The organism is Paracoccus stylophorae (assembly GCF_028553765.1).
Classification (GTDB): domain Bacteria; phylum Pseudomonadota; class Alphaproteobacteria; order Rhodobacterales; family Rhodobacteraceae; genus Paracoccus; species Paracoccus stylophorae.
The window spans coordinates 3,531,378-3,588,626 of sequence record NZ_CP067134.1; the positions used below are offsets into that span (position 1 = coordinate 3,531,378).

Genomic DNA, 57,249 nt, shown 5'->3' on the forward strand with positions numbered 1-57,249 from the left:
GTGCCCCCAAGCGCCTGCAATCCCGGCGGCCCGTTCAGCGTCAGATCCAGCCGCAGCGGCCCCTCGATGCTGCGCGTTCTGAGAAAGCCGTTGGCGATGGACGCATCCGAGGTGCCCGAGATCGACAGATCCGTGGTCGAGAAATCGCGCGCGGCGGTTCCGGTCACGCGCAGATCTGTGCCGGCAGGCGCGGTCGCCGCCAGATCCACGACGAAATTCGCGCCGCGTTCGCGCACCACCCCGTTGACGCGGACCGGACCGGGCAGGCGGGGCTGGACCACCGCCAGATCGTTCACCCGGGCATCGACGTCCAGCCCGCTGGCGGTGTCGCCGCTGGCGTCGATCCGCAGTTGCGGGTTGCTCAGATCGACGCGCTGGAACGACAGCCCCTGCGGCGATTGCGTCGCGGCCAGATCGAAGCTGGTCTGCCCGCGCAGCAGCGGATCGACCCGTGGCTGACCCACCGACAGGCCGCTGGCGGTGCCGGTGGCGGTGATCCGGCGCAGATCGCCCTGTTCCACCACCCGCGCATCCGCCGACAGCGCACCGCTGATGCCGTTGCCCAGAAACCGCAGATCGCCCGCGTTCAGGGTCGCGCTGACATCGGTCTGGCCGCCGCCGACAGTGCCGGCCGCGGACGCGTTCAGGCGCGGATTTTCGACCTGCGCCCGGTCGATGGTGAACACGCCGTCGCGTTCGGTGCCGGTCACCTGCAGCCGGGTTTCGCCGGCCAGCGCGCCGTCAAGCTGGGCCTGCCCGAAGGCCAGGTCGCGCCCGGTGCCGGCCAGCTCCAGCCGCCGCACGCCGTCGCCCGCCTCGCGAAAGCTGCCGTCCACGTCCAGCGCGCCGCGCCATCCCTGCCCCATGAAGGCCAGCGACCGCGCCTCGATGCTGGCGGCGATGTCGGTCACGCCCTCGCCATAGGTGCCCTGCGCGGTCGCGGTCAGCTGATCGTTGGTCAGATCGACATCGCGCAGCGTGATCACGCCGTCCTTTTCCTCGGCCTGCACCGTCAGGCGCGTGGTGCCGGTCAGCGCGCCATCGACATTCTGCTGCCCAAGGCTCAGATCCTGGCCGGTGCCGGTCAGGTCCACCCTGCGCGTGCCGTCCTGTTCGCTCAGCTGCGCCTGGGCCTGGAACGTCCCCGACCAGTCGGGCCGGATCGCGCCCAGATCGACGATGCGGAACTGCGCCGTCGCATCCAGTGCGCCGGGCGCGAAACTGCCCTGCCCCTCGGCGCTCAGCTGCGGGTTGGCCAGCTGGAACGTCTCGACCTGAAAGCCGTCATTTTCGGTCTCGCCGGCCACGATTGCCAGATTGGTGCGGCCCTGCAAGGCGTTGTCCAGCGCCTCGATGCCGATCTTCAGATCGTTCGCCTCTCCGCTGACGCTGAGCCTTCGTTGGCCCGCCGCACCGTTCAGCTTGGCCTCGGCCTCAAGCGAGCCGGCATAGTTCGGATCGGCGGCCTCCAGCGACGGCATGCTGATCTGCGCGGTCACGTCGCTTGACAGGCTGTTCAGATATCCCTGCGCCTCGGCGGTCAGCCCCTGCGCGTCGACCGACAGACTGTCCAGTTCGATCCCGGTCTCGTCGCGCCGCACCAGCAGGCCGATGGTCGAATCCCCGGCCAGCAGACGGTCAAGCTGCGGCTGATCCAGCGAGATGTCGGTGCCGGTGATCTGCGCGTCCAGATCGAAGCTGCGGTTCAGAACCCGGTAATAGCCGGTCACCGATGCATCCGCGCTGCCCGTCACGTCGCGCCCGGCCAGCATCGACAGCCGGGACAGATCGTCATAGCGGGCGTCGATATCGGTGGACAGAAGAAAGCCCCCCGACAGGCCCGACAGCAGGAAGAACCCCGACAACCCGTAATCCGAACCCGTGACGGTCAGCTGCGACACCTCGAACGCCTGTCCGGGGGTGAATTCGAACCGCGCCTGCCCGGTCACGTCCGTCCCGACCGCCTGCGCCACGCCCGCATCCTGAAATTCAAGCTGACGGGCGCCGAACTCGATGCCGCCGGTCACGGCCGACAGCGCGCTGCCGTCCAGCACCACCTGGCCCGACCCGTCCAGCGTCAGCGCGCCGATGGTGACCTGATCCTGCCGCAACTGCCCCACCCGGCCGGTCAGGGTCCAGCCCTCGCCCTGCGCGGCGTCGTAATGCAGGTCAAGCTTGCCCGATTCCACCGTGACCTGCCCATTGCCGCCGGGCAGGGCGACGGGGATCTGCGCGGCACCGGCATCGCGGCCCAGAAGAATGTCCAGATCGGCGCTTTGCGGCGCCGATTGCGCGTTCGTGGCCAGCGATCCCGACACCGTCAGCGCCTCGGTCTCGATCTTCAGTTCCGGGATGGTCAGCCGGCCATCCTCGCCGCGCCAGCCTTGCGCGACAAGCTGGGTGCTTTCGCCGAAAAAGGTGCGGTCGGCGGGCGGAACCAGCGACGCGACATCGCCGCCCAGGGTCAGCCGGAACGCGGTGCCGGGGGTGCCGTCCGGGCCCGGCGCGGCGTTCGCGCCGGCCTGACCCGTCACCCGCGGCTGGCCGTCGGTGGCAAGGCGGATATCGGCGGTAAAATCCTCCAGCGCGCCTTCGCCGGTGATCTGGGCCTCGATGGAGGGCTTGTCATACAGGTTCACCAGGTTGACCAGCAGACCGTCGGCATCCTCGTCCAGTTCCAGATTGACGCGCAGGATGCGGGTGTCGTTGGAATAGCCCGCATCCAGCACGAATTCGCCGCGCGGACCGTCAAGCCGGTCGATGGTCAGTTGCGCCTCGCCCTCTCCGCCCGCAAGGCTCATGCTGCCATTGACCGAGATGGCGGCCGCGACCCCGATCACCGGCTCGCCCAGTTCGACACGGCTGATGGCGATGTCCTGGATCTGCAACGAGACCGGCAGTTCGGGCAGCGCGAATTCGCGCGCCTCGGCCTGCGGGCGCTGATCGTCGCCCGCGGACGGCAGGCGCGGCATCTGGATTTCGGCCGCCGACATTTCCGCGATGTCCACCCGCCCGCGCAGCAGCGCGGCCCGGTTCCACTGGATCGCGCCATCGGTCAGGGTCAGCCAGACGCCCTCGGCATCCGCGATGGTGATCCGCTCGAACGTCGCGCGCGACGACAGCGCGCCCTCGAACCCGTCGATGACGACGCGCCGGCCGCTGCCCGACAGGTTCTTTTCCAGAAGCCGGGTCAGAAAACCGCGGTCGTCGCTTTCCTGTTCCGAGATTTCGCTGGCGCTTTGCGCGAACACCACCAGCGGCAGCATCAGCGCGAAAAAGATCGTGATGAATCTGCGCATCAGAATGCCTGCCCCAATCCCAGATACAGTTGAACCCCGTCATCGGTGTCGCCGTCGCCGACCGGCGCGCCGATATCGAACCGCAACGGGCCGATCGGGGTCGCATAGCGCACGCCCGCCCCCGCGCCGGCGTGCCAGCGGCTGCTGCCCGACCACGCATCCTCGGCCCAGACGCGGCCGTAATCTGCGAACACGACCAGCCCGATGCGTTCGCGCACCTGGAACCGGATCTCGGCGCTGGCATTCGCCACGCTCATGCCGCCGGTCTTGATCGGGCCGTCGTCTCCGGCGATCTCGTAGACGCCAAGCGATTGATAGGCCTGGCCGCGCACGGTGCCGCCGCCGCCCGAATAGAACAGGTATTCGCGCGGAGTCTCCTGGATCTCGCTGCCCAGAATGGTGCCGAAACGCGCCCTGCCGGCCAGCGTGAACCGGTCCTCCTCGCCGAAGGAATAATAGCTGCGCCCCTCGCCCAGAAGCCGCGCGCCGCTGCCGGTCTCGTCGAATCCCTTGAACGGCGTCGCCTCGCCGGACAGGTAAAAGCCGCGCTTGGCGTCGGTCGCCTCGTCGCGCCGGTCCCAGATCACGTCCATCGGAAAGGCCAGCGCCTTGAACCGGGTGGTGTCGCCGTTGTCGCGCACCCGCGCATAGAAATACTGGATCGCCAGATCGGCGGTCAGTTCGTCGCTGAAGATATGGTTGAACCCCAATGCGGCGCTGGCCGAATCGGAATCGTAATCCTCTTCACGCTCGCGCGCGATCCGGGTTTCGATATAGGCGGTGGTGTCGGGTGTGACCGTGGCCGGGCGGTCGATCCGCACGGTCAGCCTTTCGTCGCGCCCGCTGATGTCGGATTCGATATCGGACACGGTGCCGTCGATCCGCAGCCGTTCGGCGCCGCCCAGAAGGTTGCGATGCATCCAGTAGGCCGAGACCTGCGCCCCGTCGGTGCTGGAAATCTCGAACCCCGCGCCGATCCTGCGCGGCTTTTGTTCCACGACCGTCAGATCGACATCCATGGTGTTGCCCGGACCCAGATCGGCGGCCTCGTCCAGCGTCACCGCCGAAAACACGCCGGCGCGGCGCAGGCGCTTGCGGACGGTTTCCAGTTCCTCGGGGTCGAACCGCTCGCCTTCGGGGAAACCCGCGATCTTGCGCAGGCGGCGCGGGTCCATCCGCTCGTATCCCGAGATGTTCAGCCTGCCGAAGGTCACGGTCGGGCCGGGGGCCAGCGCGATCTGGCTGTCGACGGTTTCACTGGGGTGATCGGCGGTGATCTGCTGGCCGGCGACATCCGCCTTGGCGTGACCGTAATTGCGCCAGCCATCCACGCCTGCCAGCGCCGCGGCCTTGATCGTGCCGGTTCCGGCGGTTTCGCCCTGTGCGTATTCGTCGGGAATCTCGCTTGCGGGCGCCACCGGCGCGATCGCGGCGCGCGAGAACCTGAATGTCGGCCCCGGCTGGACCGTCACCACCACGGACCTGACGATCTCGGGCGCGTCCAGCGGCGCGATGCCCGCAGCCTCGACCCCGTCCAGCGTGATATAGATTTGCGCCGAATAATGGCCCTGATCGTAAAGCGCGCCCAGAATCCGGGCATAATCGGCGCGCGCGGCGGCCAGAACGTCCTGCCCGGTCGTCCGCCCTTCCTGAAGCGCGCCGGAAATCAGCGAGGTGTTACGGATCACCCGTTCAAGCGCGTCGTCGTCGCCGGCGATGCGGAAATCCAGATCGACCGGACCCTCGGTCTTGCTGCCGCCGCCGAACAGCCCCGAGAACGGCGACGAGGATTGCCCCACCGCCATGCCACCGAAGCCCAACGCGGTGGTCACGATCAACCCCACCCGCAGATATGCCCGCATCGTTCCTGCCCTGCCATTCGTGCTTTGCCGCATTATGAACAGGAAGAGGCCCGCGAATCCAGCACTTCATGGCGGAAACCCCGCCTGCCGCGCAAGGTTTTCGCGCCCGGTGTGGCGTTCAGGTCAGCGCCTTCAGGCACCCGTGCAGCGCGGCCATATCGTCGCGGATCAGAAAGATCGGCGTGTTTTCAGGAATGTGGCGCATGAACGGCTGGGCCAGAAAGCCGCGCTGAAAGTCCTGCATCCGGTCGGCGATGCTGCGCCCGACGCCGCCGGCAAGATACAGCCCCTCCAGCGGCATGAAATGCAGCGCCAGTTCGCGACACATCAGCCCGACCAGTTCCGCAAACAGGCCATAGGTCGCCACCGCCGCCGGATCGCCCGCCCTTGCGGCGCGCGCGATGTCCTCGGCGCGGATCGGATCGCTGGCGGTGCGCGCGGCATGCAGCCGCGACAGGCCGCGCCCGGCGAAGGTCTCTTCGGTCGAGGCGAACTGCCGCGCCGTCTGCGCGCCCAGAAGATCGGCCAGACGCAGATGGATATTGGCGGGCAGGTTCGTGTGGCCTTCCTCGGCCTCCATCGCCGTGACGCCACCGCCCGCCGACATGCGCACGGCGCAGACATTGAAGCCGGTGCCCAGACCCACGACCAATGCCTGATCGTTGCGCGCGCGGTCTGCGGGTGCCGTGCGCAGGACCGCCACCCCGTCTTCCCGCAACGACGGAATCGCATGGCCCAAGGCGGTCAGATCGTTGATCAGCAGGACCCGGTCCGCATCGGTCAGCCGCGCCAGCCGATCCTGATCGAAATCCCAGTCGCGATTGGTCAGCCGCGCCTTGCCGCCGCTGACCGGGCCGGCGACCGCGATGCAGACCGACTCGATATGCGGCTGGTCCTGTTCCTGCAGAAAGCGCCGCACGACATCGTCGAAGCCGGCGAAATCGTCGCCCCGGAAACGGGTGACGGACTGGCCGTCGATGACATGGTCGCGCGCAATCGCCAGCCGCGCATTGGTGCCGCCGACATCCCCCAGAAGCATCGCCATCCTGTATCCTCGCCGTCATCGCCTGCCGGTCTGCTTACGCCAGATCGGCGCGCGATTCGATAGGGCGCGGGCGGCACGGTTCGGGCACGCCCGGAACCCGCCGGGGCGGCTTGGCGTTGCCAGACCGACGAACGACACATCCGAAAGGCCGAAACCATGACCCGCACCGCACACCGCATCGCCCGCCTGAGTATGGCCGGCAGCGTCGCGCTGCTGACGGCCATGCCCGCACTGGCCGCCTCGCGCGCCGATCAGCCGGTTCAGGGCTGGTCGGCCATGTCCGGCATTGCCGTTCCCGATCTTCTGGACCGCGCGCAGGACATGCCCACATCGGACATGGCGGTCGGCGATCAGCCCTATTGCGCCGACGATCCCGAGATTCACCAGACGCTGCACCACGATTTCGCCGAAAAGCCGGTCGATGCCTCGCACGAGGGGACCCAGCTTTGGGGGTCGGATCGGTTGGGCACCTGGACGCTGGTGGCCCCGCGCGAGGATCGCACAAGCTGCATCATCGCCTCGGGCATCGGGTATGATCCGGAAAAGGACGTCGAGGTCTACTACCGGACGGCCGGGCTGAAGTGATCAGCCGACGCGGCGCAGGAAGCTGCGCGTCCGGTCGTCCTGCGGGTTGCCGAAGATCTGGTCGGGCGGCCCCTGTTCCACGATCCGCCCGCCTTCCATGAAGACGATGCGGTCCGCGATCTCGCGCGCGAACTGCATCTCGTGGGTGACGATCAGCATCGTCTGGCGCCCGTCCGCGATGGCCCGGATCAGGTCCAGAACCTCGCCCACCCATTCGGGGTCCAGCGCGCTGGTCGGCTCGTCGAACAGCATCAGATCGGCATCCAGCGCCATGGCGCGCCCGATGCCGACGCGCTGCTGCTGACCGCCCGACATGCCCGAAGGATAGCTGTCGCCGCGATCGCCCAGCCCGATCTGCGACAGGATCTTGTCCGCGCGCGCCAGCGCCTTGTCCTTCGGCCAGCCGCGAACCGTGGTCAGCCCCTCCATGATGTTCTCGCGCGCGGTCTTGTTGGCAAACAGCGCATAGTTCTGGAACACGAAGCCCGTGCGCCGGCGCAGCGCGAGGATCTGGGACTTGCCGGCCTTCGCGGCGTCCACCTGCAGATCGCCGATCACGATCCGCCCCTCATCGGGCCGGTCCAGCCAGTTCAGGCAGCGCAGCAACGTGGATTTGCCGGTGCCCGAGGGGCCGATGATGGCCACCCGCTCGCCCGGTTTCAGGCACAGGTCGATGCCGTTCAGGACGGTGTTGGTGCCGAAACGCTTGATCAGCCCGTCCACCTCGATCTCGCAACTCATCGCGCCACCGCCTTTCCCAGATGCGTCTCCATCCGGCGCTGGCCGACCGACAGCAATTCGACGATGCCCCAGTAGAACAGGGCGACGACCAGAAACGCCTCGAGGTACAGGAAACTGCCCGCGGCCTCTTTCTGCGCCGCGCCCATCATCTCGGTCACGCCCAGGGTGAAGGCCAGCGAGGTGCTTTTGATCATGTCGATGAAATAGTTCATCAGCGTGGGCGCGGCGACGCGGGCGGCCTGCGGCAGCACGATCCGCCGCAGAAGCTGACCCTGCGTCATGCCGATGGACTGCGCCGCCTCCCACTGGCTGCGATCCACGCCCAAGATCGCGCCGCGGATGCTTTCGGCCATATAGGCCGAGAAATGCAGCGTCAGCCCGAAGATCGCGGCGGTGACGCCGTTGATGCTGGTCATGAAGGTCAGCATCTGGGGCAGGCCGTAATAGAACAGGAACAGCTGCACCAGCAGCGGCGTGCCCCGAAAAAAGCTGATGAACACCGCCACGACCCGGTCCAGCACCGGCAGCCGCAGAACCCGCACGATGGCAAGGATTGCGGCCAGGGCCAGCGCGGCGATCATGGCGATGATCGCCATGAACAGGGTCAGCGGGACATAGCCGGCAATGACCGGCGCCAGATCCCACATATAGGCGATGTCCAGTGGCCGCATTACTCGGCGTCAGCCGGAACGGTCACGTCGGAATCCAGCCATTTCTGCGAAATCTCGGCCAGGGTTCCGTTTTCCTTCAGCGTCGTGATCGCCGCATCGACCCGGTCGCGCATCGCCCGACCCGCCTCGTCGTCGCGGAACGGCAGGGCGTTGCGGATCTCGTCGAAAGGCTGGCCGGCCAGGGCCAGCGGCAGCGGGCTTTCCTTGATCACCTGCGCCGATGACACCCGGTCCATCACGAAGGCATCGACGCGGCCCAACGCCGTGTCCTGTTCGATGTTGCTGTCATAGGTGCGGATGTCGATCTGGTCGGCATAGGGCAGATCGCGCAGCAACTCCTCGAAGTTGGAACCCAGATTGACCGCGACCGTGCGGCCCTTCAGGCTTTCGGGGCCGGTGATCTCATCCTCGTTGCCGGCCTTCACCACCACCTGCGCGCCGTCATAGACATAGGGCTGGGTGAAAACGAACTTTTCCTCGCGTTCGGGGGTGATGGTGATCTGGTTGGCGATGGTGTCGATGCGGTTCGATTCCAGCGCCCCGATCAGCCCGGAGAAGGACATCGTCACAAACTCGATGTCGTCGCCGGTTTCCTCGCCGATGGCGTTCATCAGATCGACCTCGAAACCCTGCAACTCGTCGGCGCGGGTGAAGGTGAACGGGAAATAGCTGCCCGACATGCCGACACGGATCGTCTCGGCGGCGGCGGGCAGGGCAGTCGTCACGGCAAGGATGGCCGTCAGGATCGTCTTGCGCATCGGAAAAACTCCTTGAATTCAACACGGCCTAGATGCGCATCCGGCCGCAGCGGGGCAACCGGCCCGCGTCCGGCGGCGCGAAATAAGGACAGCGTCGCGGGGCGCGCGGGGCGGTCAGGGACTGCTTCCTGCGGCCAACCCGCGACGCGGAACTTTGTTCCCCGGCCCGCGCCGCGGCCTGTCGCAGCCGGTCCGGCGCAGACGGGCGCGGCGGCGGGCGATTGCACATCCGCTGCGGGTCGCGCAAACTCTGCCCGGAAAAACGGGAGAGTTCGTGATGAAACAGTTCTACGCCGCCGCGCTGATCGGTGCGGCCGCCATCGCCCCGGCCGGGGCGCAGGAAATCAAGATCGGCTATGCGCTGGCCGAAGACAGCCATTACGGCGTCGCCGCCAAGGCGTTCGAGGAATCGCTGACCGAAAGCCTGGGCGACCAGTTCACGTTCCGCCATTTCCCCTCATCCGGGCTTGGCGGCGAACGCGAGGTGGTCGAGGGGGTGCAGCTTGGCACCGTGGAAATGACCATCGTCTCGACCGGCACGCTGTCCAATTTCGTGCCGGAATCGGGGGTCTTCGACGTGCCCTTCCTGTTTCGCGATCTGGACCACGCCCGCAAGGTGCTGGACGGCGAGATCGGACAGGACATGCTGGCGAAATTCGACGATGCGGGTCTGCACGCGCTGGCCTGGGGCGAGCAGGGGTTCCGCCACATCACCAATAATCGCGGCGCCATCCAGACGCCCGCCGACACCGAAGGGCTGAAGATCCGCACGATGGAAAATCCGGTCCACATCCAGGCGTTCAAGGCGCTTGGCGCGGCACCCACGCCGATGGCATGGCCCGAGGTGATCGGCGCGTTGCAGCAGGGCGCCATCGACGGGCAGGAAAACCCGCTGTCGGTGATCGTCTCGGCCAAGCTGAGCGAGGTGCAGGATTATCTGACGCTGGACGGCCATGTCTATTCGCCGGCGGTGATCCTGATCGCGCCCGCGCTGTGGGACGGTCTGGACGAAGACCAGAAGGCCGCGTTCGATCAGGCCGCCGCCGATGCCGTCGCCGCCATGCGCGGCTATGTGGACGAGGTCGAGGCATCGGGCGTCGCCGCGCTGAAGGAACAGGGGATGGAGGTCAACGAATTGTCGCCTGAACAGAAAGCCGCGTTCCGCGATGCGCTGTCCGAGCCTTACAAGGATTACGAGGCGCAGTTCGGCAAGGACCTGATGGACCGTATCCAGGCCGCCGAATAGGGGCAGGATGCGCCGGATCGAACGCGCCTTCGTCGTGCTGAACGGCGCCGCCGTCATCGCCGGGCTTGCCCTGATGGCGGTGGTGGTCGGCTGGAACGTCGCCGCCCGCTATCTGTGGGCGGGCTCGCTGCCCTGGGCCGACGAGGTCGCGCGCTATGCGATGATCTGGCTGACATTCCTGGGCAGCGGTCTTGCCCTGCGCGAGGGCGCCCATGTCGCCATCGCCAACGCGCAAGAGGCGCTGCCCGGCCCGGCGCAGCGCGCGCTGCGCTGGCTGATCCTGCTGACGCTGTTTGGGTTCTTCGCGTTCATGGTGTGGGTCGGCATCGACTACATGAACCGGATGGCGGTGCAGAAATCGGCGGCGCTGCGGCTGCCGATGCGGTGGGTCTATGCGGCCATGCCCGCCGGTTTCGCGCTGATGATCGCGCATCTGGCGCTGATCGCGCCGCGCTATCTGCGCGCCGGCTTCCAGCCCTCGGACGAGGCCGCGCGTGGTTGAAATCCTGATCGCGGCCTTCCTGATCCTGATGGCGGTGGGCGTGCCGGTCGCCTTCGCGCTGGCGCTGGCGGCGTTTGCGGCGGTGGGGATCACCGGCCGATACCCGCTGGTCGTGGTCGTCAAGGAGATGTTCACCGGGCTGGACAGTTTTCCGCTGCTGGCGGTGCCGTTCTTCATCCTCGCGGCCGAAATCATGTCCACCGGCGCGATTTCCGCCATGCTGCTGCGCTTTGCCTCGCAATTCGTGGGGCATCTGCGCGGCGGGCTGGGATATGCCAACGTGCTGACCTCGACCCTGTTCGCGGGGATTTCGGGGTCCGCGCTGGCCGATGCCGCAGGTCCCGGCGCGATGATGGTGCGGATGATGGACAAGGCGGGCTACGGGCGCGCCTATGCCGGGGCGCTGACCATCGCCACCTCGGTGGTGGGGCCGATCATCCCGCCCTCGATCACCATGATCATCTATGCCTTGCAGGATCGCAACGTGTCGGTGGGGTCGCTGTTCATGGCCGGCATCCTGCCGGGGCTGCTGATCTCGGCGGTGATGGCCGCCGTCAACTGGTGGATCAGCCGCAAACGCGGCTATCGCAGCGCCGAGCCGCGCCCGCCGCTGCGCCGGATGATCCGCAACACGGTCGCGGCGCTGCCCGCGCTGGCGCTGGTGGTGCTGATCGTGGGCGGCATCCGCGGCGGCGTGTTCACCCCGACCGAGGCATCGGTGATCGCGGTCGGCTACGCCATCGTCGTCAGCGCGGTGATCTATCGCGGCTTTACCCTGCGCGATCTGTGGGGGGCGTTCTGGCGCGCGGGCATCATGTCGGTGGCGGTGCTGATGATCCTGGCCGGGGCGCGGGCTTTCGCATGGGTCCTGATCATCGAGGGTGTGCCCCAGACCATGGCCGACGCGGTGATCGCCCTGAACCTGTCGCCCATCGCCTTCCTGCTGATGGTGAACCTGCTGCTGCTGGTGTTCGGGATGTTCATGGACCCGCTGCCCGGCGTGATGATCCTGGTGCCGATCCTGGCGCCCATCGCGCACGGGCTGGGGATCGCGCCGGATCATTTCGCCATCGTGGTGATCGTCAACCTGACCTTCGGGCTGATGACGCCGCCGGTGGGCGGGCTGATCTTTGTCGTGGCCTCGGCCACGGGGCAGCGCCCGTCCGCGCTGATCCGCGAATTGCCGCCGTTCTTTCTGGCCGCGCTGGCGGTCCTGCTGATCCTGACCCTGGTTCCCGCCCTGTCCACCTGGCTGCCCGCGATCAGCGGGTTCGGCGGATGAGCGCCCCGGCAAATCTGCGGACTTGATTCAGCCCCGCCGGGCCAGCATGGTTTCGGCAACGACGGCAATGCGGCAGGGGGACATGACGACATGGGCAAGCGCGACGAATTGATCGACCGATATGCCGAGGATATCCGCGACAAGCTGGGCCAGACGCCGGACATGGACCTGCTGACCAGGGTCACCATCGGCTGCGGGCCGTCGATCTACAGCGACGACGCCTCGACCGTCGCCGCAAGCGATCGGGCCGAGCTGGAACGGATCAAGACCAGCTATCTGATGAAGAAGCTGGGGCTGCCCGACGGGCCCGACCTGATGGCGGGGATCGACACGGTGATCGACGCCTATGGAAGGTCGAACCGCAACAAGTATCGCGCCGTCGTCTATTATCTTCTGTGCCGCCATTTCGGCAAAGAGGCGGTCTATCGCTGACCGACCATCGCCTTGATCGCCATCACGTGACCGGGATCGGCGGCGAGGCAATCGGCCGCCAGCGCCTCGGCCTGCGGGATCAGATCGGCGGCGGGCGCGATCCGGTCGATCAGGCCCCATGACAGCGCCTCGGCCGCGTCGATCCGGGCGCCGGCCATCAGGATCATCCGGGCACGCGACGGCCCGACCAGCCCGGTCAGCCGGCGCGGGTCGGAGGGTTGCGGCAGGAATCCCAGCTTCATCACCGGATAGAAAAACCTGGCCTCGGGCACCGCGATCCGCAGATCGCAGGCCAGCGCCACGCCGAACGCGCCGCCCGCCAGCGTCCCGTTCAGCGCCGCGATCGTCAGGCACGGCATCGTCGCCATCCGCCCCGACAGCCGTTCCCAGTCGGGCGAGGCGGTCAGCCCCGCCTTCGCCTCGGCCAGATCGGCGCCGGCGGAAAACACCTTGCCGGTGGCGGTCAGGATCAGCGCCCCGCAATCGTCGCGCGCGGCTGTCTCGTCCAGCGCCGCCGTCAGGTCGCGCAGCATCGCCCCGGTCAGCGAATTGGCCTTGTCTGGCCGGTCGATCGTCAGCAGGGCCAGCCCGCCGCGCCATTCGGTTCGGATCACGGAATGTTCCCTTTCCCTTGCCCCGCCGCTGTGTCAGATATTGAGCGATTTTCCCGGCATTGCGAAAGGTATCCGGCATGTTCCGCACAGTTGCAACCTCGGCCGCGGCCCTGATCGCCGCAGCATCGCCCGTCCTTGCCGACGTGACCCCGGCGCAGGTCTGGGACAATATCAGCAAATATTACACCGACATGGGCTATCAGGTGACGACCGGCAGCCGCGACGAGGCGGGCGATACGCTGACCCTGTCGGACGTGGAAATCTCGGCCGATACGGACAGCAGCGATGTCAGCATCACGGTCCCTTCCATGGTCCTGCAACAGACCGGCGACCAGAAGGTGCGGACCGTGATCGAGGGCGAGATTACCGCCGACATGACCTCGCAGATGCCCGAACAGGACGACGCGACCGCGCATATCGTGATCGCGATCCCGCAGAACGAGATGATCTCGGCCGGCAGCCCCGGCGACATCCTGCACCAGGTCGTCTATCCGGAACTTCTGCTGTCGGCGCGGTTCAACGGCGGGCAGACCGCCGACGGGACAGACGGCGCGACCGGCGACATGCCGGTGCAGGTGCGGATGACCGATGTCGCCGGCAGCTATCGCAGCGTGGACGGGGCCGGCGCGCGCTCGACCTACGACATGACGGCGGCCGATCTGGACCTGAAGCTGGACCTGAAGGATATCTCTCCCGATGAAGACAGCGGCGAGACCGGTTCCGTCACCGCCCACACGATCGTGGACGGGCTGACCATCACCGGCAGCATGGTCGCGCCCGATGGCCCGTTCGACATGACCGAAAACCTTCATGGCGCGCTGAACGCCGGGCTGGTCATCGACGGCAGCTTCGCGATGGGGCCGATGACCGGCAGCGCCGAGTTTTCCAGTACCGATGCCGATGGCGCGGAAACCTCGGGCAATGCCAGCTTCTCCAACGAAAGCAGCAAGCTGACGATGGCGCTGTCCCGCGATGCGCTGACCTATCGCGGCAGCGCCAAGGGCAGCATGGCCGAGATGAACCTGGCCGACCTGCCCTTTCCGATCAGCTATGCCGTCGACAGCGCGACCGGCGGGCTGAGCTTTCCGGTCTCGAAAGCCGACGGGCCGCAGCCCTTCACCCTCAGCTATGCGCTGGCCGGGCTGACGCTGGCCGATGGCATCTGGGACCTGTTCGACCCCGAAGGCCAGCTGCCGCGCGACCCCGCCAGCCTGACCGTCGATCTTGAGGGCACCGCCACCGTGGCCGAGGATCTGCTGGACCCGGCGATGGCCGAACGGATGGACCGCGCCGCGCAAGCCGATGGCGAGGCCGAGGATGCGGAGGGGGACGGCAGCGGACAGCAGGACGAGACGTCCGGCGACCCCGCAATGCCGCCGATGCCCTTCCGCCCCGAGACGATCACGATCAACCAGCTGACGTTGCAGGCGGTGGGCGCGACGGTCGATGTCACCGGCGATCTGACCCTGCCGCAGGACGCCGATCAGCCGGTCGGCACGGTGCAGGGCAGCTTTCAGGGCGTGAACACGCTGCTGGATACGCTGGTGGCGATGGGCGTGGTGCCGCAGGAACAGATGATGGGCGCGCGGATGATGCTGGCCATGTTCGCCCGTCCGTCCGAGGACGATCCCGCGACGCTGGTCAGCGAGTTGGAGTTCAGGCCGGATGGCTCGATCCTGGCCAACGGCCAGCAGGTGAAATGACGCCGGCTGCGGCAGGACCGGGGCCGGACAGACGTCCGGCCCTTGCCGTTTGCGCCCCGGCGCATCGCGCGTGACAAGGACACCAGCAAGCAAGAGGACGGCATGAGCGGTCATCGGATTTCGACAGAACATCCCGCGCGGTTGCAGACGCTGGCCGAATCGCTGGTCGCTGCCGCGCGCAAGGCGGGTGCCGAACAGGCCGACGCGCTGGCGACGGGCGGTCAGTCGATCAGCATCGACGTGCGCAACGGCGCGCTGGAACAGGCCGACCGCGCCGAAGGGATCGAGATCGGGCTGCGGGTGCTGATCGGCGGTCGGCAGGCGTGCGTCTCGGCGTCCGATCACAGCGACGACAGCATCGCGGAAATGGCCGCAAGGGCGGTGGCGATGGCGCGCGAGGCGCCGGTGGACGATCATCTGGGTCTGGCCGATCCCGACCGGCTGGCGGTGTCGCGCGATGCGGGCGGATTGCAGATCGCCGACGACCGCCCCGACCCCGCGCCCGAAACGCTGCAGGATCTGGCGCTGCGGGCCGAGGAAGCGGCGCGAGAGCAGCCGGGCATCAGCCAGGTCGAAAGCGCGAATGCCAGCTTCAGCCGCCGGCATCTGTGGCTGGCGGCCTCGAACGGGTTTTCGGGCGGATACGGGCGCAGCACCCATGTCGTGTCGGCGGTGGCGATCACCGGCGAGGGCCTGGGGATGGAGCGGGACTATGCCGCCGAGGCCCGCGCCTGGGCCGAAGACCTGCCCCAGCCCGAGGAAATCGGGCGGCTGGCCGCCGAACGGACGCTGGCGCGGGCCGGATCGCGCAAGCCGCCGACCGGCGCCTTTCCGATCCTGTACGACCGGCGGGTGTCCTCCTCGCTGATCGGGCATCTGCTGGCGGCGGTGAACGGCAGCGCCGTGGCGCGGGGCGCAAGCTGGCTGCGCCGCGCCCTGGGCGAGCCGGTCCTGCCGGACGGCATGAACCTGATCGAGGACCCGCTGCGCCCGCGCTATCCCTCGTCGCGCCCCTTCGATGCCGAGGGGCTTGCGACCGCGCGCCGCAAGATCGTGGCGGACGGGGTGTTGCAGGGCTGGACGCTGGATCTGGCGACCGGGCGCAAGCTGGGCATGGACAGCACCGCCTCGGCGGCGCGCGGCCTGGCCTCGGCCCCCTCGCCCACCAACAGCAACGTGATCCTGACGCCGGGACCGGCGCATTACGACGATCTGCTGGCCGATATGGACACCGGGCTGGTGGTGACGTCGATGCTGGGCGCGTCGATCAACGGCACGACCGGCGATTATTCGCGCGGCGCGGCCGGGTTCTGGGTGCAGAACGGCCGGATCGCCTATCCGGTCAACGAATGCACCATCGCCGGCAATCTGCGCGACATGCTGCGCAACATGCGCGCCGCCGACGACGCGCTGCCCTGGCGCGCGGCCGAGGTGCCCAGCCTGCTGGTCGGAGGGATGACGGTTGCCGGCGCCTGAGGACGATCTGGCCCTGCTGGAACAGGCCGCCCGCGCCGCCGGGCGCATCGCGCTGGAATTCTGGCGGCAGGACCCGAAAAGCTGGGAAAAGCCCGACGATGCCGGTCCGGTCAGCGAGGCGGATCTGGCCGTCAACGAGGAATTGCATTCCATTCTGGTCGGCGCGCGCCCCGATTACGGCTGGCTGTCCGAGGAAAGCGAGGCCGACCCGGCCCGGCTGGACGCGCAGAACTGCTTTATCGTCGATCCGATCGACGGCACCCGCGCCTTCATCGCCGGACAGCAGGGGTTCTCGCATTCGCTGGCGGTGGCGCGCGGAGACCGGATCGTGGCCGCGGTGGTCTATCTGCCGGTCAGCGATCTGTTCTACACCGCGTTCGCGGACGGCCCGGCGCTGCTGAACGGCGCGCCCATCGCGCCAAGCGATCATCCGATCCGCGACGCGCGCGTGCTGACCTATCGCGCCGCAGCCGAACCAAGGCACTGGCGCGGGAACACGCCGCCGGGCTTCCGGCGCGAGTTCCGGACCTCGCTGGCTTGGCGGCTGTGCTTGGCGGCCGAGGGAAAGTTCGACGCGGCGCTGTCGCTGCGCGCGGCGTGGGAATGGGACATCGCGGCGGGCAGCCTGATCGCGGAACGCGCAGGCGCGGCCGTCACCGACCGGCGCGGCCAGCGGATGCGGTTCAACAGCCCGCGCGCCATGGTCGACGGGCTGATCGTCGCCGGCCCGCGCCTGCACGGCGAATTGCAGGCCGCGCTGCGCAGCTAGGCTTTGCGCCCGGCGAAGCGATTGCGGATGTCGGCACATGCGGCCGTGCCTGTCATGTCCTCGCCGTTCGATGCCGACTGTCCCGCGCCGCGCGTCAGATCAGGCGGGGCGTCAGGACCCCGGATCGCGCCGCCCCAAGGCGGCGGTTGCGGCGCGCTCGCTCTCGTGGATGGTCGGGCCGTGGCGGCTTTCCAGCGTCCGGCCCAGCTTGCGCCGCAGGAAGGCCGAATGGGCATAGCGGGTGACATGCGCGTAAAGCCGGTTTTCGAGGTCGTTGACCATCTCTGACCAGGTGCGTTCGACCGCCTCGTCAATGCGGGTATGGTCATAGTTCACCACGACATCGACCTTGCGGTTCAACGGTTCGACCACCTCGTTCACGCGGTCGCGCACCGATTCCACGTCGGCGACGGTGCGGATCGACAGCCGCGCCAGGTTCACGAACAGGATCTCTTTCGCCGCGTCCCAGGCAATCCGACGCTCCATCCCGATGGTCAGCAGATCGTCGCGAAGACCCATCGGCCGGTCGCTGAAGATGCGCGCATCCATCCGGGCGACATCGCCCACAAGCGGCGCGAACCCCATCAGCGACAGGACATCGCGTTCGACGTCGATGCCGGGCGCAACCTCGGACAGGCGCAATCCATCCGGTTCCAGCCGGAACACGCAGCGTTCGGTGACAAAAAGAACCGGCTGCCCCAACCGGCGCGCCCGGTCGCCGGAAAAAGTGACCTGTTCGACATCGGCGCCGAACTTACGGGCCCGACCCTCGGTCAGGATCTCAAGCCTGCCGTCGCCGATCCCCACCTTCAGCCCGCCCGCCGTGAAGGTTCCGGTGAACACCAGATGACGCGCATTCTGGCTGATATTGATAAAGCCGCCGGCCCCGGCAAGGCGCGGCCCGAAGCGGCTGACATTGACGTTTCCGGCCCCGTCAACCTCGGCCATCCCCAGACAGGCAAGATCAAGCCCGCCGCCGTCATAAAAATCGAATTGCTGGTTCTGGGCGATCAGCGCATCGGTGTTGACCGCCGCCCCGAAATCGAGGCCCGAGGCAGGCTGTCCGCCGATCACCCCCGGCTCGGCGGTCAGGGTCACGTGGTCAAGCAGCCCCTCTTCGGCGGCGACTGCGGCCACGCCTTCGGGCATGCCGATGCCCAGATTGACCACGCCCCCCACCGGCAACTCGAACGCGGCGCGGCGGGCGATGATCTTGCGGTCCGTCAGCGGCAGCGGCGGCGCGCCTTCGGTCGGCGCGCGGTATCGCCCGGTGTAATAGCGGTTGTAGGGCGTCGCATAGGTCTGCGGATGCAGTTCGGGCGGCGCGATGACCACGGCGTCCACCAGAGCGGCCGGAATGACCACCTCGCGCGACGGCAGGGTGTTGGCGGCAACGACGTGGTCCACCTGAACGATCACCACACCGCCGGAATTGCGCGCCGCCATGGCCTGTGACAGGTTGTCGAGGATCAGCGCCTCGCGTTCCATGGTGATGTTGCCGCGTTCGTCGGCGGTCGACCCGCGCAGCAGCGCCACCTGGATCGGCATCGCCTTGTAGAACAGCCGCTCGACACCGCCGATGGTCACCAGCTGGACCAGATCTTCGCGTGCCGCCGCGCTGATCCGCCCGCCGCCAAGGCGCGGATCGACAAATGTCTCAAGCCCGACATGGCTGATCGTGCCGGGCTTGCCCGCGGCAATGTCGCGATAGAGATGCGAGATCACACCCTGCGGCAGGTTCCACCCCTCGATCTCGCCGCCAAGCGCCCTGACCCCAAGCTGCGGGATCAGGCCCCAATGCCCGCCGATCACCCGGCGCACAAGGCCCGGCGCCGCAAGCCGGTCAAGCCCGCGACCCTTGCCGTCGCCCTGCCCGGCCGCAAACAGCAGCGTCAGATCGCGCGGCTCTCCGGTCCGTTCGAAATGATCCGCCAAGGCCTTCAGCAACCCGTCGGGAACGCCGGCACCGACGAACCCCGAGGTCGTGACCGTGTCCCCGGTCATGATCAGCGCGACCGCGTCGCCCGCAGAGACAATCTTGTTCGGCATGACTGATCCTGGCCCCTCGTTTCCAAAACCATAGCGGCAATGGCGGCGCTGGCCAAGATTGCAGGCGCGATCACGAACGGCGACCGGCGCAGCCGGCAAAAAACCCGCGACGCTTGCGGCAATGGCCGAAAGGCTTATGCCGCCGATGCCGGCTGCTTGTCGGTGTCGCGCCCGGCACGGATCAGCAAATCGGCCAGCCAGTCGGGTTCCGCCTGCGCCGGCGCAAGCGGGTCCTGCGCGTGCAGCCGATGATCCAGCACCATCCGCGCCAGCCTTGCGCGATCCTGCGCCACCGCCGCATCGACCTGCCCCAGCCCGGCCGATTCCCAGCCCAGAAACACGGCCGAAGCGACGTGATACAGCGCCGACGCCGCGCGACGGGTTTCCGCCACATGATCGGCCTTGGCCGCGACCTGCATCAGCGAAACGGCGCGATCCAGCGCGGCTGCGATGGGCGTCGCCAGATCGGGCGCAACCTGTGTCAGGCAATGCCGCAGATAGTCGTTCAGCGCCTCCAGCGCGTTTTCACGCCGGGCGGCGCGCGCCACATCCAGCGCCACGATGTTGCTGGTCCCTTCCCAGATCGAGCCCAGGTGCGCGTCGCGCAGCACGCGCGCGTCGGACCATTCCTCGATATAGCCGCAGCCGCCGCGCACCTCCATCGCGTCGCCGGCCACCTTGCGCGCATCGCGGCAGGTTCGGAACTTGACCAGCGGCGTCAGGATGCGCAGCACCCGCGCCATCGCATCATCGCCGCGATCGGCCGCATCCAGAACCCGCGCCGTGTGAAACACCATGCTGCGGCCCTGTTCGGCCGGAACCAGCATCTTGGCAAGCTGCCTGCGCATCAGCGGCATGTCGATCAGAAGCTTGCCGAACGCGGTCCGGTGACGGGCGATGAACAACGCCTCGGCGACCGAGCGGCGCATCAACCCGGCACTGCGCACGCCGTTGGCCAGCCGCGACATGTTGATCATGTCGGTCATCTGCTTGAAACCCTGCCCCGGCTGGCCGACCAGATAGGCCACCGCCCCTTCCAGCACGATTTCGCCCGACGCCATGGACTTGGTGCCCATCTTGTCCTTCAGGCGCAGGATCCGATAGCTGTTCTGGCTGCCGTCGTGCAGATGCCGCGGCAGCAGGAACAGCGACAGCCCGCCTGTGCCCGCGCCGCCGCCCTCGGGCCGTGCCAGGACCATGGCCAGCGCCGCATCGGGATTGGAACAGAACCATTTGTCGCCATAAAGCCGCCATTCGCCGTTCTGCTGTCGCGCGACGGTCTCGATGGCGCCGACATCGGACCCGGCGGCCTGTTCGGTCATGAACATCGCGCCCTGGAACAGGCTGTCCATGTCCTGACTGGTCAATTGCTGCAAATACCGCGCCTTCAGATCGTCCGAGCCGAATTTCCGCAGCGTCCGGGTCAGCGAATCGGTCATGCTGAGCGGGCAGCACAACCCGAATTCCGCCTGCACGAACAGATAGACCAGCGCGTATTTGGCCATCGGATGCAGCCGGTCCGGCACCCCGAACACCCCGCCGCGATGGGACATGGCGGCCAGCCCGAACTCGCCGAAGGCCACGCGCTCCAGCTCTTCGTAGGCGGGGTGCTTTTCGATCCGCTCGGCCGGCGCACCGGTCCGGTCGCGCAGCGACAGCGTCGGCGGGTTCTTGTCGGCGCGCAGCGCCAGCTGTTCCAGCCGGTCCCCGACCAGCGCCCCCATCCGGTCAAGCTGCGGTTGCAGGACCGGGCGCAGATCCTGGGGCAGATACAGCGACAGAAGCGCATCGAAGGCCGGATCGGCGCGAAACGCGTTCATGCCGCGGCTGTCCGGCACGTTCTGGTGGATGGCCTGGGTCATGGATATGTTCTCTTTCTTCCGTCACAGCGTGTCAAAGCGACCGTGGAAGGTGATCGTCCGATCGGGTTTTTCCAGCCAGACGCGGCCATCGCGTTGCCGGATCAGCACCGGCTGTCCCGCGATCAGGGGCGAGACGCCGCGATAATCGAAGCTGATTGCCGGGGTGCCGGCATGGACGGCGGCCGCGTTCATCAGCAGCGTCGCCTGCAACGGACCATGGACCACCAGCCCGGAATAACCTTCTTCTTCCGTGACATAGGGATGGTCGTAATGGATCCGATGCCCGTTGAAGGTCAGCGCCGAATAGCGGAACAGCGTGACCGGATCGCCGACAAAAGCCGCCGGATTGTCGGTCTGCTGCATCAACGCCGGCGACCGCGACAGGGACTGCGCGGGCCGATAGACAATGTCCTGCCGTTCCTCGATCCGCGCCTGATCGCCGACGTGAATGCCGTGTTCGACCGAGACGAAGACCAACGGGCCGCTGCTGCCCTGTTTGGGTACGATCGCGGCGATGCGCGATCTGCGCGTCACCGCATCGCCTGCCGCCAGCGGCGCGTGAAAGCGGACCGCGCCGCCGGCCCACATGCGGTTTTCGAACGGCACCGGCGGCAGAAAACCGCCGCGAGCCGGATGGCCGTCGGGACCAAGCTGATCGCGCGGCACGGCCGGGGGCGCAAGACACCAGTGCAGCCCCAGCGGCGCGTCGGGGCCGGTGTCGAAAAGCCACTGCCCGAAAGTGGCGCGGAAACGGTCGATCAGCCCCGGCGTGACGATATCCCGCGCCGTCTCGGTGCGACCGACCCAGCCCATCAGATGGCCGAGGTCCAGATCGTCCAGCGTCATCATGCCAGCACCCGCTGTCGTCGCAGACGCCGCGCCTTCGCAATCTCGCCGTTCACCGACATCGCGCCACGCTCGGGCCGACGCAGAACCTGCATCACCCGGTCGGGGCGATCCGCCGCGATGAAGAACGGAAAGCGGGCATCGGAATTCGGCGGGCGGGCGGTTTTCATCGCGAACCTAGAAACTGCGGGGCAGGCCAAGGATATGTTCGGCCACATAGGACAGGATCAGATTGGTCGAGATCGGTGCCACCTGATACAGCCGCGTCTCGCGGAACTTGCGTTCGACATCGTATTCCTGCGCAAAGCCGAAGCCGCCAAAGGTCTGCATGGCGGCGTTCGCCGCCTCCCACGAGGCATCGGCGGCAAGCATCTTGGCCATGTTCGCCTGTGCGCCGGCAGGCTGATGCGCGTCGAAACGGCGGCAGGCCTCGAACCGCATCAGGTTTGCCGCCTCAAGATGGGCAAAGGCGCGGGCCAGCGGAAACTGGATCCCCTGGTTCTGGCCGATGGGCCGGCCGAAAACCTCGCGATCCCTGGCATAGCCGGTGGCCTTGTCGATGAACCAGTAGCCGTCGCCGATGCATTCTGCCGCGATCAGCGTGCGTTCGGCGTTCAGGCCGTCAAGGATATAGCGAAAGCCCTTGCCCTCTTCCCCGATCAGCGCCTCGGCCGGGATGTCCATGTCGTCGAAAAACAGCTCGTTCGTCTCATGGCCAACCATGTTGGGGATGGGTTTCACCTCCATCCCCTTGCCGATCACCTGATCCAGTTCCACCAGAAAGATCGACAGCCCGTCGGATTTGCGTTTGACCTCGGCCAGGGGCGTGGTCCGCGCCAGCAGGATCATCAGGTCCGAATGCTGGATCCGGCTGATCCAGACCTTCTGGCCGTTGATCGCGTAGCGGTCGCCCTTCCTGACCGCCGTGGTTTTCAGCCTGGTCGTATCGGTGCCCGTCGTGGGTTCGGTCACGGCCATGGATTGCAGGCGCAATTCGCCGCTGGCGATCCGGGGCAGGTATTTCCGCTTCTGCTCATCCGAACCATGCCGCAGCAATGTGCCCATATTATACATCTGGCCGTGGCAATGTCCGGCATTGCCGCCTGCGCGGTTGATTTCCTCCATCACGATCGAGGCTTCGGTCAGCCCCAGCCCCGAACCGCCGAACCGTTCGGGGATCATCGCGGCCAGCCAGCCGGCGCGGGTCAGCGCGTTGATGAAATCCTCGGGATAGGTCTGATCGGCACCGTGCTGACGGTGATATTCGGGCGGAAATTCGGCGCAAAGCGCGCGCAGGGCGTCGCGCAGATCGTCGTGGTCTTCGGGTGCGCTGGTTTTCACCGGCTTCTCCTTTTGTCGGCTCAAGGGCCGTTTTTCCTGCATCGCGTCCGCATCGGCGGATTTCCCACGATCCGGGGGTCGCGGCATCGTGGGCGTGCTTCCTCAGGTCAGGATTGTGGCTTCGGTCACGGCCTGCACCTCTTGCAGGGTGTTTCCCGGTGCCAGTTCGACCAGGCGAAACCCGTCCGGCGTCACATCCAGCACGGCCAGATCGGTATAGACCCGGCTGACGACACCCAGACCCGTCAAGGGATAGGTGCAGCGTTTCAGGATCTTCGGGCCGCCGTCGCGGTCGACATGCCGCATCATCACCAGAATCTTCGGCACGCCGACGACAAGATCCATGGCGCCGCCAACTGCGGGCGGAAATTTTTCGTCCAGCGTCGCCCAATTGGCCAGATCGCCGTTTTCGGCCACCTGATAGGCGCCCAGAACCGCGATATCGATATGCCCGCCCCGCATCATCGCAAAGCTGTCGGCATGTTCGAAATAGGCCGCACCGGGTGCGGCGGTGACATAGCGTTTGCTGGCGTCGATCAGTTCGACATCCTCGGTGCCGGGCGCGGGCGTCGGTCCGATGCCCAGGATCCCGTTTTCGGAATGATAGATCACCTCGCGCCCCTCGGGGACATGGGCCGAGACATGGGTGGGCTTGCCGATGCCCAGATTGACGTAAGAGCCGTCGGGAATGTCGCGCGCCACGCGCGCGGCCAGTTCGCTGTCGCTCAGGGTTTTCATGGGCGCACCCCGTATTCCACCACGCTTTGAATGAAGATGCCCGGCGTCACCACATGTTCGGGGTTCAGCGGCTCTGCCGACATGTGCCGGACCTCGACGATGGAATGGCGCGCAGCGGCAGCCATCACCGGGTTGAAGTTGCGGGCCGTGGCATGAAAGCTGAGATTGCCCCATCGGTCGCCCCGTTCGGCGCGCAGCAGGGCGAAATCCGCGTGCAACGGCGACTCGAGAACATAGCCGCGCCCGTCGATCATGCGCGTTTCCTTGCCCTCGGCCAGCAGCGTGCCATAGGCCGTCGGCGTCAGAAATCCGCCAAGCCCCGCCCCTGCGGCGCGAATACGTTCCGCCATGGTGCCCTGCGGCACCACCTCCAGCGCGATTTCGCCCGCTTCATAGCGCCGCTCGAACCAGATCGAGCCGGGCGAGCGCGGATAGGAACAGATCACTTTCGCAACCCGTCCCGCCTTCAGCAGCTTGGCGATTCCCGTCTCGCCCGCGCCGGCATTGTTCGAGATGATCGTCAGAGCCGTCGCGCCCTGTTCCAGCAGCGCGTCGATCAGGCCGAATGGAATGCCCGACGATCCGAACCCGCCGATCATCACCGACGCGCCATCGGTGATCGGCGCGACCGCGCTTGCCAGATCTGCCAGCCTCTTGTCCATCTGCGTCTCCTTCAGGCTGCGGCGTCGTGGCTGCGACGACGACCGATGGCCAGGTTGATGATGATGACCGCCACCAAGGCGCCGGCACCGATCAGGCTGGTCATCAATTCGGGAAATATGATCAGGATGCCGCCGGCGGCAAAGGCGATGCGGCTGACGATCCCGATCCGGCCCACCTTGTAGATCCAGCTTTCGAACGCCGCTGTGATCGCCCAGATCGCCACCAGCGTCAGGCCGATCCGTTCGACGATATTGACGAAACTGCCTTCCATGATCAGCGCCGGATCGTAAACGAAGATGAACGGCAGCACGAACAGCGGCATCCCCAGTCGCATGGCCCGAAAACCGGTCTCGATCGGCTTTGATCCGGCGACATTCGCGGCGGTGATCGCGGCCAGCGCGACCGGGGGCGTGATATAGGACAGCATGCCCCAGTAAAGAATGAACAGATGGCTGGCGATCGGGTTCAGCCCCGCCTGCACCAGCGCCGGGGCCAGCAGGATCGACAGGAAGATATAGCAGGCCGTGACCGTCATTCCCATGCCAAGGACGAAGCTGGTCACTGCCCCCGCGATCAGCATCAGCGCCGTGTTGCCGCCCGCATACAGCAGCAATTCTCGCGAAAACGCCCCGGCCACGCCGGTATAGGACAGCCCGCCCACCACCAGCCCGATGCCCGCCAGCACCGCAACGAGGCTGGCGATGTTCGTCGAGATGTCCAGCAGCAGCTGTTTGGCGCGCGCCAGGGTCAGGCGGGTGTCCTTGCGGAACGCGGTGGCGATCAGCATCACCGCCGAGGCGTAATAGGGCGAACGCGCCTCCATCCGCAGTCCCATCAGCACGAAGATCAGCACCGCGAGGCTCAGCAGATAGGGCCACCCCGATTTCAGCACCGGCCAAAGCGGCGGAATATCCTCGCGCGGCAGCCCCTTCAGCCCGACCCGCGCCGCATACATATCGACCTGAAACAGCAGCGCGACATAGAACAGCAGCGCGGGAATGACCGCGGCGACGACGATGGTCGAATACTGGACGCCCAGGAAAGACGCCATGACGAAGGCCACGGTGCCCATGACCGGCGGCATCAGCGTGGCCCCGGTCGAGGCGCAGGCCTCGATGGCCGCCGCATAGCTGGCCGGATAGCCGACCTTGCGCATCGTCGGAATCGAAAACGGCGCCGAGGTCAGGATGTTGGAAATCACGCTGCCCGACAGCGACCCCAGGATGCCCGAACCCATGACCGCGACCTTGGCCGGCCCGCCGCGCGTGTGGCCCAGCAACGCCGAGGCCAGTTCCATGAAGAAATCGCTGCCCTTGGTGATGACAAGAACCGACCCGAAGATCACGAAGCCGATGACCAGTTCGGCCACGACCTGCATCGGGATGCCGATGATCGATTCCACGCCCAGGACATGCGCGCGGATCGTTCCGATGGGCGAATACTGCGTGCCCCACAGAAAGCCCGGCATGTGATCGGCGTAAAGCGGAAACGTACCGAACAGCAGCGCCGTGAACAGCAGGACCGAGCCGCCGGCGCGTCGCACCCCCTCAAGAACCAGGACGATCAGGATCGTCGCCATGATGTCGGCGGTCAGCGGCGCGTCGTATTCCCAGCCGCGCTGGATGATCTCCAGCCCGTGCATCCCCAGCCAACCCGCGCTGACGATCGCCGCCGCACCAAGGATCAGGTTCAGCCACAACAACCGTCCGTCGGTCGACTTGCTGATCGGCAGCGTCACGAACGCGACCGCAAGAAAGATCCCGATCAGATAATAGAGATAGGCGTTCCCAAGCGGCTGAAACCCGAACAGGTTCAGCAGGAATTGCTGGTTGACGGCCATCACGACGCCGATGGCCCCCAGCAGCATCACCAGCCAGCGCAGCCTGATCTGGCCGGGCTGTGTCACCGCCTCGGGCGCCACGCGCCGCGCGGACGGGTCATCGGCTGTCTCGTTTTCGGAAACCATGATCTCGTCCTGATCCGGGAAATCACCCTCCCCGGCGCGCGAGGTGCCGGGGAGTCGTGCCGCCAGCGGCGCTCAGTTCAGTCCGGCGACCACCTCGGCGCGGCGGTCCATCCAGGCCTGGGCGAACTCCTCTTCGGACAGATCGGCATTCTGGGGCGCGAACTCTTCCCAGGCGGCGACCAGCGCGTCCAGCCGCTCAGTCCGTTTCTGGTTCCAGGCATCGTCTTCGTCCGTCCAGATGCCCTTTTCCTTCAGATAGCGGATGGCACCCTCGTGAAAGGGGACGTCGATGGCGGGTTTGCCCGACAGATCCAGCGACCAGCGCTTCATCGTGGCGGTGCCGTCCTTGTAGAGGTCATAGCTTTCGTCCAGCGCCTTGATGAACGCATAGACATCGTCGGCGGACTTGTCGGGCGTCGTGGTGATCACCGGATAGCGATAGGCGGCCATCTTGGCGATTTCGCCTTCCGGCAGGCCCGCCGCGATATCCTCGTCCGAGGGTCCCATGATCGGCAGCACGTTCAAAAGCTTGTTCCACCCGTCTTCGTTGTCGGCTTCAAGCGGCGCGTAAAAGATGCCGCGCGGACTTTCCGCAAGCTCGTATAACTGGCTGGTGGTGGGTGTCGTGCAGGTGGCGTCGGATTCGTTGCGCGTCATCGACGACATGGCCGCGGCATAGGTGGGAAAGGTGACGATCTCCACATCGTCCAGCGTCAGATCGCCGAACGCCAGGATCGCTTCGCATTTCACGTTGACCGAGGGGTTGCCGGCGACGAATGCGATACGCTTGCCCTTGGCGTCGGCCACCGTCTCGATGCCGGCGTCGCCCGCCGCGATCAGCGTGATGCCGGCAGGCCGACCCGCCACGGCGCGCAGTTGCTGGGGCCCCCAGTCCTTGATGGCAAAGTCATAGGCGCCCTCGGACACGAAGAATGCCTCGGTCGCCAGGAACCCGTAATCGGCGCGACCGGTCAGCAGCGGTTGCAGCCGTCCGATGCCGCTGCCCGAGGGCTGGATGCGGACCCTGGTGCCGAACTCCTTGCCGAAGGCGTCGGCGATGGCCGATGCCTCGGCATAGCCCGCCGATCCGACGTCATAGGATGTCCAGACCATCGTGTCCGGCAGGTCCTGCGACACGGCAGGCAGCGCGGTCATGGCGGTCAGGGCAGCAATCGCGACCCCCGGATACAGTCTGTTTTTCATGGTGTCCTCCCTTGGGTGACAGGGTGCAGGCGGGCCGACTTGGCGTCGGCTTTGATATGGCGCCGCATCGTCAGGCGACCCTGTCGGTTTCAAGGTGAAAGAGTGACAGCCATGTTGCAAATGCATTATAGATATAACAGCGATACCGGCGGGGAATGAATGGATCTTCGGCAGCTGCGTAATTTCATCCAGATCGTCGAGTTGAGCAGCATCACCGCCGCGGCCGAGCATCTGAACATCGCCCAGCCGGCGCTGAGCCGGCAGGTCAAGGCACTGGAAGAGGAGCTGAGCGTCCCGTTGCTGCGGCGGCACGGGCGCGGCGTCATGCCGACGGAAGAGGGTATCCGGCTTGCAAGGCGGGCCAAGACGATCCTGGAAGACGTCAAGGATCTGGCCGCCGACGTATCGGGGAACAGCAAGACGCTGTCCGGCACGGTCACACTGGGACTGCCGCCCACCGTGGCCGAGATCCTTGCCACCCACATGATCGAACGCACGATGCAGATGTTTCCCGATGTAAAGCTGCGGATTGTGTCGGGGTTCAGCGGCCATGTCCAGGACTGGCTGCTGCGCGGCAAGATCGACCTTGCTGTCGCCTATGCCGGACAGAAATCGGCATCGGTGGCCGCGCAACCGATCATCATCGAACAATTGTTCCTGATCCAGCCGCCAGACGGAAAAGACGTAGATGAAGGCGTGCCCATCGGCGCGCAGGACGCATTGCAGGACCGCCTGATCCTGCCCAATCCGGAACACGGGCTGCGGGCGCGTATCGACGGCATCGCCCACGAGCGGCGGATCGACCTGAACGTGGTGCTGGAAATCGACATCCTGCCCACCATGCTGGCCTTTGTCGAACGCGGGCTGGGCAGCACGATCCTGCCGCTGGTCACCGTCATCAACCATGTCCGCGCAGGCCGCCTGATCGCCCGCCCCATCGTGCGGCCCACCATCGACCGGACCCTGGTCCTGATGACGCCGCTGAACCGCCCCGATTCCCGCCTGACCAGCGGCTTCGCCGAGTTCCTGACCGGCGAAGTGCACCGGCTGGTAAGTTCGGGGCAATGGCCGGGAACGACGTTATGACAAGGTCATGCCGCGCCGGCATTTCTGAAAGCACGAAATAGCCTTTTTGGCATATCCCGTCCTCTTCTACGCTTCACCCGTCCGGCACGGTCGGGCCAAAGCGAAGAAGGAAACGACATGGACAATCGTCCCTTGGCAGGGCTGCTGGTGATGTCGGTGGAACAGGCGGTGGCGGCGCCCTACTGCACCGCGCGACTGGCCGATGCGGGCGCGCGCGTGATCAAGATCGAACGTCCCGAAGGCGATTTTGCCCGCTTCTACGACCGGGCCGCAGAGGGCGAAAGCAGCTATTTCGTCTGGCTGAACCGCGGCAAGGAATCCATCGCGCTGGATTTGAACACAGGCGCGGATCGCGACCTGCTGTTGTCGATGGCCGACAAGGCGGATGTGTTCGTCCAGAACCTCAAGCCCGGCGCGCTGGATCGCAAGGGTCTTGGCCCGGAAACGCTGCGCGCGCGCAACCCCCGCCTGATCGCATGTTCGATCAGCGGCTATGGCGAAACCGGCCCCTATGCGGATCGCAAGGCGTATGATCTGCTGATCCAGGCCGAAAGCGGGCTTTCCAGTATCACCGGCGGACCCGAGGCGCCGGCGCGAGTGGGCATTTCCGTCGTCGATATCGCCACCGGGGCAGCCGCCCACGCCGCCATTCTGGAGGCGCTGATCGGACGCGGGACCAGCGGGCGCGGCACCGATATCCGGATCTCGATGTTCGACGTGATCGCCGACTGGCTGGCCGTGCCGTTCCTGCACGCGAAAAACGGCAACAGCCCCAGGCGGATCGGGCTCGCCCACCCCTCGATCTCGCCCTATGGGGTGTTCACGACGGCAGACGGGCAGGATCTGCTGATCTCGATCCAGAACGACCGCGAATGGGCCGCTTTCGCGGCGAAAGTGCTGGATCAGCCCGATCTGGCCACGCGACCCGGCTTTGCGACCAGCAATGAGCGCGTCGACAACCGTACCGCCGTTGACGCCAGGGTCGCGGCGGCGGTCGGTCGGCACAGCAAATCCGCGATGGCGGACATGTTGCAGGCGGCGGGGATCGCCTTCGCCGGCGTCAACGACATGGACGGTCTGATCGCGCATCCGCATCTGGCCCTGTCCCAGATCGGCACGCCGGACGGCGGGCAGGTCTTGGTGCCGGCTTCGGCCGCGCGGTTCGATGGCAGCCGCTATCTTGGCGCGGCGCAGATGCCCGCGCTGGATCAGCATGGGGCGACGATCCGTGCCGAGTTCAGCGGCGGCTGAGCGCGCCCTCAGATCGCGCCCGAGATCATCAGCGACGATAAAAGCACGGACCAGACGGCCAGGATGGTCAGGCAATAGGGTCCGTTCCAGACCGGTCCCACCAATCCGACGGGGCGGTCGATGATGGCCGCGCAGATGATGATCGTCGTCATGAAGGGCGACAGTCCGATTACGGTCGTCCAGCCCCCGGTGATCGCCAGCGCGATGGCGGTCTCGCTGAGGCCGGGCACCGCAAGCTGGACGGCAATGGCCCCCAGGACCGACGCCGACACGATCGGGTTCACCCCCAGCATGGCCAGAAGCACGATGGACACCGCCAGCCCCAAGGCCATCGTCACCGCGCCAAGACCCAGCATGGCCACCGCCGCGCGCAGATCATCGACCGGGATCAGCGCCAGCAGGATGACCGGCAGAAAACCTGCCGAGGCGAAGACCCCGACCTCGGCCCCCATGCCCGACAGCCGCCGCCATGTCGCGCGGGCTACCTGGGCCATGCCCGCCGCCGGACCTGCCGGTTGAGCGCGCGTCGATACCGCTGCCCAGATCACCGAATATACCGGCACGGCGATGATCAGCGCCTGCTGAAAGCCAAGCGTCGAGATGCCGTGCAGCAGAAACACCACCGCGCCCAACGTCACGACATGCCCGACCAGGATTGCCGCGCCGATCCACGCGTTTGCAGGCGGGCTGGGGCGCGGCAGACCCATCTGGCGAAAGCGCCGCCCCTGCCACCGGTCGAACGCCCAGCCGATGGCGACGAAGACGAACGACATAGCAAAGCCGATCGGGCCGAACTGGACATAGGAAATGCCGGGCAGCGTGATCAGGATCGCATTGGTCGCAAAGCCGAAGGGCGACCACAGCGAGATCATGCCAAAGCCGCGCAGGATCGCCATCGTCATGCGCCTCAGCTTGGCCTCTTGCGCCTCGGGCGGCAGCTTGGCCGTGGCCTCGGACGTCATCGAGCGGGAGGCCAGATCCAGAAGCAGCGCGAGGCCGCCGAAATTGATCAGCACGCCGAACAGATGGCCGCCGAAATTCAGCGCCAGATAGCGGCGCGAGGCAGGTTGGCCGGTCAGGAACACGCCGGCGCGGCCGACCTCGGGGGCCAGGGAAGCAGCGGATCGCAGCGTGCCCAGCATCGCGATCAGCGCGGCCAGAAACAGCATCCGTTCGGCGGCCTCTGTCAGCACCGTCGCCGGCACCCCGCGATGCAGGGCCAGCGCAAGCCCCGCCAGCGACAGGATCACCGGCACCCAGGTGCCGACGCTGAACTGCCGCCAGCACAGCGCAAGAAACAGCGCCAGCGCGGCAGACGCCGACAGGACCAGCCAGACGGGCTGGACAAAGATCAGCGCGACCGCCGCCAGCATCACGAACGACATCAGCGCCCGCCGAAGCGGCGTCACCAAATCGTCGCCAACGCCCCGCTGGCCCCTTGCCGTCAGCATCCGGTGAACCGCGGCGTCCTTTTTTCGCGAAAGGCCGCGCGCCCTTCGGCCGCGTCGCTGCTGTTCAGCAGGTTCGGCTGATGCTGCTGTTCGTAATCCAGCGCGGCGGCAATATCGCGGGCGAACCAGTCGGTGATCAGTTGCCGGGGCAAGGGTGCGCCTGCGGCCTCCTCCAGCGCCAGCGCGCCCGCCAGACGGACGGCATCGCCGGGATCGGCCAATTCATCCGCGATGCCCAATGTCAACGCCTCGTCGGCGTCGACAGGACGGTTGCTCAGCATGATCCGGCGCGCCCGCGACGGGCCGATGCGGGCGGGCAAGGTGGCCAGCAGACCCATATCGGGGATCAGCCCGATCTTCGTGAAACTGGTCACGAAACGCGCGTCGCGCGCGGCCACGACCGTCGGACAGGCCAGCGCCAGCGCGAAACCGCCGCCCGCCGCCCAGCCTTCGACGGCGGCGGCCAGGGGTTTGGAAAAACCGGTCATGCGCCCGACCAGATCCTTGATCGTGGCAAAACGCTCGCGATGCTGCGACAGGCTGCGCTGGCCCTGATCGCGAATGTCGCCGCCGGCCGAAAAATGCCCGCCCGCGCCCGTCAGCACGACCGCCCGCACCCCGTCGTCGGCCTCTGCCCTGGACAGCGCGTGAACCAGTGCCGTCCGCACCGAATGACCGACGGGATTGCGGCGATCGGGTTCGTTCAGCGTGATGACCAGCAGGCCATCGCCCTTGGATTCCGTCCTGATACTCATCCCGCCTCCCGGTGCCGGAACACCCCGTTCCCGATGACGATCTTGTCGCGTTCCACCGCGCGGGTCCGGAATGAGCCATCGGCCCAGATTTCGGTCCGCAGGGTTTCACCCGGAAACACATGCGCGGTAAAACGTCCATCCATCGAGCCGAAGCGGTCCGCGTCGTAATCGCACAGCACCGCCAGCACCGCATGCGCCGCGCAGCCAAAGCTGCACAGACCATGCAGGATCGGACGGTCAAACCCCGCACTGGCCGCCACGCGCGGGTCCAGGTGCAGCGGGTTGGGATCGCCGTTCCAGCGGTAATGCAGCGCCTGTTCGGGCCGGGTGGGCGTGTCGAACACGTGATCCGGCGGCGTCGCTGGCAGCGGATGGGGGGTCTTGACCGGGCCTGTGGGGCCGCCGAAGCCGCCATCGCCGCGCAGGAAGGTGGTGCCGCGACAGGTCGCCAGATGCGTTCCGCTGTCCTCGTCCCTGACGGTCTTTTCGGAATACAGCAGCGCCCCCCGCCCCGCGCCCTTGTCGATCAGCCCGGTGACGCGGGTCTTGGCGATCACCGTGGCCGCGACCGGGATCGGGGCGTGGATGGTCATGCCCTGTTCGCCATGCACGACCTTCAGCGCATCGACGCCGGTCGAGGGGTCGCTGAGCCAGAAACCGGGATGGCCCAGCACGTTGACGATGGCCGGCATCGCCCGGACATCGTCGGCCAGCCCGCCGACATAGGGCAACTGCCGCATATCCATCGGGTCCTGCCCCAGCCCGATGGACAGCCCGTACCGCGCCACATCGCCCGGACCATAGCTTTGCCGGACCGCCGGGATGTCGAAGTTCAGCAGGTGATGGGGATCAATCGCCATCGTCCGGCTTCCCCTCTTCCAAGTCGATGACGGCGTCCAGGGCAAAGGCGCCCTGCCCGTCCGGCAATGCCAGCACCGGGTTCAGGTCGATCGATCTCAGCCGGGGTCCTGCACCGGCGGCAAAGGCCGACAGCCGCGACAGCATCTGCGCCAGCGCCGCGATGTCGGCAGGCGGCTGGCCGCGCGCGCCCTGCAAAAGGGCTGCACCACGGATCGACAGGATCATCTGCCGTGCCGTGTCGGGATCGAATGGACAGGCGTGCAGGGCGACGTCGTTCATCAGCTCGACATAGATCCCGCCCAGCCCAAACACCGCGATCGGCCCGAAGGTCGGATCGCGGTTGATGCCCATCAGGCATTCGACCCCGCCGGACAATTGCTTCGCCACAAGAACGCCGCGAATGGCGGCCTGCGGCGCATGGGTCGCGGCGGCATCCATGATCGCGGCATAGGCGGCGCGGACGCCCTTTGCATCACAGATATCCAGCCTGACCGCGCCGATATCCGATTTGTGCAGGATGTCCGGCGACAGGATCTTCAGCACAACGGGATAGCCGAAATCCTCGGCTGCGCGCACGGCAGCCTCGGCGTCCTGCACCGACCGTTCGGGCGCGGCGGGAATCCCCGCCTCCGCCAGGATCGACTTGGCCCCGGCCTCATCCGGGGTGCTGTCGGGCAAGGCGACCGGCCGCACCTGCGGCGCGGGCCTGTCGGGCCGCGCGCCACCGGCGCCGATCCGCAGAACGGCATCCAGCGCACGTGCCGCGCGGCAGGGATCGTTGAACACCAGGATACCCGCGTCGTCATAGCGGCGCAGCACGTCGGGCTGGCCCAGGGCGCAAAAGGCGATGATCCGGTCGGGATAAGCCTTTCGCAGCGGCGTCATCGCCTGCAGGATCACGTCCGACATGGACGGGCTGCCCGCGACATAGGTCAGGAAACACAGCACCGCACCATACCCGCCATCCTCCAGCGCGGCGCGGGTGAAGGTTTCCAGCAGCGACGGATCGTTCAGCGCCTGCGCCGTGCAATCCAGCGGATTGACCGGAGAGGCATAGGGCAGCACCTGTTTCAGCCGTGCCTGCGCCGCCGCCGGCATCGGCGGCATGGGCAGGCCGATCCTTTCGGCCTCGTCGCTGATGACGATGCCCGCGCCGCCGCTGACCGTGATCACGCCCAAGGAATGCCGCGTCGGCATGATTCTTTTCGAGGCCGCATAAGCGATATCCATCATCGTTTCAGGGTCGCGCAGGATGATCGCGCCGTGATCGGCAAGCACCGCATCGGCCACCACCGCATCGCCCGTCAGCGAGGCCGTGTGCGACGCCGCCGCCCGCGCACCCACGGCCGAGCGTCCGGATTTCAGCGCCAGCACCGGCTTGCCCGCCGCCCGCGCCGCATCCAGCGCCGCCAGCAGCGCGGGCGCGTCGTTCACCGCCTCCATATAGGCGCAGATGACATCGGTGCCGTCGCTTTCGACCATCCAGCGGATCGCATCGGCCACGGTGATATCGGCCTCGTTTCCGGTCGTGATCAGCACCGAACAGCCCAGTCCCCGGTCCCGCGCCAGCGCCCCCAGATGCGCGCCGAACGCGCCCGACTGGCTGGCGATACCGATATTGCCCGGACGCGGATGGCTGGTGTCCAGCGAGGATGAGAACGTGCCGTAATAGCCGATATCGACGTTATAGACGCCAAGCGTGTTCGGCCCCAGCAGCCGGATTCCATGAGACCGCGCCAAGGCGGTCAGTTCCTTCTGCGCGGTTTCGCCCGCAATACCGGTTTCGGCAAATCCGGCCGAGAACAGGGTCACGGCCTTGCAGCCCTTGCGCCCCAAGGCGGCGATGGTTTCGGGAACCATCAGGGCAGGCACGGCGATCAGCGCGGCGTCGGGGGCCTGAGGCAGATCGTCCACCGTTGCAAAGCATGGCAGACCCTGCACGCTGTCGCGTTTCGGGTTCACCGGCAGGATTCGGCCCGTATACCCCGCGCGCAGCATCGCGGCGATGGGTCTGCCGCCGATCCGCGTGACATCCTCGGATGCGCCGATCACCGCGACCGAGCGCGGCGCGACCAGCCCGTCGATATGCGCAATTCCGGTCACAACACCGCCCCGGACCCAAGGATCGCCGTGCATTGGCTGGACAGCGTGCCGCCATTGCCGTGGCACAGCGCCAGATTGCAGTCCTGAACCTGCCGCTTGCCGGTCTGGCCGCGAATCTGCGCGACGGCCTCGGCGATCAGGAACAGCCCGTACATGCCCGGATGCACGCAGGACAAGCCGCCGCCATTGGTGTTCACGGCCAGTTCTCCTCCGGGTGCGATGCGGCCATCCTCGACGAAACGCCCGCCCTCGCCCTTGGGGCAGAAGCCCAGATCCTCAAGGAACAGGATCGTGTTGATGGTGAATGCGTCATACAGCATCGTCAGATCCAGATCCGCGCGATCGACCCCGGCCATCGCAAACGCGCGCCTGCCGCTGTCCACGGCGGCGGTGGTGGTCAGATCCGGCATCTCGACGATGGAGCGGTGGTAATTCGCCACCCCCGCGCCCAGAAAATAGACCGGCTTTTCGTGCAGGTCCCTGGCCCGGTCGGCGCGGGTCAGAACGACGGCCGCCGCGCCATCGGTGACCAGACAGCAATCCGCCTTGGTCAGCGGGTCCGAGATCATGCGTGCCGACAGCACCTCGTCCCTGGTCAACGGACCGCGCGCGAAGGCCTGGGGGTTCAGGTTCGCCCATCCGCGCGCCGCCAGCGCCACATCGGCCAGCTGTTCGCGGGTGGTGCCGAACTGCGCCATGTGCCGGCTGGCGGCCAGCGCATAGGCGGTAATCGGATGACGCGGATGATAGGGCGTCTCGTGCCATTGCGGCTCGCTCATGGAGACCAGCTTGCCGCCCGCCGTCCGCTGGTTCGAGCCATAGCAGATCAGCGCGGCATCACACAGCCCGGCCTCCAGCGCCATCGTCGCCTGCAGCAGGTGCATCTCGAAGCTGGAGCCGCCGACATTGGTGCCGTCGAAAAACCGCGGCCTCAGCCCCAGATATTCGACCACGCTCATCGTCGGAAAGGCGTGACCGCTGGTGGCGGCGAAGACCGCGTCGATATCCTGCAACGCCAGCCCGGCATCGGCGACGGCGGACACGGCGGCCTGGCCCAGAAGCTCCATCGCTGAAAATCCGGGGGCCTCGCCCATGCCTGCGGTCGCCATGCCGACAATCGCGGATTTGCCGCGCAAGTGCCTGCCGCTCATGCCCCGCTCTCCTCGATCAGGCTATCCTCGATCAGATCGAACACGACGCGCGGACCGTCCGGCGCATCCTCGATCCGCGCCCTGACGCGGGCGCCGATCGGTGCGGTTTCCACGTCCGGCAGGGTCGACATCATGCGAACGCCCTCATCCAGGTCGATCAGCGCGACGTTGTAAGAACCGCTGCGCCCGCGGTTCACGGTGATCGCGTGGACGATGCCGGTTCCCCTGACCTCGACCCAGTCCAGATCGGTTGCCCCCGATGGCGTCGTGACGCGCGGATAGAAGACGTATTCCCCCGTGCTTTTCGCGCGCTGGATCATGAACCGGCCTTCCGCCAGATGCCTTTCATAGGCGGCCTGCGGCCCGAGGGCGGCTGTTTCGGTCTGCGTCATGCTTGCTTTCCCTTGTTCTCTTCCGTCAGCCGCCCCAGTCCAGAACCAGATGCGTCTGGGTGGTGACGGCCGCGATCTTGCCGTCCTGGCGCGTCATGGTGACCTGCAACACCGAGGTCGTCCGGCCCGCATGCAGCGGCACGCAGCGCGCCGTCAGCGTGTCGCCGACCTTGACGGCGCGGATGAAGTTCGTCTTTGCCTCGACGGTGGTGTTGGTCCTGTCGGCAGGGCTGTTGATGAAGGCCGCGCTGCCTGCGGCGTTGTCGGCCAGCGTCATCAGCGCACCGCCATGCAGCACGCCGTTGCGGTTGGCCATCTGCGGCGTCACCTTCATGCGGCAGACGACCTCGTCGGGGGTGACCGAGACGATCTCGATCCCCAGCAATTCCGCAAAGCTGGATTGCGGCGGCATGTCCTGCAATGTGCGGTTCGGCGCACGTGTCATGATCGCCCCGCACGCTCGGCCAATGTGCGGCGGGCGATCACCAGCTGCTGGATCTGGCTGGTGCCCTCGTAGATCCGCAGCAGGCGGATATCGCGATACATCCGCTCGATGTCGTATTCGGCCATGTAACCCGCGCCGCCATGGATCTGCAGCGCCCGGTCGGCGATGCGACCTGCGGCCTCGGTGCAGAAATACTTGGTGCAAGAGGCCTGAAGGATCGCCTTTCCCTCGCGGTCGAAGGTCTCGGCCGTCGCGCGGACCAGTGCGCGCGCGGCATGCAGATCGGCCTGGCAATCGGCCAGCAGCCCCTGCACCAGCTGATGTTCGCCGATCGGCTTGCCGAACTGCCTGCGCTCCAGCGCGTAATCGGTGGCAAGATCCACCATGCGCTGGCTTTGACCGACGGCCATCGTTCCGACATGGATGCGGCCCCGGTCCAGCACCTTCATGGCGGTGCGAAAGCCCTGGTGCAGCCGTTCCGGTCCGCCGATGATCGCGCTTTCGGGCACGCGCACGTCCTGGAAGACCACATCCGAGGTCTTGGTGCCGCGCTGACCCATCTTGCGGTCGGCTTTGGCCACGGTGATGCCGGGCGTATCGGCCGGCACGATGAATGCCGATACACCGTCGGCGCCTTGCTTGTCGGGATCGGTCCGGGCAAACACGGTGAAGACATGGGCGCGCAGGGCATTGGTGATATATCGCTTGGTTCCGTTGATCACGAAATCCGATCCGTCGCGCCGCGCCGCCGTGCGGATTCCGCCGGCATCCGATCCGTTGTCAGGCTCGGTCAATGCGAAAGAGGTCATGACATCACCGCTTGCGATGCCGGGCAGCCAATCCTGCTTTTGCTGCGCGGTTCCGTCCATCACGATCCCCTGCGCGCCGATGCCGACATTGGTGCCGATCAGCGACCGAAAGGCCAGCGAGGCGTAACACAGCTTTTCGATCAGCCGCGATTCCTGACTGACGTTCACCCCGACCCCGCCATATTCCTGGGGTGTGGTCAGACCGAACAGTCCCATCTCCTTCATTTCGGCGACGATGTCGGCGGGGATGTCGTTTTCTTCCTCGACGCGCTTTTCGGCGGGGATCAGCCGCTCGCGCGCGAATCGGTCCACCGCGGAAACGAGCTGTTCAAAAACATCCTGATCTACGCCGGCTGACATCGCCTATCTCCTCGCTTGCGTGTTCGCGATCATTCTGTATAGTGAATGCTATTCTGTAAAGGGAATAATATGGCCGACGATGCCGGACAGAAGATCGTGCCCGCCGTCCAGAACGCGATCAGCATCCTGCGGCTGCTGTCAGCCCAGGGCAGTCCGATGGGGGCCACGCAGATCGCGCGGGAAACCGGGCTGAACGTGTCGTCGGTCTTCAACATCCTGCGCACGCTGAGCCATGAGGGCATCGTCAATTTCGACCCCGAAACCAAGACCTACCGGATCGGCATGGGCGTGATCGAATTTGCGGTGCCGGTGCTTGGCGCCGATCCGGCAGACGTGATCCGTCCGCTGGTGAACGCCATCGCGCAGGAACATCAGGTGATGATCGCGCTGTGGCAGTTTACCGAAAACGACCGCATCGTTCTGATCGACCGTTTCACCGCGCCGCGCATCGTGCAGGCGGTGATCGCCCGTGGCAGCCGCCTGCCCGTTTTCGCCGGCGCCATCGGCCGCTGCTATGCCGCGACGCTTGGCCTGGACAAGGAGACCACGCGCAAAGGCTATGCGGGCGTCCGCTGGCAATCCGCGCCGGGGTTCGAACGCTATTGGCAGGATGTCATCCTGGCGCGTCGAACAGGCACCAGCCACGACAGCGGCCATCTTTTCCGCGGGCTGGACATGGTCGCAGCCCTTGCCCGCGATGCAAGGGGCACGCCCCGGATCGGGCTGAGCGGCATCAGCATATCGGGTCAGCACGAGGCGGACGGGCTTGCACATCTGGCAGGCGCGCTGGTCGACGCGGCCGGTCGGATCGAACGCGGCCTGTTCGGCAGAAACGCCGCCTGCCGCACAACCAACGGAGAATGAGAATGCCGACAGCAAAACCCCTTGACGGAAAGGTCGTTCTGGTCACCGGCGCCGGAGGCGGCATCGGCCGCGCCATCGCCATCGAGGCCGCGCGCGCCGGCGCATCCGTCGTCGTCAACGACCTGGGCGCAACGCTGGACGGTCAGCGCGAATCCAGCGTCGCAGCCGAAGACGCCGTGGCGCAGATCGAAAAGGCCGGCGGTCGCGCCGTCGCCAACGGCGACGACGTGTCGCAGCCGGACGGGGCCCAGGCAATGGTGCGGCAGGCCACGGACGCGTTCGGCCGGCTGGACGCGGTCGTCAACAATGCCGGCATCCTGCGCGACGGCTTCTTTCACAAGATGACCTATGAAAACTTCGACGCGGTGGTGAAGGTGCATCTTTACGGCAGTTTCAATGTCAGCCGCGCCGCAGCCGACGTCATGCGCCAGCAGAATTCGGGCAGCATGATCCACATGACATCAACCTCGGGGCTGATCGGCAATCTGGCGCAGGCGAATTATTCGGCGGCCAAGCTGGGCGTCGCCGCGCTGTCGAAATCCATTGCGCTGGATCTGAAACGCTGGAACATCCGCTCGAACTGCATCGCCCCCTTCGCCTGGAGCCGGATGACCTCGTCGATCAAGATCGACAGCCCCGAACAGGAAGAGCGCGTCAACCGCATGAAGGAAATGTCGCCCGACAAGATCGCACCCGTGGCGCTGTTTCTGGCATCGGACGAAGGCGCGGACACGACCGGCCAGATATTCGCCGTGCGCAACAACGAGATTTTCCTGATATCGCAGCCGCGCCCGCTGCGCTCGGTCCATCGAGGCGAGGGCTGGACGATCGACAGCGTCCGCGATCAGGCGATCCCGGCGCTGCGCCCGTCCTATGTGCCGCTGGACGTGTCGGCAGATGTATTTTCATGGGACCCGGTCTGATCCCGCACCCGCATCTGGAACGTCCGGGTCACGCCTGAACCGCCCGCCGCAAGTCTTCTGCCCGCATGGCCGGAAAAACCTTCCGCCGGAAAGGCACCGGTTTCAGGCTGCGATCCGTCAACGCCGGTCTGCGTCGGCCTTCTTGCGGGCGGCGTCGCGCAGCTTGCCGATGGTGGTGCGGGTCGAGATCTGGTCGGGGTCGGTGACCAGTTCGATCAGCGCCGGGCGACCGCTTTGGCGGGCGCGGGCAAAGGCGGCGGCGAAATCGGCGGTTCTGGTGACACGCTCGGCATATGCGCCAAGACCCTCGGCCATCTTAACGAAATCCGGATTTTGCAGGGTGGTGCCCGAAATCCGTTCGGGATGGTCGCGTTCCTGATGCATCCGGATGGTGCCGTACATCCCGTTGTTGAACAGCAGCACGATGGGTCGCCCGCCATGTTGCGCGGCGGTGGCAAGTTCGTTCCCGCTCATCATGAAGCCGCCGTCGCCCACGAATGACACTGTCAGCCGCTCGGGCCGGGCAATCGAGGCGGCGACGGCGGCAGGCACCGAATAGCCCATCGCCCCGCAGGTAGAGCCGATGATCCGCCCCGGCCGACCAAAGCGCAGGAATCGCTGCGCCCACCCGGTGTGGTTGCCGGCATCGAGCGTGATCACCGCGTCATCGGGCAAGTCGTCGCGCAGCTGTGCCAGCGCCACGCCCATGTCGAGATCCCGTTCCCCGTCCTCGGGCGCCTCGGTGTCGGCCAGATAGTCGGCGTGCAGCCTGTCGCACCAGCCGCCCCATGCCTGCGCCCGCCCCAGATCGACCCCGTCCAGTGCGGCGGCGACCGAGACAGGGGCGGCTGCGATACCGAGATCGGGCGAATAGACGCGGCCGATCTCATCCGCGTCGGGATGGACATGCACCAGCCGGGTTTCGGGATTGGGCGAACGGATCGTGCTGTAGGTTTTGGTCGTCATCTCGCCCAGACGCGCGCCGATCACGATCAGCAGATCCGCCTCGCGCTGATGGGCATAAAGCGCGGGCGCGGTCGAGGTGCCGAAATCCCCGGCATAGACGGGCGAGAGATTGTTGACGATATCCTGCCGCCGGAACGAGGTCGTGACCGGAATCCTGTTCGCCTCGGCGAACCGGGTGATGGCGGCGGCGCTGGCGTCGGACCAGCCCGAGCCGCCAAGCAGCAGCATGGGCCGTTCGGCCCGCGCAATCTCGGCCGTCAGCATCCGAAGATGTTCGGCCGAGAGGGCGGCATGGGTGGCGCTGTAGGGGCGCGCATCGGGGACGCAGACGGTCTGCGTCAGCATGTCCTCGGGAAGCGAGATCACGACCGGACCGGGCCGGCCCGACGTCGCCACGCGAAAGGCGCGGGCCATGTATTCGGGCACGCGCGCGGGATCGTCGATCTGGGCGGCCCATTTGGCAATCGGGCCGAACATGGCGCGATAGTCGATTTCCTGAAACGCCTCGCGGTCGGTCGTGCCGCGCGCGATCTGACCGATCAGCAGGATCATCGGCGTGCTGTCCTGCTGCGCGATATGCACGCCGATGGCGGCATGGCAGGCTCCGGGGCCGCGCGTGACCATGCAGATCCCCGGCCTGCCGGTCAGCTTGCCATGGGTTTCGGCCATGTTGGCGGCCCCGGCCTCGTGCCGCGCATTGATGAGGCTGAACCTGTCCCGGACGTCATGCAGCGCATCCAGCACCTCGAGATAACTTTCGCCGGGCACGCAATAGGCGGTGTCGGCACCGTGGATCAGCAATTGATCCACAAGGATCTGACCGCCGGTCCGAGGCTTGGGGGATGTGTCATGCGGCATCTTGAAGATCCTCCGTTCCGTTCGCTTGAATGGGCGCAACGCGCTCTTTCCCCATTCCAGAAATCCTGGCGGAAAAGTCCAGCTTCACACGGTCCCGGTTTTCCGCGATCAGATCATTTCACTCTCGCTCCGCCCCAAGCTCCTCTCGGAACGTCTCCACCAGCCGGGTCTTCAGGATCTTGCCGTTGGGAGAGGTGGGCAGCGCGGTCGTCACGATGATGCGCGCGGGGCGCTTGTAGGGGGAAAGCCGCCGGGTCACGTGCGCGCGCAGATCGGCCTCGGACACGCTTGCGGGATCGTCGGTCTGGCAGAAGGCCAGAATTTCCTCGTTCCCGCCCTCGATCCTGCGTCCGATGACGGCGGTCTGCACGACATGCGGGTGATCGTTCAGTGCCGCCTCGATTTCGGGCGGATAGACGTTGAACCCGCCGCGAATGATCAACTCGCGCGCGCGGCCGGCGATGTGCAGATTGCCGTCCGCGTCGATCCGGCCCAGATCGCCGGTGCACAAAAACCCCTCGGCGTCGAAGGCGACGGCGGTGGCGTCTGGATTACGGAAATACCCGATCATGATATGGGGGCCGCGGGTCTGGATCTCGCCCACACCGTCAGGACCGGGATCGCGCAGGCGCAGTTCCACCCCCGGCAGCGGCTGTCCCACGCTGACATCGGGCACGCCCGGCGGATTGGTGGTCAGGGTGACGCCGGCCGTGGTCTCGGTCAGACCATAGCCGTTCTGCAAGGCTGTGCCATAGAACGCCTCGGCACGCCGCTTCCAGTCGGGGTCCAGCGGCGCGGCGCCGGACGAGACATAGCGCAGGGCCGCGGGTGCCCCGCGCGTCCCGCGCCGGACGGCCTCATCCATGATCAGCGCGTGCATCTGGGGCACGGCGGGCAGGACGGTGACGCCCTCTTGCAGCGCGTCCAGAACCGCCGCGGCAGAGAAACGCGGGAACAGCCACAATTCGGCCCCCGCGAACATGCCCGCCATCATCATCGACGTCAGGCCGAACACATGCGTCATAGGCAGCACGCCCAGGATCAGGTCGGCCGGGGTCATGTCGCGAATCTTGGCCGAGGTCTCGCCGCCGAACAGAAGGTTGCCGTGGCTGAGCATCACGCCCTTGGGCGTCCCCGTCGAGCCGGTGGTATACAGGATCACCGCTGCCTGCCCTGTATCCGCGCGCACCGGGTCCGGCCGGGACGCATCGCGCGCCCCGCCAATGGCCAGCGCGCCAAGCGGCGTCTGCCAGCCGGTCGCGCCGGCAAGATCGGCATGGTCGCGCGCATGCGGCGAGGCGTGGGCCAGATAGACCGTCAGCCGGGGGTCGGAATGGTCCGCGATGCGCTGCAATTCGTGGTCGGTCATGCGGGCGTTGACGGGCACCGCCACCGCGTCCAGCCGCGAGGCTGCCATGACCAACGCGACAAGCGCGGCGCAGTTTTCGGCCAGGATCAGCAGCCGGTCGCCCGGGCGCAGCCCGCGGGCGGACAGATCGGCGGCCAGTTCGTCCACGATCCCGGCCAGTTCGGCGAACGTCACCCGCCGGTCGTCGTGATCGCGCAGCGCCGGCGCGTCGGGCTGGGCCATGGCTTGCCGGAACAGCGGCTCATGGATGCGCGTCAGGGTCATCGGTCGGTGTCCTTCCTGGGTGCGCCGCCACGTGCGAAATCGGGGGTGGCGCGGTTCAGGCGGGCGCCGATGCCCGCCGCCGCCTCGGGTCCCGCAAGGGCGTCGGCCATGGCGTCGGCTTCGCGGTCAAGCTGGGCGTCGAACCCGTTGTCATAGGCGGTTGCCAGCAGCGCCTTGATCGCGGCCTGCGCAGCCGCAGGCCCTTGCGCCAGTCGCGCGGCCAGCGTCGTCGCAAGGCGGGCTGCATCGCCCGGCGCCGCCAGATCGGTCACCACGCCCATCCCGGCCAGGGCGGCCGCGTCCACGGGATCGCCGGTCAGGCACAGCCGCGCGGCAAACCCGGCCGGCACCCTTCGCGCCAGCGCCGCGGTCAGCCCGCCATCGGGCACCAGACCGACCCGGACATAGGCGGCCGAAAACCGCGCATCCTCGGCGGCCACCAGCAGATCGCACGCCAGCGCGATCGACAGGCCCGCGCCGGCGGCCCCGCCCTCGACTGCGGCGATGACCGGGCGGGGACAGGCCCTGATGGCGCGGATGGTGGCCTGCAAATCCTCGATCCGCGCGCGGCGGTCCTCCCGGCTCAGCCCGGCGCGCTGCGCCAGCGCGTTCAGATCGCCCCCGGCACAGAAATACCCGTTCGCACCGGTCAGGACGACCGCGCCCAGACGGTCCTCGGTCGCGGCACGTTCAAGCGCGGCGCGCAATTCCACATACATGGATGGCGCCAGTGCGTTTCGGCGGCCGGGGTTCGACAGCGTCACCAGCAGATGATCGCCGCGATCCTCGATCCGCGCCTCGGGTCGGGCGTCGGTCATGGGGCACCTCCGGGCACGCGCTTGAACACGCCGGTCGCGGTCGCGATCAGGGTGCCGTCGTCATGGACAAGCTCGGCCGCGACGAACAGCAGGCTGCGCCCGCCGCCGATGATGCGGCCGGTGGCGGTGACGCCGCCCGGACGCCCCGCGCCGATGAAATCGGTATTCAGCGACACCGTCAGGAACGGCCGCCGCCCGGTGTCGTCCAGCGTCAGGCTGGCCGTCGCGCCGGCCGCGCTGTCCAGCAGCATCGCCGCGATGCCGCCATGAAGCACGCCGTGGCGGTTGGTGTGCCGGTCGTCCACCACCAGCCGGCAGCGGGCGCGGCGGTCGGGCTGGCCCACGTCCAGCGCATAGCCGACCAGCCGCTGCGTCCCAGTTTCGCCCAGGATGATGCCGTCGCCCCCGCTCATGCCGCGGCAAGTGCGATGAAGCGTTCCAGGTGATGGTCGCTGTCGCCGAAACGGGCGTCGGCGGCCAGCAGACGGCGGACCAGGGGCGCAAGCTCGTATTCCTCGGTCATGCCGATGCCGCCATGCAGCTGCACCGTCTCCTCGGCCACCATCAACGCGACCCGGCCGACCAGAGATTTGGTGGCCGCCACGTGGCGGTCACGGTCGGGCGCGTCCAGATGCCCGGCCAGGTTCCAGACGGCCGAGCGCGCCTGCTCGACCTCGGTCAGCAGATCGGCCATGCGGTGCTGGAGCGCCTGGAACGAGCCGATGGGCCGGCCGAACTGCTTGCGGGTCTTGAGATAGTCGGTGGTCAGTTCGACCGCCTTTTCCATCACCCCCAACGCGTCGGCGCAGGTGGCCAGGATCGCGGCGGCCAGCGGCCGGTCCAGCAGCGACGCGTCCCCGATCCGGCGCGCGGGCGTGTCCTTCAGCGTGACCTCGGCCGCGCGGCCGCCATCCATCAGGGGATAGCCGCGCAGGGTCAGCCCGCCTGCACCGGCCTCGACCAGATACAGGCCGTCCAAAGCGCGCACGATCAGATGGGTGGCGTCCTCGGCCCCCGGCACGACGGATTTTTCGCCGGTCAGGCGGTCGCCATCGGCGCGGGTTGCCACCGTGCCGTCGTAGCGCTGGCCCGGTTCGTCCAGCGCCACCGCGATGCGGGCCGTGCCGGACATCGCGGCCTCGGCCAGATCGGATTCGCCCGCCGCCGCCAGGATGCCCGCGCCCAGCACCACGCTGTCCAGCAGGGGTGTCACGGCCCCCGCGCGGCCCAGCGTGCGAAACACCATCAGCATGTCCGGCCCGGTCCCGCCAAAGCCGCCCGCATCCTCGGGCAGCAGCGCCGCGCCCGCGCCCAGGTCGAACAGCGCGGCGGCGTCCGCGCCCCGGTCCAGCGTGCGCGCCAGGCTGTCGCCCAGCATCGTCTGTTCCTCGGTGAACCCGAAATCCATGACAAGGGTCTCCTTACAGCCCCAGCAGGGATTTCGCGATGATCCCCCGCTGAATTTCGTTCGAGCCGCCATAGATCGACAGCTTGCGGTTGTTCAGATAGCTGCGCGTTGCCGCCGCCGCCTCGGGCGGGCCGGGGGGCAGATCGTCATTCGCCCCCTCCAGCGCCTCGGACGGAAAGGCCAGCGCCCAGGGGCCGACGGCGCGGCGGGTCAGGTCGTTGATCGCTTGCCGGATCTGGGTGCCCTTCAGCTTCAGCATGGAACTTTCGCCTCCGGGCGCCTGACCGGCCGCCGCCTGCGCCAGCATCCGCAGATTGGTCGTGGCCATCGCCATCAGGTCGATTTCCACCGCGGCCACGCGGGCGGCGAATAACGGGTCCTCGATCAGCGGCTTGCCGTTTGCGACCTGCGCCCGCGCGATGCGCTTCAGCGCGGCAAGCCCCGCCGTGGCAAACCCGACGCCCGCGATGTTGGTCCGCTCATGCGTCAGCAGATACTTGGCATAGGTCCAGCCCTTGTTCTCCTCGCCCACGAGGTTCTCGGCCGGCACGCGCACGTCGTCGAAGAACACCTCGTTCACCTCGGGCGTGCCCTCCAGCAGGACGATGGGGCGCACGGTGATGCCGGGGCTGGTCATGTCGATCAGCAGAAAGCTGATGCCTTCCTGCGGCTTGCCCTCGGACCGGGTGCGGACGAGACAGAAGATCCAGTTGGCGTGCTGGCCCAGCGTGGTCCAGGTCTTCTGCCCGTTGACGATGTAGTGGTCGCCGTCGCGCACCGCCGTCGTCTTGACAGAGGCAAGGTCCGATCCCGCGCCGGGTTCGGAATAGCCCTGGCACCACCAGTCCCGCCCGTTGAGGATGCGCGGCAGGAAACGGTCCTGCTGTTCCTTGCTGCCGAATTTCTGCAGCACCGGCCCCAGCATCGCGATCCCGAAAGGCAGGACGCGCGGCGCGTGGGCCGTCGCGCTCTCCTCCTCGAAGATATGGCGCTGGATCGGGGTCCAGCCCGCGCCGCCGAAGGCGCGCGGCCAGTTGCCGGCCAGCCAGCCTTTTTCGTTCAGCACCGCGTGCCATTCCTCGATCTCGGCCTTGGTCAGTTCCTGGTGCAGGCGGACCTTTTCCGACAGCCGCTTGGGCAGGCGGTCCTGAAGGAACTGGCGGACCTCGGCGCGAAAGGCCTGGTCCTCGGGCGAAAAGCTCATGTCCATGACGGTCCCTTTCAGAAGATTTCGATCAGCCCGGCGGCACCCTGGCCGCCGCCGATGCACATGGTGACGACGCCCCATTTCGCGTCGCGCCGGCGGCCTTCCAGCAGGATATGGCCCGCCATGCGCGCGCCGGTCATGCCGAAGGGATGGCCGATGGCGATGGACCCGCCATTCACGTTGAATCGGTCGGGGTCGATGCCCAGCCGGTCGCGGCAATACAGCGCCTGGCTGGCAAAGGCCTCGTTCAGTTCCCACAGGTCGATGTCGTCGACCGAAAGCCCGGCCCGTTCCAGCAGGCGCGGCACGGCGAAGACCGGGCCGATGCCCATCTCGTCCGGCTCGCACCCGGCGACAACAAAGCCGCGAAAGGCGCCCAGCGGCGTCACGCCCTCGCGCATGGCCAGTTCGCCATCCATGACGACCAACGCCGCCGCGCCGTCCGACAATTGCGAGGCGTTGCCGGCGGTGACGAAGCGGTCCGCGCCCTTGACCGGCTTCAGCGCGGCCAGCGCCTCCAGCGTGGTCGTGGGACGGTTGCATTCGTCCATGGTGAAGGTGACGTCCTCGTTCCGGGTCTCGCCCGTGGCCTTGTCCAGCACGGCGCGGGTCACGTCGATGGGGATGATTTCGTCCGCGAACAGGCCCGCCTGCTGGGCGGCGGCGATGCGCTGCTGCGAGCGCAGCGCGTATTCGTCCTGCGCCTCACGGCTGACGCCATAGCGTTCGGCGACGATGTCGGCGGTGTCGATCATCGGCAGATACAAATCCGCCTTGTTCGCCTCGATCCACGCCTCGCGCGAATTGCGCGGCGGCGGCTGCACCAGGCTGATCGATTCCACGCCGCCGGTCAGGATGGCGCGCGCGCCTTCCTGCTGGACCATGTGCGCCCCCATCGCCAGCGCCTGAAGGCCCGATGCGCAGAAGCGGTTGACGGTGGCCCCCGCGATGCTGACCGGCAGGCCCGCGCGGATGACGATCTGGCGGGCGATGTTGCCGCCGGTGACATATTCGGGATAGCCGCAGCCCCAGATGCTGTCCTCGATCAGCGCCGGGTCGATCCCCGCGCGTTCCACGGCGACCGAGGCGACGCGGCCGCCCATGGTCGCGCCATGGGTCAGGTTCAGGCTGCCCCGGCCGGCCTTGCCGATGCCCGTGCGGGCGGTCGAGACGATGACGGCGTCCTTCATTTGGCGTCCTTTCCGGTGTTCACGTCGGCCAGTCTTCCACCCTCGGCCGCAAGTCGGGCAAGCAAGGGCGACATCTGCCAGAAATACGGGTTTTCGGCGGCAAGGCGGGTGATGTCGGCCGCCATGCGGTCCAGCCCCCGCGCGTCGGCCCAATGCATCGGGCCGCCCTTCCAGCGCGGAAAGCCATAGCCGTGCAGCAGCACCACGTCGATGTCGGACGCCCGCGCGGCGATGCCTTCGTCCAGGATCTTCGCGCCCTCGTTCACCATCGCCGCCATATAGCGGGTCTGGATGTCCTTGTCCGTGAAATCGCGCGGGGTGATGCCCAGTTCGGCGCGGATGCCGTCCAGCATCCCGGCCATCTCGGGATCGGGCCGGCCCTTGGGCGTCTGGTCGTCATAGATGTAATAGCCGCGTCCGGTCTTGCGGCCCAGACGACCGGCCTCGACCAGCCGGTCGGCAAAGACCGGCACCCGTTCGCGCGGATCGCGCGTCGGCGCCTTGCGCTGGCGCGTGGCATAGCCGATGTCCAGCCCGGCCAGATCGCCCACCTGATACGGACCCATCGCAAACCCGAAGCCGGTGATCGCCCGGTCGATGTCATAGGGCGAGGCGCCGTCCAGCACCATGTGATCGGCCGCCGTGCGATAGGCCAGCATCATCCGGTTGCCGATGAAGCCGTCGCACACGCCCGAGCGGACGGCGATCTTGCCCATCCGTTTCGCCAGTGCAAAGGCCGTGGCCACCACCTCTGGCGCGGTCCGGTCGGCCACGACGATTTCCAGCAGGCGCATGATGTTCGGCGGCGAAAAGAAATGCAGCCCGATCACGTCCTGCGGCCGCCGGGTCGCATCCGCGATCAGGTTCACGTCCAGATATGAGGTGTTCGTGGCCAGCACCGTGCCGGGGCGGCAGATCCCGTCCAGCCTGCGGAACACGTCCCGCTTGACGTCCAGATCCTCGAACACCGCCTCGATCACCAGATCGACCTGGGCCAGCCCGTCATAATCGGTCACGGCGCGAAAGCTGCCTTCCATCAAGGGCGCGGCTGCGTCCGGCGCGATCTTGCCACGTTTCGCCGCGCCCTCCAGCATAAGCGCGACGCCGGCGCGGGCCTTTTCGGCGGCGGCATCGTCGCGTTCGATCAGGGTCACGTCCAGCCCCGCGGTCAGCGCCGCCGCGGCGATGCCTTGTCCCATCGTGCCGCCGCCGATGACGCCGATGCGGTCGACCTTGCGCGGGCTGACACCGGCCAGATCGTCGGCCTGCGCCGCGCGGCGTTCGGCGAAGAAGGCGTGGATCAGCGCCGCGCGTTCGGGCGTCTGCATCAGTTCCGTAAAGGTCTGCCGCTCCATCGCCATGCCCTGGGCAAAGGGCATCGACAGCCCGTTGACCACGGCCTCGAACGCGCGCATCGGCGCCACCTGTCCGCGCGCCGATTTCGCCACCGTGGCGCGCCAGCGGTCCAGCATCTGCGGGTCGGCCTCGGGCGCGGCTATTTCCGACAGCCGGCGGGGGGCGCGGCCCTCGTCCAGCCAGCGCCGCGCCTCGGCCACGCCGGCGGCGCAGGGATCGTCGCCGTCGGCCAGCGTGTCGATCAGGCCCAGCTTCAGCGCCTCGTCCGCGCCGATCTGGCGGCCCGAGGTGACAAGATCCAGCGCCGCCTCGACCCCTACGGCCCGCGGCAGGCGCTGCGTGCCGCCCGCACCGGGCAGCAGGCCCAGCGTCACTTCGGGCAGGCCCATGCGCGCGCCGGACAGCGCGATGCGCCCATGCGCGCCCAGCGCCACCTCCAGCCCGCCACCCAGAACGGTGCCGTGCAGCGCCGCGATGACCGGCTTGGCGGAGTCCTCGATCGCGGCAATCACGTCGGGCAGATGCGGCTGGACCGGCGGCTTGCCGAATTCGGAAATATCGGCCCCGGCGATGAAGGTGCGGCCCGCGCAGCAGATCACCGCCGCCCGCGCCTGATCGTCGCGCGCCAACTGCGCCATCGCCTCGGCCAGACCCGTGCGCACGGCGGCCGACAGCGCGTTGACGGGCGGGTTGTCGACCCGGATCACGGCGATATCGCCGTCGCGGCGATACTGGACGGGGGGCTGGTCGGTCATGCTCATGCCTCTCTGCGGGACAGGGTCGAGGGTTGGCCGGTCAGGCGTTCCAGCGACCGGATCGCCTCGGCCAGGCGCGGCCCGATTTCGGTTTCCATGCGCGCGGCATCGGCGGTGTCGGGTAGTGCGCCGCAGGTGAAGACCACCGGCTCTGGCAGGTTCGGCGCCCGGAACGGCGCCGAGACGGCGTGATAGGGCGCGGCCGCATCCGGGCCGCCGGGGGTAAAGACGAAGCCGCGCGCGGTCAGTTCGGCACCCGCGCGGTCGCGCACCTGCGGCATCGGGCCGAACGGTTCGGCCTCGGACGCCGGAAACTCGGCCGCGATGCGGGCCAGTTCGGCTGTCGTCGCGGCCGCCACGAAGGCGCGCGCCGACGAAAAGCCGCGCAGCGCGACGGGCTGCCCGACCTCAAGCCAGATGGAGGATACGCGGGCGGGCCGCCAGGTGCGGATCAGGACCAGCCGTGTGCCGTCGCGCACCGCCAGCACGACCAGCGTTCCGGTCTCGTCCGCCAGACGCGCCATCAGGTCTTGCGCCGGCACCAGAAACGACAGCGAGGCCGAGGCGACCTGACCCACCGCGACCAGCGTCGGACCGGGGCGGAAACGGTCGTCGCGCGGCGACTGGGTCAGATAGCCCAAGCTGCCCAGCGTCCAGGTCAGCCGCGAGACGGTCGATTTCGGCAGGCCTGTGCGCTGCGCGATCTCGGCATTGCTGAGCCCGTCATCGGCGGGGCGAAACGCGCGCAGCACCGACAACCCGCGGGCCAGCGTGGTTGCAAAGCGGGGATCGACCTGAGGCTTGGTCATCGCGTCCTCACATGCCGTTCGGGATGATGGTCGAGATTGCCGGCACCAGGATCAGGATCGCCAGCACCACCAGGTCGATCATCAGGAACCGCACGACGCCCGCAAAGATCTGATCGACCGTGACCGAGCCGCGCACCACGTTGCCGATGACGAACACGTTCAGCCCCACGGGGGGCGTGATCAGCCCGATCTCCAGCAGCTTGACGACGATCACGCCGAACCAGATCAGATCCAGCCCCATGCCGTCGATCAGCGGAATGACAAAGGGCAGCGTCAGCACGATGATGCCGATCGGGTCCAGGAACATGCCCAGGAACAGATACAGCACGCTGATCGCGATCATCAGGGCCAGGGGCGGCAGGCCCGCCTCGGTGACCCAGGACACCACCGCGCCCGCCGATCCGGTCAGCGCCACGAACGAGACGAAGATCTTGGCGCAGGCCGCGATCAGGAAGATGGCCGCGGTCTGGATCAGGCTTTCGCGAATCGCACCCCACATCGAGGCCAGCGTCAGCGTGCGCTGCGCAAAGCCGATCAGGATGGTCAGAACGACGCTGACCGCAGCCGCCTCGGTCGCGGTGAAGATGCCGCCATAGATGCCGCCGATGATGACCGCGAACAGCAGGACCGCCGGCCACGCGGCCAGTGCCGCCGCCATGCGCGCGCCCGGTTGCAGGGGCTGCGGATCGACCGGCGCCGCAGCAGGGTTCCGGCCCGCCCACCACAGGATGACCAGCACATAGCCGCCCAGGCTGAGCAGGCCCGGCAGGATGCCGGCCAGAAACAGCTTGCTGATCGAGGTTTCGGTGAAGATGCCATACAGGATGAACAGCACCGATGGCGGGATCAGCGAACCCAGCGTGCCGCCCGCCGCCACGCTGGCCGAGGCCAGTCGCGGATCGTAACCCAGCCGCAGCATTTCCGGCACGCAGATGCGCCCCATTGTCGAGGCGCAGGCGATGGACGACCCCGAGATCGCGGAAAAGCCCCCGCATCCCATGACCGACGCCACGCCGACGCCGCCCGGAATGCGCCGCAGCCAGACATTCGCCGCGTCATAGATGCGGGTGGTGATCCCGGCGCGATAGGCGATGTTGCCCAGCGCCACGAACAGCGGGATCATCGACAGGTCATAGGAATGGATCAGCTCGAAAAAGCTGTTCATCACCAGCGAGGTGACGGGATTGATCGCCCGTTCCGGCGTGAACGTGCCGGTCCGCAGGGAATAGACCAGGAACCCGCCGACGGTCGCCACGCCCGCCAGCACGAAGGCGATGGGAACGCGCAGCGCCAGCAGCACGATGACCATCGCAAAGGCGATCAGGCCGATGGTGGATGCGTCCATGTCAGATCGCCTCGTCTTCGGTATGGGGGCGGTCGGCCACGGCGCCGGTGCGGCGCAGCTCGGCCGTGTCGGCGATGGCGATCATCGCCAGGCGGACCCACATCGCGATCAGACCCAGCAGAAAGACCAGCCGCATCGGCCAGCGCGGCACGCCCAGCTGTCCGTCATAGAACTCGCCCGAGGTCCAGGAAGAAGACAGGTCGCGCCAGCCGGCATAGATCAGCGGCAGCAGCGCCAGCAGCGCGACGATCCAGCCCATGACGATCATGCGCCCGCGCATCGTGGGCGGCATCCGGTCGGTGACGAAGGTCACCGCGATATGCGCCCGGTTCGCCGTCGCCGCGGCAAGCGGCAGCATGATCGTGGGGATCATCAGTTCGCGCACCAGGATGACGATGTCGGGCATGGTCCAGCCCAGCAGCGCGCGCGCCACCACGTTGACGGTGATCATCAGCGCCAGCGCCAGCGTCGAGACGACCGCCAGTTCAAGCATGACACGTTCGATGGCCTTCATGGATCGCCCCTTTCCGGCAAGGATCGGAAGCCCGCCGCATGACGGGGATCAGCGGGCGAAGCGACGGTCAGGCCACCGCTTCGCCCATCGCGATCAGTTGCTGGACGACCAGGGATAGCCCTTTTCGTCGCGCTGCCTGGCGTATTGCGCAATCAGGGTCCTGTATTCCTCGACCATCCCATCGCCATCCAGCCCGGCCGCGTTCGCACGCTCGATCCATTCGGCGATATAGGGCTTGCTGGCCTCGACCAGCGTCTGGCGGTCGGCGTCGGAAATGGCCGACACCTCCTTGCCCGCGTCGCGCAGGATCTGGACCGATTCCTCGTTCGCGGCGGTCAGGATGCGACCGAATTCATCGGCCAGCCCCTCACCCGCGGTCATGATGGCCTGCTGGTCCTCGGGCGACAGCGCGTCGAAGCTGTCCTTGTTCATCATGATGCCCAGCGCACCGATCTGGCCCCAGTCCAGCTCGGTATAGCTGTCGAAGACCTCGTCGAATTTCAGCGCCTTGACCAGATAGGGATAGGTCTGGGTGCAGTCGATCAGACCGGTCTCAAGCCCCTGATAGGCCTCGTACACGCTCATGTCGACGGGGGTGGCGCCCAGATCGTTGAACACCTTGCCATAGGCGCCCACGCCCCGGATCTTCAGCCCTTCCAGATCGTCCAGCGACTTGATCGTCTTGCCCTTGCATCCGACCTGCACGGCCGAGGTGGTATAGGTGCCGACATAGACCAGGTTCTGCTCGGCCAGGTTCTTTTCCACCTGCGGATCGGTGCGCATGATCTGGTCGACGGCACGCATCCCCACCCACGGATCGCTGTTCGGGATCGGCAGATCGGCAAGCCCGTAGGCGATCATGTCCTGCGGAAAATAGACGCCGATGACGCTGCCCAGATCGGCCACGCCGTCGCGGATCGACTGGACGGCCGCCTTTTCCGAAAACAGCGCCCCGCCCCAGTTCACGTCGATCATGACATTGCCGTCCGACAGCTTGCCGACCTGATCGACGAACCATTTGGTGCCTTCGGCCCGCACGCCACGGTTCGGCCCCGCCTCGCCATAGATCAGCGTCGTCTGCGCAGTCGCGCAGGTCCCGGCCGCGACAAGCGCGGTGGCGGTCAAGGCTGTGCTGATAAGTCTTCTCATGTGATTCCCCCTCTTATGTTCCGCACAGTGGCACATCGGATCGCATAATGAAACATTTCTTTGCGAACGCGGCCCGCCTGCTGCTGGCACCGCCGGCGTTCGCCTGTTGACTGTCGGCAGTTGCGCGCAGCAGGGCGCAGACGGGACAAGACCGCTGAAGACCTGTTATTGAAATCCCGTTGAGATCAGGGGCAGGGGCTTGGAACCGACCCCGGCAGGCGCTTGCCGTTCTGCTGTTCCATCGACGCACGGCGGCCGCCGAAAACGTGGAAGTAAAATGACAATGCTCGAATACAACCTAAGGTTGACAGCTTGCTGCGCGGTCGCGATGGTCTGCGGCGTGATCCCGCTCCCTTCCACTTCGGCGCAAAGCGAACCCATGGCCTTATCTTCGGCATACGAACTTGTCTTCCGGGACGATTTCGACGGCACCCTGAATGCGTATGGCGATGGCCGCGGCCTGTGGTCCACCTCGGGGCGGCGCGACGACCTGATGACCAACGGGCCGCAATCCGTCTTTCTGTCGGACGCGACCCGGACGCAGGACGGCCGGGCGGTCGGCATCGACCCGCTGAAGGTGTCGAACGGATCGCTGAACATCGGGTCGGGCGTGATCCCAGACGACAAGCTGGATCTGGTGCGCGACGCGCTGGCCGGTGTCGGGCGTGCCGATCAGGCCGGGCAGGTCCGCTATTACACCGGCATGGTCTCGACGGCGGAAACCTGGGCGCAAGCCTATGGTTATTACGAGATTACCGCCGAAATCCCTGTCGGCAAGGGCCATTGGCCCGCCTTCTGGCTGGCCCCCGCCGGCATCGGCTGGCCGCCCGAGATCGACATTTTCGAGATCTACAGCAAGGGCGTCGGCGCGCCGACCGGCAAGGACAACACGTTTTCCAGCGCCGCGTTCTTCGATCGCACCGACATCGCGGGCAACCAGACGCAGGATGTCGACTGGACCAATCCCCATGACCCGGACGCCGACGGCAACCCGCGCGCGCCGATGGTCAAGCAGCTGAGCGGGGGCGAACAATATATCTTCCAGCACACCACCGACGCGCTGCAGGAATTCGGCGCCGATCTTCACGACGGCAAATGGACCTGGGCCGCCGAATGGACGCCGGATCACATCGCCTTCCATTTCGGCCGGGATCGCGAGTCGATGGTCGAGATCTACCGCAGCCCGGTGCCCGAGGATCTGACTACGCCGATGTATGTCATCATCAACGACCAGATCGGCTCGACCTGGGGGTGGAACCCGGTCGACGGGTTGGATCACCTGACCTTCGCGCCCGGCAACGACTTCAAGATCGATTCCGTCGCCGTCTATGCGCTGAAGCCCACGCATGAGATTCGGGCCGACGGCATCGGCGCGGTTGTCGTCGATGACGAAACCGGCTCGCGGATCGTCGGCTCGGCCGGGGATGACGTGATCGTCACGGGCGGCGGCGCCGGGCAGGATTTCGTGTCACTGGGCGGGGGCCGCGACATCCTGCATGTCACGCGCGGCACCGGAAACGCCATCGTTTCGGATTTTGGCGCGGACGATCTGATCGTGCTGGAAGGGTTCCATTTCGACGGCGCGCAGGACGCGAAAACCCGTCTGACGCAGGTGGGCAACGATGTCTGGCTTGCGAACGGGGCCTATCCCTCGGACCCGCAGACGATCGTCTTCCGCGACACGCGGGCCGAGGCGTTCCAGATCGACCAGTTCGCGGTGCGCTGGTCGGTCACGCCGAACGTGTGGACCAGCGGGACCCGCGACGCCCGCCGGATCGCCGATGCGGATGGCGACGGGCTGATCGCGGCGGGCGACGATGGCGACCGGATGACCGATACCGGCGGCATCGGGCGGGGCGCGATCACGCTGCGCGGCGGCGCGGGCGGGGACGAGTTCTTCGTCTATCGCCGCGACACTCTCGTGACCGACATGCCGGTCGGCGGCGTCGATCTGGTCCATGCCCTGCACAACTTTACCCTGCCGGACCATGTCGAGAACCTGACCGCGCTGCCGGGCGCCCGACGGGCCGTCTTCACCGGCAATGCCGGCGACAACCGGATCGAGGGCAACAGCCATGCCAACACCTTGCGCGGCGGCCAGGGCGACGACCTGATCGTCACCGTCGACGGGGACGACGTGATCGTGCACGCCTTCGGGGACGGGCACGACGTGGTGCTGGGATTTGACGCAAGCGACCGGATCCGGCTTACGGGTTACGCGGTCGGAGATGCCGCGGACCTGCTGTCGCGGCTGCGTCAGGACGGCGCGCATGTGCATCTGGATCTGGGCGAAGGCGGCTCGATCTCATTCCGCGATACCGAGCTGAGCGCCTTCGGCGACGGCAGCTTCGAGATTGCCGCGGGCGGCGGGCGTGCCTTTGGCCAGACCGTCGCCGATCCCCTTGCGCAACCGGGCGAGTCGCGCGCGGGCACAGCTGAGGATCATGACCCGCCTCGGGCCGATCCCCCGATCCCGGACCAGCCCGCGCCGCCGGACCCGGATCGTTCCGGCATGAATTTGCAGGGGCACGATCACGGAGAGCGGCTGCGCGGCGGTTCGCTTGACGACATGCTGCGTGGTGGCGCGGGCGATGACCTGCTGCGCGGTCTGGATGGCGACGACTGGCTTGACGGGCGGACGGGCAGGAACCACCTGAACGGCGGCGCGGGTCAGGATACGCTGGTCGCGCAGGGCTGCGGCGACCGGCTTTACGGCGAGGAAGGCGAGGATCTGTTCATCCTCACGGCCTGCGCCAGCAACACCGAGATCATGGATTTCGCCCCCGGCGACCGGCTGGACATCAGCAGGATCGCCCAGGCGGCCGAGGATGTGCGGCTGACGCAGGCGGGAAACTGGCTGCGGCTGTGGGTGCAGCCGGACGAGGACGGCGACTGGCAGGACATCGCCGGCATCCGCTTGGCCGATCCCACGCAGGTCTGGGACGCGCTTCAGTTCGGCTGAGCCTTCGGTGACGCGCGCAGGGCGCCCCCCTCACATCGCCGAAGACAGGCCTCCACCGACCCGCAAGCGAGGGAACATTGCGTCACGAGCGACGTTGTCCATGTCAATCCCAGTGGCCCTTTGGCCGAACAGGAGAGTCCGATGATCGAAAAAACCTTCACCCCCACCCGCACCT

The 57,249-nt window shown here is 67.1% G+C and carries 50 protein-coding genes (2 of these 50 running past the window's edge); 14 read left to right on the top strand and 36 right to left on the bottom strand.

All coding sequences use genetic code 11. The features are described from left to right. The 3 genes from JHW45_RS17435 to JHW45_RS17445 form a co-directional block, all read right to left on the bottom strand. Positions 1-3,299 carry the 5' portion of a translocation/assembly module TamB domain-containing protein gene (locus JHW45_RS17435; RefSeq protein ID WP_272858851.1) on the bottom strand. Its footprint begins 1,186 nt before the window's first position, so 3,299 of the gene's 4,485 nt are visible here — the first part of the coding sequence; its start codon is at positions 3,297-3,299; the stop codon falls past the left edge of the window. After that, complete coding sequence (locus tag JHW45_RS17440) at positions 3,299-5,161, bottom strand: autotransporter assembly complex protein TamA (protein ID WP_272858852.1); 1,863 nt, start codon at positions 5,159-5,161, stop codon at positions 3,299-3,301. The genes JHW45_RS17435 and JHW45_RS17440 overlap by 1 nt, the downstream gene beginning before the upstream one ends. 118 nt (positions 5,162-5,279) lie before the next feature. After that, entirely contained in the window at positions 5,280-6,206 is a 927-nt protein-coding gene (locus JHW45_RS17445; protein WP_272858853.1) for a glucokinase, read from the bottom strand. A 156-nt stretch (positions 6,207-6,362) separates the two neighbouring features. Between JHW45_RS17445 and JHW45_RS17450 the strand changes: the two genes are divergently transcribed. Continuing rightward, the gene (locus tag JHW45_RS17450) at positions 6,363-6,791 is read left to right on the top strand and encodes a hypothetical protein (RefSeq protein ID WP_272858854.1); all 429 of its coding nucleotides are present in this window, start codon (positions 6,363-6,365) and stop codon (positions 6,789-6,791) included. On the opposite strand, the gene JHW45_RS17455 is transcribed toward JHW45_RS17450, so the two are convergent. The 3 genes from JHW45_RS17455 to JHW45_RS17465 are packed head-to-tail and all read right to left on the bottom strand — an operon-like array spanning position 6,792 to position 8,961. Beyond that, positions 6,792-7,532, bottom strand: a complete 741-nt coding sequence (locus tag JHW45_RS17455; protein ID WP_272858855.1) for an amino acid ABC transporter ATP-binding protein — start codon at positions 7,530-7,532, stop codon at positions 6,792-6,794. Beyond that, positions 7,529-8,203, bottom strand: a complete 675-nt coding sequence (locus JHW45_RS17460; RefSeq protein WP_272858856.1) for an amino acid ABC transporter permease — start codon at positions 8,201-8,203, stop codon at positions 7,529-7,531. The genes JHW45_RS17455 and JHW45_RS17460 overlap by 4 nt, the downstream gene beginning before the upstream one ends. Continuing rightward, complete coding sequence (locus JHW45_RS17465) at positions 8,203-8,961, bottom strand: amino acid ABC transporter substrate-binding protein (RefSeq protein WP_272858857.1); 759 nt, start codon at positions 8,959-8,961, stop codon at positions 8,203-8,205. Before JHW45_RS17465 ends, JHW45_RS17460 begins: the two co-directional genes overlap by 1 nt. Positions 8,962-9,238: 277 nt before the next feature. Between JHW45_RS17465 and JHW45_RS17470 the strand changes: the two genes are divergently transcribed. The 4 genes from JHW45_RS17470 to JHW45_RS17485 all read left to right on the top strand — a co-directional run bounded on the left by JHW45_RS17470 (position 9,239) and on the right by JHW45_RS17485 (position 12,423). Next, positions 9,239-10,207 carry a TRAP transporter substrate-binding protein gene (locus JHW45_RS17470; protein WP_272858858.1) on the top strand — a complete coding sequence of 323 codons (969 nt, stop codon included), beginning with the start codon at positions 9,239-9,241 and terminating at the stop codon, positions 10,205-10,207. Positions 10,208-10,214: 7 nt separating this feature from the next. Further along, positions 10,215-10,709, top strand: a complete 495-nt coding sequence (locus JHW45_RS17475) for a TRAP transporter small permease (protein WP_272858859.1) — start codon at positions 10,215-10,217, stop codon at positions 10,707-10,709. Then, complete coding sequence (locus JHW45_RS17480) at positions 10,702-11,991, top strand: TRAP transporter large permease (protein WP_272858860.1); 1,290 nt, start codon at positions 10,702-10,704, stop codon at positions 11,989-11,991. The genes JHW45_RS17475 and JHW45_RS17480 overlap by 8 nt, the downstream gene beginning before the upstream one ends. 90 nt (positions 11,992-12,081) lie before the next feature. Then, positions 12,082-12,423: a DUF2853 family protein gene (locus tag JHW45_RS17485; protein WP_272858861.1), complete on the top strand. Its 342-nt coding sequence runs from the start codon at positions 12,082-12,084 to the stop codon at positions 12,421-12,423. Here the strand turns inward: JHW45_RS17485 and JHW45_RS17490 are convergent. Next, positions 12,414-13,037, bottom strand: a complete 624-nt coding sequence (locus tag JHW45_RS17490) for an enoyl-CoA hydratase/isomerase family protein (protein ID WP_272858862.1) — start codon at positions 13,035-13,037, stop codon at positions 12,414-12,416. The genes JHW45_RS17485 and JHW45_RS17490 overlap by 10 nt on opposite strands. Positions 13,038-13,114: 77 nt before the next feature. On the opposite strand from JHW45_RS17490, the gene JHW45_RS17495 reads away from it, so the two are divergent. The 3 genes from JHW45_RS17495 to JHW45_RS17505 all read left to right on the top strand — a co-directional run bounded on the left by JHW45_RS17495 (position 13,115) and on the right by JHW45_RS17505 (position 16,985). Continuing rightward, positions 13,115-14,740, top strand: a complete 1,626-nt coding sequence (locus tag JHW45_RS17495; RefSeq protein WP_272858863.1) for a DUF2125 domain-containing protein — start codon at positions 13,115-13,117, stop codon at positions 14,738-14,740. A 102-nt stretch (positions 14,741-14,842) separates the two neighbouring features. After that, positions 14,843-16,216, top strand: coding sequence for a TldD/PmbA family protein (locus JHW45_RS17500; protein WP_272858864.1), 1,374 nt, complete (start codon positions 14,843-14,845; stop codon positions 16,214-16,216). Beyond that, a complete protein-coding gene (locus tag JHW45_RS17505) occupies positions 16,203-16,985 on the top strand; it encodes an inositol monophosphatase family protein (protein ID WP_272858865.1) in 783 nt (260 codons plus the stop codon). The genes JHW45_RS17500 and JHW45_RS17505 overlap by 14 nt, the downstream gene beginning before the upstream one ends. 111 nt (positions 16,986-17,096) lie before the next feature. Here JHW45_RS17505 and JHW45_RS17510 read toward each other — a convergent pair whose 3' ends face one another. The 9 genes from JHW45_RS17510 to JHW45_RS17550 form a co-directional block, all read right to left on the bottom strand. Then, on the bottom strand, positions 17,097-19,034 hold the full coding sequence (locus JHW45_RS17510; RefSeq protein ID WP_272858866.1) for an acyl CoA:acetate/3-ketoacid CoA transferase: 1,938 nt from the start codon (positions 19,032-19,034) through the stop codon (positions 17,097-17,099). Between the two features lie 134 nt (positions 19,035-19,168). Further along, the gene (locus tag JHW45_RS17515) at positions 19,169-20,896 is read right to left on the bottom strand and encodes an acyl-CoA dehydrogenase family protein (RefSeq protein WP_272858867.1); all 1,728 of its coding nucleotides are present in this window, start codon (positions 20,894-20,896) and stop codon (positions 19,169-19,171) included. Between the two features lie 21 nt (positions 20,897-20,917). Further along, on the bottom strand, positions 20,918-21,745 hold the full coding sequence (locus tag JHW45_RS17520) for an HTD2 family dehydratase (RefSeq protein WP_272858868.1): 828 nt from the start codon (positions 21,743-21,745) through the stop codon (positions 20,918-20,920). After that, the gene (locus JHW45_RS17525; RefSeq protein ID WP_272858869.1) at positions 21,742-21,912 is read right to left on the bottom strand and encodes a hypothetical protein; all 171 of its coding nucleotides are present in this window, start codon (positions 21,910-21,912) and stop codon (positions 21,742-21,744) included. The genes JHW45_RS17520 and JHW45_RS17525 overlap by 4 nt, the downstream gene beginning before the upstream one ends. Before the next feature lie 7 nt (positions 21,913-21,919). Next, positions 21,920-23,083, bottom strand: coding sequence for an acyl-CoA dehydrogenase family protein (locus JHW45_RS17530; protein WP_272858870.1), 1,164 nt, complete (start codon positions 23,081-23,083; stop codon positions 21,920-21,922). A 102-nt stretch (positions 23,084-23,185) separates the two neighbouring features. Next, on the bottom strand, positions 23,186-23,821 hold the full coding sequence (locus JHW45_RS17535) for a 3-oxoacid CoA-transferase subunit B (protein ID WP_272858871.1): 636 nt from the start codon (positions 23,819-23,821) through the stop codon (positions 23,186-23,188). Further along, positions 23,818-24,483, bottom strand: a complete 666-nt coding sequence (locus JHW45_RS17540) for a 3-oxoacid CoA-transferase subunit A (protein WP_272858872.1) — start codon at positions 24,481-24,483, stop codon at positions 23,818-23,820. Before JHW45_RS17540 ends, JHW45_RS17535 begins: the two co-directional genes overlap by 4 nt. An 11-nt stretch (positions 24,484-24,494) precedes the next feature. Next, positions 24,495-26,450 (bottom strand): TRAP transporter permease, encoded by a 1,956-nt coding sequence (locus JHW45_RS17545; RefSeq protein WP_272858873.1) that lies wholly within the window; start codon positions 26,448-26,450, stop codon positions 24,495-24,497. Between the two features lie 72 nt (positions 26,451-26,522). Beyond that, positions 26,523-27,653, bottom strand: coding sequence for a TAXI family TRAP transporter solute-binding subunit (locus tag JHW45_RS17550; protein WP_272858874.1), 1,131 nt, complete (start codon positions 27,651-27,653; stop codon positions 26,523-26,525). 159 nt (positions 27,654-27,812) lie between these two features. On the opposite strand from JHW45_RS17550, the gene JHW45_RS17555 reads away from it, so the two are divergent. Then, a complete protein-coding gene (locus JHW45_RS17555) occupies positions 27,813-28,739 on the top strand; it encodes a LysR family transcriptional regulator (protein ID WP_272858875.1) in 927 nt (308 codons plus the stop codon). A gap of 117 nt (positions 28,740-28,856) precedes the next feature. Then, positions 28,857-29,990, top strand: coding sequence for a CaiB/BaiF CoA transferase family protein (locus tag JHW45_RS17560; protein ID WP_272858876.1), 1,134 nt, complete (start codon positions 28,857-28,859; stop codon positions 29,988-29,990). Between the two features lie 8 nt (positions 29,991-29,998). On the opposite strand, the gene JHW45_RS17565 is transcribed toward JHW45_RS17560, so the two are convergent. Genes JHW45_RS17565 through JHW45_RS17600 form a run of 8 tightly spaced genes read right to left on the bottom strand, consistent with a single transcriptional unit; the run spans position 29,999 to position 38,317 of the window. Beyond that, positions 29,999-31,441, bottom strand: a complete 1,443-nt coding sequence (locus tag JHW45_RS17565) for a hypothetical protein (RefSeq protein WP_272858877.1) — start codon at positions 31,439-31,441, stop codon at positions 29,999-30,001. Continuing rightward, the gene (locus tag JHW45_RS17570; RefSeq protein WP_272858878.1) at positions 31,435-32,196 is read right to left on the bottom strand and encodes an enoyl-CoA hydratase/isomerase family protein; all 762 of its coding nucleotides are present in this window, start codon (positions 32,194-32,196) and stop codon (positions 31,435-31,437) included. The genes JHW45_RS17565 and JHW45_RS17570 overlap by 7 nt, the downstream gene beginning before the upstream one ends. Next, positions 32,193-33,056 carry a MaoC/PaaZ C-terminal domain-containing protein gene (locus JHW45_RS17575; RefSeq protein WP_272858879.1) on the bottom strand — a complete coding sequence of 288 codons (864 nt, stop codon included), beginning with the start codon at positions 33,054-33,056 and terminating at the stop codon, positions 32,193-32,195. The genes JHW45_RS17570 and JHW45_RS17575 overlap by 4 nt, the downstream gene beginning before the upstream one ends. After that, on the bottom strand, positions 33,046-35,160 hold the full coding sequence (locus tag JHW45_RS17580; protein WP_272858880.1) for an acetate--CoA ligase family protein: 2,115 nt from the start codon (positions 35,158-35,160) through the stop codon (positions 33,046-33,048). The genes JHW45_RS17575 and JHW45_RS17580 overlap by 11 nt, the downstream gene beginning before the upstream one ends. Next, complete coding sequence (locus JHW45_RS17585; RefSeq protein ID WP_272858881.1) at positions 35,157-36,311, bottom strand: thiolase; 1,155 nt, start codon at positions 36,309-36,311, stop codon at positions 35,157-35,159. Before JHW45_RS17585 ends, JHW45_RS17580 begins: the two co-directional genes overlap by 4 nt. Continuing rightward, a complete protein-coding gene (locus tag JHW45_RS17590; protein WP_272858882.1) occupies positions 36,308-36,703 on the bottom strand; it encodes a Zn-ribbon domain-containing OB-fold protein in 396 nt (131 codons plus the stop codon). Before JHW45_RS17590 ends, JHW45_RS17585 begins: the two co-directional genes overlap by 4 nt. 25 nt (positions 36,704-36,728) lie before the next feature. After that, positions 36,729-37,148, bottom strand: a complete 420-nt coding sequence (locus JHW45_RS17595) for a PaaI family thioesterase (protein ID WP_272858883.1) — start codon at positions 37,146-37,148, stop codon at positions 36,729-36,731. After that, positions 37,145-38,317, bottom strand: a complete 1,173-nt coding sequence (locus tag JHW45_RS17600) for an acyl-CoA dehydrogenase family protein (RefSeq protein WP_272858884.1) — start codon at positions 38,315-38,317, stop codon at positions 37,145-37,147. Before JHW45_RS17600 ends, JHW45_RS17595 begins: the two co-directional genes overlap by 4 nt. Positions 38,318-38,386: 69 nt before the next feature. Here JHW45_RS17600 and JHW45_RS17605 point away from each other — a divergent pair, with 69 nt between their 5' ends. Both JHW45_RS17605 and JHW45_RS17610 read left to right on the top strand, forming a co-directional pair. Then, positions 38,387-39,181, top strand: a complete 795-nt coding sequence (locus JHW45_RS17605; protein ID WP_272858885.1) for an IclR family transcriptional regulator — start codon at positions 38,387-38,389, stop codon at positions 39,179-39,181. Between the two features lie 2 nt (positions 39,182-39,183). Then, positions 39,184-40,104 carry an SDR family NAD(P)-dependent oxidoreductase gene (locus JHW45_RS17610; protein ID WP_272858886.1) on the top strand — a complete coding sequence of 307 codons (921 nt, stop codon included), beginning with the start codon at positions 39,184-39,186 and terminating at the stop codon, positions 40,102-40,104. 117 nt (positions 40,105-40,221) lie between these two features. On the opposite strand, the gene JHW45_RS17615 is transcribed toward JHW45_RS17610, so the two are convergent. The 12 genes from JHW45_RS17615 to JHW45_RS17670 all read right to left on the bottom strand — a co-directional run bounded on the left by JHW45_RS17615 (position 40,222) and on the right by JHW45_RS17670 (position 54,112). Next, complete coding sequence (locus tag JHW45_RS17615; protein ID WP_272858887.1) at positions 40,222-41,928, bottom strand: thiamine pyrophosphate-binding protein; 1,707 nt, start codon at positions 41,926-41,928, stop codon at positions 40,222-40,224. A gap of 118 nt (positions 41,929-42,046) precedes the next feature. Continuing rightward, the gene (locus tag JHW45_RS17620) at positions 42,047-43,561 is read right to left on the bottom strand and encodes a class I adenylate-forming enzyme family protein (RefSeq protein WP_272858888.1); all 1,515 of its coding nucleotides are present in this window, start codon (positions 43,559-43,561) and stop codon (positions 42,047-42,049) included. Continuing rightward, positions 43,558-44,379: an oxepin-CoA hydrolase, alternative type gene (locus JHW45_RS17625; protein WP_272858889.1), complete on the bottom strand. Its 822-nt coding sequence runs from the start codon at positions 44,377-44,379 to the stop codon at positions 43,558-43,560. The genes JHW45_RS17620 and JHW45_RS17625 overlap by 4 nt, the downstream gene beginning before the upstream one ends. After that, on the bottom strand, positions 44,376-44,792 hold the full coding sequence (locus JHW45_RS17630) for a PaaI family thioesterase (RefSeq protein WP_272858890.1): 417 nt from the start codon (positions 44,790-44,792) through the stop codon (positions 44,376-44,378). The genes JHW45_RS17625 and JHW45_RS17630 overlap by 4 nt, the downstream gene beginning before the upstream one ends. Beyond that, the gene (locus JHW45_RS17635; protein ID WP_272858891.1) at positions 44,789-45,787 is read right to left on the bottom strand and encodes an acyl-CoA dehydrogenase family protein; all 999 of its coding nucleotides are present in this window, start codon (positions 45,785-45,787) and stop codon (positions 44,789-44,791) included. Before JHW45_RS17635 ends, JHW45_RS17630 begins: the two co-directional genes overlap by 4 nt. Positions 45,788-45,800: 13 nt before the next feature. Further along, positions 45,801-46,997, bottom strand: coding sequence for an acyl-CoA dehydrogenase family protein (locus tag JHW45_RS17640; RefSeq protein WP_272858892.1), 1,197 nt, complete (start codon positions 46,995-46,997; stop codon positions 45,801-45,803). A gap of 11 nt (positions 46,998-47,008) precedes the next feature. Further along, positions 47,009-48,184: an acetyl-CoA C-acyltransferase gene (locus JHW45_RS17645; RefSeq protein ID WP_272858893.1), complete on the bottom strand. Its 1,176-nt coding sequence runs from the start codon at positions 48,182-48,184 to the stop codon at positions 47,009-47,011. After that, entirely contained in the window at positions 48,181-50,295 is a 2,115-nt protein-coding gene (locus JHW45_RS17650) for a 3-hydroxyacyl-CoA dehydrogenase NAD-binding domain-containing protein (protein WP_272858894.1), read from the bottom strand. The genes JHW45_RS17645 and JHW45_RS17650 overlap by 4 nt, the downstream gene beginning before the upstream one ends. A 2-nt stretch (positions 50,296-50,297) precedes the next feature. After that, positions 50,298-51,104 carry an IclR family transcriptional regulator gene (locus JHW45_RS17655; RefSeq protein WP_272858895.1) on the bottom strand — a complete coding sequence of 269 codons (807 nt, stop codon included), beginning with the start codon at positions 51,102-51,104 and terminating at the stop codon, positions 50,298-50,300. Positions 51,105-51,111: 7 nt separating this feature from the next. Further along, positions 51,112-52,449, bottom strand: a complete 1,338-nt coding sequence (locus tag JHW45_RS17660) for a TRAP transporter large permease (RefSeq protein ID WP_272858896.1) — start codon at positions 52,447-52,449, stop codon at positions 51,112-51,114. 1 nt (position 52,450) lies between these two features. Then, positions 52,451-52,963, bottom strand: a complete 513-nt coding sequence (locus tag JHW45_RS17665) for a TRAP transporter small permease (protein ID WP_272858897.1) — start codon at positions 52,961-52,963, stop codon at positions 52,451-52,453. Between the two features lie 93 nt (positions 52,964-53,056). Further along, complete coding sequence (locus tag JHW45_RS17670) at positions 53,057-54,112, bottom strand: C4-dicarboxylate TRAP transporter substrate-binding protein (RefSeq protein WP_272858898.1); 1,056 nt, start codon at positions 54,110-54,112, stop codon at positions 53,057-53,059. Between the two features lie 379 nt (positions 54,113-54,491). On the opposite strand from JHW45_RS17670, the gene JHW45_RS17675 reads away from it, so the two are divergent. Beyond that, positions 54,492-57,074, top strand: a complete 2,583-nt coding sequence (locus tag JHW45_RS17675) for a family 16 glycosylhydrolase (RefSeq protein ID WP_272858899.1) — start codon at positions 54,492-54,494, stop codon at positions 57,072-57,074. 141 nt (positions 57,075-57,215) lie between these two features. After that, positions 57,216-57,249, top strand: the 5' end (the start) of a protein-coding gene (locus JHW45_RS17680; RefSeq protein ID WP_272858900.1) for a superoxide dismutase family protein. Its footprint extends 596 nt past the window's final position; the window shows 34 of its 630 coding nt (coding positions 1-34); its start codon is at positions 57,216-57,218; the stop codon falls past the right edge of the window.

What these genes read in the sequence shown, in the direction of transcription:
- JHW45_RS17440 (WP_272858852.1), bottom strand. Translation starts at nt 5,161, where the DNA reads ATGCGGGCATATCTGCGGGTGGGGTTGATCGTGACCACCGCGTTGGGC.
- JHW45_RS17445 (WP_272858853.1), bottom strand. Translation starts at nt 6,206, where the DNA reads ATGGCGATGCTTCTGGGGGATGTCGGCGGCACCAATGCGCGGCTGGCG.
- JHW45_RS17450 (WP_272858854.1), top strand. Translation starts at nt 6,363, where the DNA reads ATGACCCGCACCGCACACCGCATCGCCCGCCTGAGTATGGCCGGCAGC.
- JHW45_RS17455 (WP_272858855.1), bottom strand. Translation starts at nt 7,532, where the DNA reads ATGAGTTGCGAGATCGAGGTGGACGGGCTGATCAAGCGTTTCGGCACC.
- JHW45_RS17460 (WP_272858856.1), bottom strand. Translation starts at nt 8,203, where the DNA reads ATGCGGCCACTGGACATCGCCTATATGTGGGATCTGGCGCCGGTCATT.
- JHW45_RS17465 (WP_272858857.1), bottom strand. Translation starts at nt 8,961, where the DNA reads ATGCGCAAGACGATCCTGACGGCCATCCTTGCCGTGACGACTGCCCTG.
- JHW45_RS17470 (WP_272858858.1), top strand. Translation starts at nt 9,239, where the DNA reads ATGAAACAGTTCTACGCCGCCGCGCTGATCGGTGCGGCCGCCATCGCC.
- JHW45_RS17475 (WP_272858859.1), top strand. Translation starts at nt 10,215, where the DNA reads ATGCGCCGGATCGAACGCGCCTTCGTCGTGCTGAACGGCGCCGCCGTC.
- JHW45_RS17485 (WP_272858861.1), top strand. Translation starts at nt 12,082, where the DNA reads ATGGGCAAGCGCGACGAATTGATCGACCGATATGCCGAGGATATCCGC.
- JHW45_RS17495 (WP_272858863.1), top strand. Translation starts at nt 13,115, where the DNA reads ATGTTCCGCACAGTTGCAACCTCGGCCGCGGCCCTGATCGCCGCAGCA.
- JHW45_RS17500 (WP_272858864.1), top strand. Translation starts at nt 14,843, where the DNA reads ATGAGCGGTCATCGGATTTCGACAGAACATCCCGCGCGGTTGCAGACG.
- JHW45_RS17510 (WP_272858866.1), bottom strand. Translation starts at nt 19,034, where the DNA reads ATGCCGAACAAGATTGTCTCTGCGGGCGACGCGGTCGCGCTGATCATG.
- JHW45_RS17515 (WP_272858867.1), bottom strand. Translation starts at nt 20,896, where the DNA reads ATGACCCAGGCCATCCACCAGAACGTGCCGGACAGCCGCGGCATGAAC.
- JHW45_RS17520 (WP_272858868.1), bottom strand. Translation starts at nt 21,745, where the DNA reads ATGATGACGCTGGACGATCTGGACCTCGGCCATCTGATGGGCTGGGTC.
- JHW45_RS17525 (WP_272858869.1), bottom strand. Translation starts at nt 21,912, where the DNA reads ATGAAAACCGCCCGCCCGCCGAATTCCGATGCCCGCTTTCCGTTCTTC.
- JHW45_RS17535 (WP_272858871.1), bottom strand. Translation starts at nt 23,821, where the DNA reads ATGAAAACCCTGAGCGACAGCGAACTGGCCGCGCGCGTGGCGCGCGAC.
- JHW45_RS17540 (WP_272858872.1), bottom strand. Translation starts at nt 24,483, where the DNA reads ATGGACAAGAGGCTGGCAGATCTGGCAAGCGCGGTCGCGCCGATCACC.
- JHW45_RS17545 (WP_272858873.1), bottom strand. Translation starts at nt 26,450, where the DNA reads ATGGTTTCCGAAAACGAGACAGCCGATGACCCGTCCGCGCGGCGCGTG.
- JHW45_RS17550 (WP_272858874.1), bottom strand. Translation starts at nt 27,653, where the DNA reads ATGAAAAACAGACTGTATCCGGGGGTCGCGATTGCTGCCCTGACCGCC.
- JHW45_RS17555 (WP_272858875.1), top strand. Translation starts at nt 27,813, where the DNA reads ATGGATCTTCGGCAGCTGCGTAATTTCATCCAGATCGTCGAGTTGAGC.
- JHW45_RS17560 (WP_272858876.1), top strand. Translation starts at nt 28,857, where the DNA reads ATGGACAATCGTCCCTTGGCAGGGCTGCTGGTGATGTCGGTGGAACAG.
- JHW45_RS17565 (WP_272858877.1), bottom strand. Translation starts at nt 31,441, where the DNA reads ATGCTGACGGCAAGGGGCCAGCGGGGCGTTGGCGACGATTTGGTGACG.
- JHW45_RS17570 (WP_272858878.1), bottom strand. Translation starts at nt 32,196, where the DNA reads ATGAGTATCAGGACGGAATCCAAGGGCGATGGCCTGCTGGTCATCACG.
- JHW45_RS17575 (WP_272858879.1), bottom strand. Translation starts at nt 33,056, where the DNA reads ATGGCGATTGATCCCCATCACCTGCTGAACTTCGACATCCCGGCGGTC.
- JHW45_RS17585 (WP_272858881.1), bottom strand. Translation starts at nt 36,311, where the DNA reads ATGAGCGGCAGGCACTTGCGCGGCAAATCCGCGATTGTCGGCATGGCG.
- JHW45_RS17590 (WP_272858882.1), bottom strand. Translation starts at nt 36,703, where the DNA reads ATGACGCAGACCGAAACAGCCGCCCTCGGGCCGCAGGCCGCCTATGAA.
- JHW45_RS17595 (WP_272858883.1), bottom strand. Translation starts at nt 37,148, where the DNA reads ATGACACGTGCGCCGAACCGCACATTGCAGGACATGCCGCCGCAATCC.
- JHW45_RS17600 (WP_272858884.1), bottom strand. Translation starts at nt 38,317, where the DNA reads ATGTCAGCCGGCGTAGATCAGGATGTTTTTGAACAGCTCGTTTCCGCG.
- JHW45_RS17605 (WP_272858885.1), top strand. Translation starts at nt 38,387, where the DNA reads ATGGCCGACGATGCCGGACAGAAGATCGTGCCCGCCGTCCAGAACGCG.
- JHW45_RS17610 (WP_272858886.1), top strand. Translation starts at nt 39,184, where the DNA reads ATGCCGACAGCAAAACCCCTTGACGGAAAGGTCGTTCTGGTCACCGGC.
- JHW45_RS17615 (WP_272858887.1), bottom strand. Translation starts at nt 41,928, where the DNA reads ATGCCGCATGACACATCCCCCAAGCCTCGGACCGGCGGTCAGATCCTT.
- JHW45_RS17620 (WP_272858888.1), bottom strand. Translation starts at nt 43,561, where the DNA reads ATGACCCTGACGCGCATCCATGAGCCGCTGTTCCGGCAAGCCATGGCC.
- JHW45_RS17625 (WP_272858889.1), bottom strand. Translation starts at nt 44,379, where the DNA reads ATGACCGACGCCCGACCCGAGGCGCGGATCGAGGATCGCGGCGATCAT.
- JHW45_RS17630 (WP_272858890.1), bottom strand. Translation starts at nt 44,792, where the DNA reads ATGAGCGGGGGCGACGGCATCATCCTGGGCGAAACTGGGACGCAGCGG.
- JHW45_RS17635 (WP_272858891.1), bottom strand. Translation starts at nt 45,787, where the DNA reads ATGGATTTCGGGTTCACCGAGGAACAGACGATGCTGGGCGACAGCCTG.
- JHW45_RS17640 (WP_272858892.1), bottom strand. Translation starts at nt 46,997, where the DNA reads ATGGACATGAGCTTTTCGCCCGAGGACCAGGCCTTTCGCGCCGAGGTC.
- JHW45_RS17645 (WP_272858893.1), bottom strand. Translation starts at nt 48,184, where the DNA reads ATGAAGGACGCCGTCATCGTCTCGACCGCCCGCACGGGCATCGGCAAG.
- JHW45_RS17650 (WP_272858894.1), bottom strand. Translation starts at nt 50,295, where the DNA reads ATGACCGACCAGCCCCCCGTCCAGTATCGCCGCGACGGCGATATCGCC.
- JHW45_RS17655 (WP_272858895.1), bottom strand. Translation starts at nt 51,104, where the DNA reads ATGACCAAGCCTCAGGTCGATCCCCGCTTTGCAACCACGCTGGCCCGC.
- JHW45_RS17660 (WP_272858896.1), bottom strand. Translation starts at nt 52,449, where the DNA reads ATGGACGCATCCACCATCGGCCTGATCGCCTTTGCGATGGTCATCGTG.
- JHW45_RS17665 (WP_272858897.1), bottom strand. Translation starts at nt 52,963, where the DNA reads ATGAAGGCCATCGAACGTGTCATGCTTGAACTGGCGGTCGTCTCGACG.
- JHW45_RS17670 (WP_272858898.1), bottom strand. Translation starts at nt 54,112, where the DNA reads ATGAGAAGACTTATCAGCACAGCCTTGACCGCCACCGCGCTTGTCGCG.
- JHW45_RS17675 (WP_272858899.1), top strand. Translation starts at nt 54,492, where the DNA reads ATGGCCTTATCTTCGGCATACGAACTTGTCTTCCGGGACGATTTCGAC.